The following is a 55,437-nucleotide window of genomic DNA, read 5'->3' as shown; positions in this document are numbered from 1 at the left end:
CACGGCCTGGGACATGATCTTGGTTCGGTCGCGCTGCCATTCGGCATCGGTGGGGAACTGGCGTTCCTTGAGCTTGGCCACCACGAATCCGCTGACCACGGCGTACGAGCCCTGCAGCCAACCGGGCTCCTTGGCCGAGAAGGCGGCCTCGGACAGGGCCTGGGCCTGGCCCAGCTCCTGGATGGCGCCCTGGCGGCCGAACGGCGCGGAGGTCTTGAACTTGTCCTTGTAGTCCTGCTCCACCTTGGCCTGGCCCTCGGGGGTGGCGAGCATGGCCGCCACTTCCTTGGACTTGGCCTCGGCCAGCTTCAGGGACTCGTCGGCCAGGATGTCGGCGCTGACCGTCTTGGACACCTCCTCAAGGGAGGGGATGTACTCGGGCTTCACGTCCACCACCTTGGCCAGAACGAAGCCCTCGCCCGAGGCCATGGCCTGGGGCACGGCCTTGCCGGGCTGCTGGGAGAAGATGAGCGAAAGGGACTCGGGGGTCAGGTTCAGGTCCAGCGGCGGGCGCTGGCGGCTGAAGTACTCGGAGGCCTTGGAGGAAAGCCCCTTGGACTGGGCCAGCTTGGCGATGTCCGCGCCGCCGATGAGTTCCTCGAGCATGCCGTCCACGGTCTTGCCCAGGGTCTCGGCGGCCTTGTCCTCGGCCATGTCGCGCTTGATGTCTTCCTTGGCCTCGTCGAAGGGAGTGACGCCCTCGGGCTTTTTGTCCACCACCTGGATGACGTGCAGGCCGTACTGGGTGCGGACCGTGCCTGAAACCTCGCCCTTCTTGAGCGAGAAGGCGGCCTGCTCGAACTCGGGCACCATGGTGCCCTTGGCGAACCAACCCAGGTCGCCGCCGGTGACGGCGGGCTGGCCCGGAGCGGCGATCACCTTGTCCAGGGCCTCGCCCTTACGCAGACGCGCGGACAGGTCGGCCAGTCGCTTCTCGGCCGCCTTGACGTCCTCGTCCTTGGCGTCCTGGGCCAGGAGCACCAGCAGGTGATTGGCCTTCACCATGTCCGGATGCTTGAACTTGTCCGGATTGGCGTCGTAGTAGGTCTTGGCCTCCTGATCGCTGACCTGCTTGGGGTCGGCCAGGGAGGCGGGGGTGATCTCGAGATACTCGATCTTGGCCTGGGCCGGGCGCTTGTACTTCTCCTTGGAGGACTCGTAGACCTCCTTCACCTTGTCGTCCGCGACGTTCACCTGGGAGGCGAACTCGCGGGCAGGGAAGGAGAGGTAGTCCACCACGGCCTTCTCCTGGGAGAAGTTGTAGATGGAGCGCACCTCCGGCGCGGTGACGTACACCGGCAGGATGGAGTAGAGCACCATCTTCTCGTAGAGCAGGTCGCGCTTCTGGTCGCTCTCGAAGCTTTCGGGGTTTAAGCCCACGGACTTGAGCTTTTCCTTGTACAGATCGTAGTCGAACTTGCCCTGGTCGTTCTGGAAGGCGGGCACGCGGGCGATCTCGGCCTGCAGCTCGGCCTGCGACACGGCCACGCCCAGCTTCTCGGCCTGGTCGAAGATGAGCACGCGGCCGGCCATCTGCATGAGCACCTGGCTCTTGAAGCCGAAGCGCTCCAGGTCCTCCTTGGTGAGGGAGGGGTTCTGGGCCTGGGCCTGCCTGAGCGCGCCTTCGTATTCGCTCATGAAATCCTTCACCAGGATGGGCTTCTCGCCCACGTAGGCCAGCACGCCGCCGGCTCCGCGCTGATCCCGGAAGGAATAGATGCCGAAGAACACGAACACGGCGATGATGATGCCGAAAATGGCTTTGATGACCCAGGACTGGGAATGCTGCCGGAGGATATCCAACATGTTACGGGGCTCCTTGGGGAACTTGGGCTCAAGCCTCGCCGAAAAACGGCGGCCGCGGGCTCGCGCCAGCGGCCGCCGGGTGCGGTAGACGTGAGTGTCTAGCGATTGCCCACGGCGTTGAGCAGACCGCCGGCCAAAATAATGTCCAGCTCCTTCGCGGTCAAATCATTTGTGAGTTTGACCTTGGTCTTGCCGTTCACAACGGCCTCGACGGGCTTGCCGGGCTTCATCTTGGCCACGGGGATGGCGATCTCGCCGCCCTGGGCCAGCACATCGTAATCGGCCTTGTCTACGAACATCAGCGGCAGGATGCCGAAGTTCACCAGGTTGGCCCGGTGGATGCGCGCCAGGCTCTTCACGATCACCGCCGTGACGCCCAGGTGCCGGGGGCCAAGCGCCGCGTGCTCGCGCGAGGAGCCCTGGCCGTAGTTCTCGCCGCCCACGATGACGCCGCCGCCCATCTCCTTGATCCGGGAAACGAACTCCTTGTCCACGTTGGTGAACAGGTATTCCGAGATGGCCGGAATGTTGGAGCGCAGGCTCATGATGTGGGTGCCGCCGGGCAGGATGTGGTCGGTGGTGATGTCGTCGCCCACCTTGAGGGCCACCTTGGAGGTGACGGTCTCGGGGGTCTTGCCGAAGCGCGACAGGGGCGCGATGTTGGGTCCGCGCCGGATCTCCACCTTGGAGCCGTCCTCGGGCGGGAATACGAACAGATGGCGGATGGAGGGCACCTTCTTGGGCATCACAACCTTGGCCGGGGGAGTGCCCCAGGTGGCCGGGTCGGTGAACGCGCCGTTCAGCGCCGCCATGGCCGCAGTCTGGGGGCTGACCAGATACACCTTGGCGTCCCGGGTGCCGCTGCGGCCCTCGAAGTTGCGGTTGAAGGTGCGCGCGGACACGCCGCCGGAAACGGGCGAGCCGCCGTAGCCCAGGCAGGGGCCGCAGGTGCACTCGAGAATGCGCGCGCCCGCGTCCAGGTAGATCTGGAGCAGGTTCTCGTCGGCCAGCATCTTGAGCACCTGCTTGGAGCCGGGCGAGATGAACAGGTCGGTCTCGGGCTTCACCCGCTTGTCCTTGAGCATGAGCGCCACGGTCTTCAGGTCCGAGTAGGACGAGTTGGTGCAGGAGCCGATGGCGGACTGGTCCACCTTGAGACCGGCCAGGCTCTTGATGGTGGCCATGCGGTCGGGCATGTGGGGCTGGGCGGCCAGGGGCTCGAGCTTCCCGAGGTCGATGACGATCTCTTCGTCGTAGGCGGCCGAGGGATCGGCCTTCAGGGGCGCGTAGTCCTCGGGGCGGCCCATGGCGGCCAGGAACTTCTTGGTGACGGCGTCCGAGGGGAAGAGCGAGCCGGTGGCGCCGAGTTCCGCGCCCATGTTGGTGATGGTGGCGCGCTCGGGCACGGACAGGGTGGCCACGCCCGGTCCGGCGTACTCGAACACCTTGCCCACGCCGCCCTTGACGGTGAGCATGCCGAGCAGGTGCAGGATGATGTCCTTGGCGGTGGCCCAGCCGGTCAGCTCACCCTCGAGCTGCACCTTGACCACCTTGGGCATGGTGATGAAATAGGGCTCGCCCGCCATGGCCAGGGCCACGGAAAGCCCGCCCGCGCCCATGGAGAGGCTGCCCACTCCGCCCGCGGTGGGGGTGTGGGAGTCGGAGCCGATGAGCGTCTTGCCGGGCTTGGCGAAGTTCTCCAGGTGCAGCTGGTGGCAGATGCCGGTGCCCGGAGGGGAGAACACCGCGCCGTACTTGGCGGCGACGGTGCGCAGGAACTGGTGGTCGTCGGGATTGCGGAACCCCTGCTGCATGGTGTTGTGGTCCACGTAGCTCACGGACAGCTCGGTCTTGACCCGGGGCACGCCGATAGCCTCGAACTGCAGCCAGGCCATGGTGCCGGTGGCGTCCTGGGTGAGGGTCTGGTCGATTCTGAGCCCGATCTCGGAGCCGGGTTTCATTTTTCCGCTCACCAGGTGGGCGGCGATGATCTTCTGAGTGATGTTCTTGCCCATGGTCGTCCTCGCGTAATTCGTGAAAGTTGGGCCATGTGCCCCGGCTTTGCGAAAGATGTCAAGTTCGCAGAGCTGAACGCATCCGACCAGCGCTACATCCCGAACCGCATCCTGTTGATCCTGTTCTTGCGGTACTGGATCTCGAAATCCAGGCGCAGCTTCTCCTGCTGGGCGGCGTGGATCTCCGTGTTGCGGAACACTCCGGCGGCCGGGTCCTCTTCGGCGCGCAGGGCCTTGATGGAGGCCAGGCAGGCGTCGCGCTCCTTTTCGAACTGAGCGATTTCGGCCTCGACGGCGGCGATCTCTTCTTTCATGCGTACCCCTCGAATTATAAACGAAAAAGGGAGGCGCCATGCGGCGCCTCCCCGGATTCGGCGTGAGCCGAAATCAACTACTTCTTCTGGGCGGTGTGGTCGCCGGAAGCAGCGCGCTGCATCTTGACCTCGACCTTCTCGGTCAGGCCTTCGTAGTAGGCGCGCAGGATCACCAGGCACTCGTCGCGGCCGAAGTGATCGGGCACGGCTTCGCCGTCGGACAGCATCTTGCGCAGCTTGGTGCCGGACAGGATGACGCGGTCTTCCTTGGTGTGCGGGCAGGTGCGCAGGGAGGCCATGCCGTCGCACTTGAAGCAGTAGAAGGTCCAGTCGATGTTCATGTTCTGGCAGAGCAGGGCCTTGCCAGGCTCGACGGCGCAAGCGGCCTCGGCGGTCGCGTAGGGGATGCGCTTGAAGATCTCCTGGGCCTCGAACATGCCGTAGAAGTCGCCCACGCCGGCGTGGTCACGACCGATGATCATGTTGTTGATGCCGTAGTTCTGGCGGAAGGTGGCGTGCAGCAGGCCTTCGCGGGGACCGGCGTAACGCATGTCCAGGGGGTAGCCGGCCTGGATGACGTGGTCCTTCACGAAGTAGTGCTCGACCAGGGTGTCGATGGCCTTCACGCGCACTTCGGCCGGGATGTCGCCGGGCTTCAGGTTGCCGATCAGGGAGTGGATGACCACGCCGTCGCACACTTCAACGGCGATCTTGGCCAGGAACTCGTGCGAGCGGTGCATGGGGTTGCGCAGCTGCAGAGCGGCGACCTTCTGCCAGCCCTTCTTGTCCATCTCGGCGCGCAGGTCGGCGGGACGCTTGTACACGCCCTTGTACTTCACGGGGTAGTCGCCCTCGGAGAGGACCTTCACGTTACCGGCCAGGCAGACGGGCTTCTGGCTCATGACCATCTGGACACCGGGGTGGTCCTTCAGGGCGGTCTCCCAGAACACGTCGTCGGCGGAGTCGGGGCCGGCGCCCTTGAACACCTGGTAGCACTCCCACTTCTTCTCTTCTTCGGTGAGGGTGTACTTCTCGGTGACGGTGATGATGGCCATCATCTCGCCCTTGGCGGACTCGAGGGCCACTTCCTGACCGACGTTGATGCCGGCGGCGTCTTCAGCGGAAACGGAGAGGGTAACGGGAACGGGCCAGAAGGTGCCGTCGGTGAGGGTCATCTTCTCGCACACGGACTTCCAGTCGGCCTTGTTCATGAAGTAGGTGATCGGCGAGAAGCCGCCGGTGCCCATCATGATCAGGTCGCCCTTTTCGCGGGGGGAGATAACGACTTTCTTCAGCGTGGCGGCCTTCTTGAGGGCCTCTTCGCGCTCGGCGCCTTCCAGCAGACAGATAGTGAGGCCTTTGCCACCATGCGGGGGAACCAGTCTGGACATGTTCGTTTCCTCTCCTTTACGGATAGTGTTGTTTCAGATGCTGCCGCCCAGGCCGCAGACGCGGCCACCCGTGCGCCCTACACCCGGACGGGATTCGGAACGCCCTATGATAAAAAATTCACGTGGGATGTTTTATTGTGAAAAAAATGACTCCTTGTCAAGCCATTCCGCCCCGGCTTGACGGACTCGTTCCCCCCATGCATCCTGCCAACAGGCAACAGCAGGAGGAGGGCCGCACATGCTTCTCGACGTAAGCACCGAAGACGGCGTGACCATAGCGCGAATCAACGCCCCCCGCATCGAGGCCCGCATCGCGGACCAGCTGGCCGACGACCTCATCGAGGCCTTCAGGCCCACCCGCGCGGCGATCATCGACTTCTCCCAGGTGGGCTTCATCGACTCCGTGGGCATGAAGGCCCTCATGACCGTGCTGCTGCACTGCCGCAAAAGCGAGGGTTTCTGCGTGCTGCACGGCGTCTCCGAGGACATCATGAGCGTCTTCGTCATCACCCGCCTGCACAAGCTCCTGCCCATCGTGCAAAACGAGGCCGAGGCCATGAAGCAGATGCGCGAGCTCATGCGGGAAAACAACGAGCGCGCCCAGAGCCTCTAGCCCCGCTACAGCAGAATTTCCTCCAGGGACTTGCGCGGCCTCGCCGCCGGGTCCTCGGCCGGGTATCCCACGGCCAGCAGCGCCACGACCCCGAGTCCTTCGGGCAGCCCCAGGCGCTCTTTCACCAGCGCCTCCTCCAGCCTGCCTATCCAGGTGGTTCCGAGCCCGAGCTCCACGGCCCGGAGCATCATGGCCGACATGGCGATGGCCAGGTTGAGCGCGGCCGCGCCCTTGAGAATCCCCGGGGGTCCTGCCTCGGAGGGCTTCAGGTACGACTGGTCCACGTCGTTGGCGAACTCGTCGGACATGAGCCCGGCCTCGCGCAGGGCGCGGAGGGTTGCCCGCGAGTCGCACAGGTAGGCCGACGTGTCCACGCAGCACACAATCACCGCGCCTGCCCTGCCCACGAAGCGCTGCCCGGCGGTGGCCGGTCCGCCGAACCACTCGATGTCCGGTTTCTCCGTGACCAGCCTGAAGCGCCAGGGCTGGGAGTTGCACCCCGACGGAGACAGCCGGGCTGCCTCGATCAGCTCCAGCAGGAGTTCCCTGGATACGGGCTCGTCCGTGTACTTGCGGATGGAGCGGCGCTTGGCGATGGCGTCCTTGACGGTCATGGGGCCTCCTTGTCGGATGTGAGGCTCAGATGTTTTTGGAGAAACTGCAAAAACTCACTTCGATCTCGTCGCCCAGGCGCACGAAGGCCATGGACGGCTTGTCCCCGGACAGGCTGCCCGGGTTGACCACCAGGGTGTCGCCGAACCGGATGTTGGTCTGGCGGTGAGTGTGGCCGAACAGGATGAGGTCGAATCCCGGCCCGAAAGCTTCGGGCAGCCGGGCGGGCAGCGAGGGTTTCTCGCCCCAGCCGTGGGTCACGCCCACGGCCTTGCCCGCCAGGTTCAAGCGGAGCATCGCCGGCAGTTCCTGGCCGATGCGCCAGTCGCAACAGTTGCCGGCCACGCCGTGAAAGTTGGGGTGGCCTAGGGCCATGTAGTCGTGCAGCGCCTTGCCGGTGGTGTCGCCGCAGTGGATGAGGGCGTCGGCCGGGAGGAGGTGCTCCTCGAAGAAGGCCTTGAACCAGTCGCTGGGGACATCCAGGTGGGTGTCGGAAATGACGGCCAGCAGCACGCCCTACTCCTTCCCGTTCTTGCGTTCCCACCAACAGGCGTCGGGGCCCAGGAACCACCAGTCGGTGTGGTCGGTGGTCATGATGGCCTTTGCCAGCTCGCGTCCCTGGGGAGTGCGCAGGCGCTCCACGGCGCAGTCCATCCACTTTCGGGCGTAGGGGTTGCCCAGGTCCAGGAGTTCCTTCAGGTTGACCATGAGGTCCAGCTGGTCTGCGTCCTGGGCGAGCCTCGCCTCCAGGCTCAGGGCCTCCTCCAGCTCGTCGTGGAGTTTCAGCACCGGCCCGGACATGCCCGTGCCCTTGAGGCCGTCGGCCAGGGCGCGGCGCGAGTCGTGGGTGTTGTAGAGCTTGGCCACGTAGTTGAAGTCCCCGGTGCGGGCCTCGTGAACGTCGTGGAACAGGCACAGGAGCACGGTTTTCCCCTCGTCAGCCCCGGCCATGCGGGCCAGGGTGTAGCCGATCATGGCCGTGCCGAAGGAGTGCTCGGCCACGTTCTCGCTCCCTGAGCCCAGGAACTGGTAGCCCGTGCGCGGCGTGCGCCTGAGCATGCTCACCTCGAAGAGGAAATCGGCCATCCGGGTGAGGCGGTCGCGGCCGGTCATGTCCACGGTGGAAATCGGATCGTCGCCCATGGTCGCATCCTGAAAAAATGTTCGCGGCCGGGGTGCGGCCGCGGCCACTCCATAAAACATCCCGCCCCGGTTGGCGAGAGGGCTTGTTGCCCCGCAGACGGGATACGTTCGCCCGGAGGCGCGGGCCCGCAGCAAGGCGGCGGGAGGGGGAGTCATCCCCGGCAGCCATATTTACCGGGCGGGCACGAAAAAGGGCTCCCCGGAAGAACCGGGGAGCCCTTTCTTTGCGCCGTGAGGCGAAAACGCTAGCCGTCGAGCTTCAGGTTCTTGCGCCCGATGGAGTAGTACAGGTTGGAGATGGCGATCTGGTAGTCGGTGAGGGCCTGGGTGAGTTGAAACTCGGCGCGCGACACCCGGGCCTGGGCGTCCAGCACGTCGGTGTTGGTGCCGACCTGGGCCTGGTAGCGGGCCACGGCCATGCGGTAGCCCTCGTTGGCGGCGGCCAGTCCGGCCTTGGCCACGGCGATGCGCTTGGCGGCGTCCTGGATGTTCAGGAACTGGGTCTTGACCTCGGCCCCCACGTCCAGACGCAGCTTGGCCAGGTCTGCCTGGAGCTTCTTCACGTTCTCGCCGGCCTGGCGGTAGGTGAAATAGGTGTTACCCCAATCCCAGGCCTTCCAGGTGAAGGTGAGCTGGAACTGGTGACGCTCGAAATAGGCGGTGGAGCTGGTGGTGCTCAGGTTCTCGCGCAGGCCCCAGGTGTCGCCCTGACGGATGTAGTCGTAATCGGCGCTCACCTGCGGCAGGGCGGGGCTCAAGGCGATGGTGGCGTCCTTCTCGGCCATCTCCACGGACTTGACCGCGATGGCGATGTCCGGGCGCTCCTTGTAGGACTCGTCCAGGGCCTGCTGCAGGGTCATCTTGAAGGGAATCTGGGAGAGCTCGCCCAGGTAGTCCACGCCCTGGTCCAGGGGGATGTTCAGCAGCGAGTTGAGCTGGGCCAGCTGGATGTCCACGGAGTTCTGAGCGGCGAGCAGGGCCTGCTCGGCGCTAGCCAGGTCGGACTCGGCCTGGAGCACGTCCAGGCGGGGGCGCAGGCCCACGTCGTAGAAGGCGCGCGTCACCTTGAGCTGGGAAGCGAGCCGGGCCACGGCGTCCTTGTTGGACTTCACGTCCGAGCGGGCCTTGAGAAGCGTCAGGAAGGCGGTCTGCACCGAACGCACCAGGGTCAGCTCGGTGCGGCGGTAGAGGGCGTCGGCCTGGTCCTTGGCCAGCTTGGACTTCTGGTACGACGAGAGCAGCCTGAAACCGGTGAACAGGGGCTGGCTGACGTTCAGGTCCAGTGTGGCGAAAAACGACGGATCGAACCAGCGCTTGGTGATCCCGGTGACGGTGGTGCCGTTGATGGTCTGAGTCACCGTGGTGGGGAACTTCGAGGTGCTCGTCGTGCCCTGGTAGGAGGCAGTGCCGGTGGGCGCGAAGGCCGCCGTGGCCGCGTAGACGCCGGACTGGGCGCCGTAGATCTGCTGCTTGGCCGACTGCATCTGGGGGTTGGCGTCCAGGGCGCGCTGGACGGACTTGCCCAGGTCCATGTTGGAGCCCTGCTGGTCCTGGCCGGAGCCCTGCGGGGCCTGGGCCTGCTGCTGGCCCTTGGCCTGGGAGTCGGCCTGCATCTGTGCCGGAGTCTGGTCGTAGGACCTGATCTGGGCCTGGGCTTGGGCCAGGGGAGCGGCCGCGAGGCAGAGCGCGAGCGCGATGGCGCTGAAATTCATGGAATACCTCCGGAGAAACGCCCCGGCCAAGGCCGGAACTTTTCCCGATTCGGTCAGGATTGCGTTTTTACGCGCGGCAACCGTCTCAAGGGCACGGGCGGCCGCGACAAACCGGATAACGGGAACGATCCGCATACCGCGCACGGGTATAGCCAAGTTCCGTACTGTTGAAAAGGGCAAAAAAAATCAGGGGCCGAAGCCCCTGACTGTGCTGGCATGTCCTTAGGGGCCCTACACGTCGAGCAAGACCACCTCGATCTGCTTCTTGCCGAACTGCAAGGCCCGGTCCTGATCGTTCATGTAGATATCCACGCTCTTGGTTTTGCTGTTGCCCATCAGGTCGGTGATGACGAATACACCGTGGTTCTTGATGTAGACCTTCTTGCCAAAGACCCACCCCTGTTTGAACAGATCGCGGGATACGGCGATGGCCCCTTCCTTTGGTTTGGAAAGAGACGCGGTGAGCAGCTGTTGCTCCGGGACTTCCCGGAGTTCCACGGAAGTATAGGCCGTCACGGTGAGCAGCTTATTGGGAATCGGGTCGGCGATTTTGGACAAATTGGCCAAAACCACCATCCTAAGCAGGTTGGACTCGTCGCGTATCTTTTCAACCTCGACACGCATCTCGGATTGTGCATTTTCCGATGATGACAACGCTGATTCCAACCGCACTGTCTCTTGACGAAAATGATACAGCCCTAGGGCCAGACATGCCAGCAAAAGAATGTTAATGCTTTTTACCATAGTAACCTCCAACAACGCGCCATGGCTTCGATTGGTTGTCCGGCCTGGCTCCTTGAACACGGCCGGGTTTGTCATGGTAGCTCGAGTAGCAGATCAGGAGTCGGGGTGCAACCCCTAAATTTCACCGCTCCTCACGGTTGCGGGCACCGCCCAGGCGGGCTAGAAGACTGGAAAAAGGATATCCCGCATGCCCCTGAGGGACCGCCTTCTCCCCGGCTCCGAGCCGCTCTACCTCATCGACGGCACCTCCTACATATACAGGGGGTTCTACGCCTTCGGCGACCTGACCCGCTCCGACGGATTTCCCACCAACGCCCTGTACATCGTCATGCGCCTGGCCATGAAGCTCCTGCGCGAGGAGCGCCCCCGCCGGGCCGCCTTCGTGGTGGACGGAAGAGGCCCCTCCTTCAGGGCCGATATTTTCCCGGCCTACAAGGCGCAGCGCCAGAAGATGCCCGAGCCCCTGGCCCAGCAGATCGAACCCATCATCGAGGGCGTCAAGCTGCTGGGTTTCCCGGTGCTGCGCCACGAAGGCGTGGAGGCTGACGACACCATCGCCAGCCTGGCCGCCAGCAACAAGGCGCACGGGCCGGTGGTCATCGTGGGCGTGGACAAGGACCTTCGCCAATGCCTGGACCGCGGGGTGACCATGTGGGACCCCTCGGGCAAGCAGGAGCGCATCACCACCCTGGAGGACTTCCTGGCCGAGTTCCCGGCCGGGCCGGCCCACTGGCCGGACTTCCAGGCCCTGACCGGCGACGCGAGCGACAACATTCCCGGGGTTCCCGGCGTGGGACCCAAGACCGCCCTGGAAGTGGTGGCCCAGTTCCCGAGCCTGGAAGAGCTCAAGGAAGGCATCGCGGCGATCAAGCCCGCCTGGCGCAAGAAGATCGAGCCCCACATGGACGACCTCTTCACCTACCGGGAGCTGACGCGGCTCAAGCTCGACGCCGCCGAGTACGTGACCCTGGAGTCCCTGGCCGTCACCCCGGCCCCCAGGGACGAACTGGAGCGCTTCCTCAACACCTACGAGCTGCGCTCGCTTGCGCGCGAGCTGCCGCGCCCGGCCGAAGCCCCTCCCCTGCTCGCCGCCGCCTTGGAACCGCAGCGCGGCGCTTCCGCCGGGAACGGCGCTGCCTCCCGGACCGCGCAGGACGACGCGGGCGGCCAGCTCTCGCTCTTCGGCTCCGCCCCCAAGGGCGCATCCGGCAACGGCGCGGCCCAGCCCGAGGCCCCCACGCCGCTTGCGGACATCCCATCCTTAAAAAATATGGATGTCGCCCTGGTCCCGGGAGTTACGGATTTTCTGCTGGCTGCCGGCGACCACCAGTGGCTGGTGGTCGCCACTCCGGCCGAGATCGCCCCGCTTCTGGCCGTGGCCTCCCGGGTGGCCACGCCCTCGCTCAAGGATCTGCTGTCGGCGAGCGACGCCTGGCGGAGCGTTCCCCTGGAATGCTGGTTCGACCTGAGCCTGGCCGCCTACCTGCTTGGCCCCGAGGACCGCATCTACACCTGGGAGCGCCTGCTGGACGGACTCTGGGCCGACCCCACCTTCAATCCGGACGAGGCTCCCGGCGGAGCGCGCGGCCTGGCCTGCCTGGCCCTGGCCGGACGCCTGGCCTCGCGCATCGAGCAGGCCGGGCTTAGCCCGCTCATGCGCGAGCTGGAGCTGCCCCTGGTGCCGGTGCTGGTGGACATGGAAAAGGCGGGCATCCGCATCGACAAGCAGGCCTTCGCCGCCTTCGCCGACGAGGTGAACTCGAGGCTTGCCCAGATCACCGAGCAGATGCACCGCCAGGCCGAGGTGCGCTTCAACATCCGCTCCAGCCAACAGCTGGCCGACGTGCTCTACAACCGCCTGGGACTCAAGGCTCCGGCCAAGACCCCGGGCGGCGCGGCCTCCACCTCGGCCGAGGTGCTGGAACGCCTGGCCGGGCAGCATCCGCTGGTGGACTCCATCCTGGAGTTCCGCAAGCTCGAGAAGCTGCGCTCCACCTATCTGGAACCCCTGCCCGCGCTGGCCGACGAGGCGGACCGCGTCCACACCACCTTCAACCAGTTGGCCACGGCCACGGGGCGGCTCTCCTCCAGCGCCCCCAACCTCCAGAACATCCCCGCGCGGGGAGACCTCGGGAAGCGCATGCGCGCCCTCTTCACCGCCGCGCCGGGCATGGTGCTGGCTTCGGCGGACTACTCCCAGATCGAGCTGCGCGTGCTGGCCCATTTCTCCCGGGACCCGGCCCTTTTGGAGGCGTTCCGCCAGGGCGTGGACATCCACTCCCGCACGGCCGCCCTCCTCTTCGACCGGCCCCAGGAAGCCGTGACCCCCGAGCAGCGCCGCCAGGCCAAGACCATCAACTTCGGCCTGCTCTACGGCATGGGCCCCCAAAAGCTCGGGCGCGAACTGGGGCTCACCCTGAACGAGGCCAAGGATTTTATCGCCAGGTATTTTGAGCGCATGGCTACGCTCAAGGAGTATTACCAGCAGGTGGTGGACCAGGCCAAGCAGACCGGCTTCGTCACCACCCTGGCCGGACGCAGGCGGCTTCTGCCGGACATCCACTCCCGCAACAACCAGCTTGAATCCCAGGCGCGCCGCCAGGCCATCAACACCGTGGTCCAGGGCAGCGCCGCCGACATCATCAAGATGGCCATGCTGCGAACCGCCTCGGACGAAACCCTGCACTCGCTGAAAGCCAAGCTCATCCTCCAGGTGCACGACGAACTGGTGCTCGAGGCCCCGGAGAGCGCCGGGCAAGCCGCCGGAGAGCGCCTTTCGCAGCTCATGACCGGCGTGGTGTCGCTCGACGTGCCCATCGTGGCGGACATGGGCGTGGGACGCGACTGGGGCGGGGCACACTAGCCCACGGGACTCCCGAGATTGCCTCCGGGCGCGGGCGCGGGTATGGCTCTATTACGCCACACCGAGAAGGACACTTTGCGATGAAGATCACCGGCAAGACCATCAAGGAAGACCTGGCCAGGGCCAAGACCGCCTACCTCAAGAACGAGGACCTGCGGATGCTGGCCACGTTGGCCGCGGCCCTCAAGAGCTTCGTGTCGGTGACGCTGCCGAGCACGGAGCGCATGGAGGTGGAGAGTCAGCTGCGCGAGGCGTTCTCCAACATGAGCAAGAGCCCGCGCGTGCTCAAGTACATCCCCAAGGGCATCCCCTACGCCAAGGGGCAGGAAGCCAAGCTCTTCCAGTACGTGGCCGCCGTGTACAAGAAGGTCAAGGAGGACCTGGACCGAGAATCACTGGAGCAGATGCGCGAGCGCAAGCTCAAGATCGACCAGCTCCTCATCAAGGGACAGAAGCTTCTCGAGGAAGGCAACCTGCTGGAGGCCCAGCGCAATTTCCGCGAGGCCGTTTCCCTGCGGGTGGACGAGGACGGCCTGTTCCCCATGCTGGCCCTGAAGCTCATGGACAAGGGCCACCACAAGGCGTCGCTGGAGTACCTGCGCGGGGCCATCGAGACCAGCCCCGGCAACGCCAGGGCCTACGACCTGCTGGTCACCGCCGCCGCCAAGCTGGGCGAAACGGACTCGGCCTTCAAGGTGCTCTCCGAGGCCAAGAAGAAGACCGGCGAGACGCCGCTCTGGCTTGCGGCCACGGCCCAGCTCACGGCCAGGTCCGGCAAATGGGACGAGGCAGTGACCGTGGCCCGCAAGGCCCTGGAAGCCCAGCCGGATATCGTCCTGGCCCAGAAGGTGCTCTCCCAGGCGAAAAAACGTCAGGCGGCGGGCTGACCGCGCCCCTAGCCCATCCCCAGGAATCCCGCCACGCCCCGGCGGATCAGCATTACCGCGATGGCCGCCAGCAGCAGGTTGGCGATCTTGGACACGATTTTGGCCCCGGTCACCCCGAGCACGCGGTTGAGCGGCCCGGCCGCCGAGAACACCGCCCCGGCCAAGGCCGTGTTGGCCGCAAGCGCCGCCAGGGTCATGGCCACCCCGTGCAGTTCCCGTTGCAGCATGGCCGTGGTCAGCACCGCCGGTCCCGCTATGAGCGGTATCCCGAGCGGCACCACGCCGAGGTCACCCGGGCTCACCGGCTCGCGCACGCCGCCCAGGCTCACCAGGTCCGACAGCGCGATCACGAAGAGCACCGCCCCGCCCGCCACCATGAAGTCGTCCACGGTGATGCCGAGCATCACCAGCAGCTCGGTCCCGAACAGCACGAACGCCCCGGCCACCAACGTGGCCGACAGTACCGACTTGAAGATGAGCGGCGCCATCTCCCTGCGCCCCATGCCCCGGGTGAACCCCAGAAACAGGGGCAGCACGCCCACGGCGTCCACGGCCACGAACAGGGGGACGAAACAGGCCCAGAACTCGAGCATTATGCCTCCGCGCGGCTTGACCGCTCCATATTCACGAATGCTATAGCCTGCAAATGTCATCCCGCGAAACCCCGTTTTCAATGTTCCTTGCAATCCCCCTCTTCATGGCGCCGGGTCCGGCGCGCTTCCGCGAGGTCCCGGCCCATGGCTGAACCCATGATCGCCGCCTCGGGGCTGACGCGCGTCTACGCCACCCAGGCGGGAGACGTTGCCGGGGTGCGCGAGGCCAGCTTCCGCATCGAGGAGGGCCACTTGGTGCTCCTCAAGGGAGCCAGCGGTTCGGGCAAGTCCACCCTGCTGTCGCTCCTGGCTGGGCTGGATACGCCCACCTCTGGCATACTACGCGTGGCCGGGCGCGACCTGACCACGGCCGGACAGGCCGAGCTCACGGAGTACCGCCGCCGCGTGGTGGGCATCGTCTTTCAGAGCTTCAACCTCATGCCCACCATGACCGTGCTGGAGAACGTCTGCCTCCCGGCGCTGCTGGCCGGGGAGGCGCTGCCCCGCGTCCGGGAGAGGGCCAAGAACCACCTGGAATGGCTGGGTCTGTCGCGCCGGGCCGCCCATCTGCCCGAGGAGCTCTCCGGGGGCGAGATGCAACGCACCGCGATCGCCCGGGCCCTCATCAACGACCCGCCCGTGATCCTGGCCGACGAGCCCACCGGCAATCTGGACAGCGCCAGCGGGCGCACCGTGACCGAGTACCTGGCCCAGCTGGCCTCCCGCTTCGGGCGCACCGTGGTCATCGCCACCCACGGCGCCCTGGCCGACCACCTGGCCGACCGGGTGCTCACCATCACCGACGGCGTCGTCTCGGAGGGGGCGTGCGGGGCCTCTTGAACTTCGCCCGGCTGGCCTGCTGGTTCGTGCTTAGGCAGTGGCGGCTCAAACCCTGGCGCACCCTGGCGGTGGTCCTGGGCGTGAGCCTGGGGGCCTCGGTCTTCCTGAGCGTCCGCCTGGCCGTGAACGCCTCGGTGGAGTCCTTCCGCCTGGGAATGGACGCCTTCACCGGCAACGCGGCCCTCACCGTGGCCTCGCCCGGATCGCGCCTGGACGAACGCCTCGCGGGCCTGCTCCTGCGCCACCCCGGCGTAGCCAACGCCTCGCCCGTCATTTCGGCCTACGCCACCGGCCCGGACGGGGTCCCCGTCCGGTTCATCGGCATCGACCCCATCCTCGATCGCCCCGTGCGCGCCTTCTCCCTGGCCGGACAAGAAGGGCCGCAGCCCGCATGGATGGACCTGCCCGCCGTGCCCGGTGCGGTCCTGGTGGGCAAGCCCCTGGCCGACAGGCTCGGCGTCTCGGCCGGGAAGGCGTTCACCCTGCGTCGCGGGCCAAGCGAATCGCGCTTCACGGTCCTCGGCGTGCTGGACCCGGGCGGCCTGGCCGGAGTGGATGCCGGAAACGTCGTCCTGGCCGACATTTCCACCGCCCAGGAGTTCCTCGGGCTCATGGGGCGGGTGGACCGCATCGACCTCATCCCCGCTCCCGGCGCGGACCTGGAGGACATCGCCCGGTCCCTGCCCGCCGGGGTGCGCCTCGGGCCTCCCGGCGAATCGCGCGATTCGGGGCTGGCCATGATCGAGGCGTACCAGCGAAACCTCACGGTGCTCTCCTTCGTGTCGCTCTTCGTGGGCATGTTCCTGGTGTACAGCCTGGTGTCGCTGGACGCGGCCTCCCGGCGCAAAGAACTGGCTGTGCTGCGCTGCCTCGGAGCCGGTCCGGGGTCGGTCTGCGGCCTGTTCCTCCTCCAGGGAGGGCTCTTCGGGGCTCTGGGGTTCGCGGCCGGGCTGCCACTGGCCGCCGGGCTCACAGGGCGGATGCTCGCGGGAGTGAACGCCACGGTGAACAACCTTTTCGTGCGCGTGGCCGTGGACCGAGCGGCCCTGGACGGATTCGAGATCGGCGCGTGCCTGGCGCTTACCGTGGCGGTGTCGCTCCTGGCCTCGCTTGGACCCTCCATCCGGGCCATGCGCGTGTCCCCTCGCGAGGCCCAGTCCGTGCACGTTCTGGAACGGGCCCAGTCCGAGCGCGGCGGAACGGCCTGGAGCGTCTGGGGCCTGGTACTGGCGTTGTCCGCCTGGCCCCTGAGCTCCCTGCCCGGGCGTCCCGGATTCGCCTGGCCCGGCTACCTGGCCATCTTCCTGCTCTTCACCGGCCTGGCGCTTCTCTCGCCTGCGGCCCTGCGGGCCACCATCGCCTTGGCCGCCCCCCTGGCCCGCGCCTGCGGCGTCCCGGCCGGGCTGGCCATGGCCCAGGCCGGACGCGGCGGAAACCGCGCAGCCGTATCGGTGGGTGCGCTGGCCACGGCCATGGCCCTGTTCCTGGCTCTGTCCACCATGATCCACAGCTTCCGGGCCAGCTTCGTGCTCTGGCTGGACCAGACCGTCACCGGGGACCTCTTTGTCCGCCCGGCCATGGCCGAACTCAACGATTTCCGCGCCCCCCTGCCGTCCGGCCTCGTGCCGTGGCTGGAGGCGCGCGGCGACGTGGACGCGCTGCCCTACCTGCGCCGCTACCTGTCCATCGGCGGCGTGGCCTGCCAGTTCGAGGCCGCCGACATGGCCGGGCTCCTCACCCACTCAACCTTCTCCGTGCTTGAAAGCCTGCCCGAGGCAGGCGAGATGCTTGTCCAGGGACGCGGCGTGGCCGTGGCCGAAGCCTTCGCGAACCAGTCCGGACTGCACGCCGGGGACCGTTTCCGCGCCCAGGTCGGCCACGCCGAAATCGACGTGCCCGTTGCCGCGGTGGTGCGCAGCTACCGCACGCGAGGCGGGGAAATCTATTTCGACTTGGAGGCGTATTACGATCTTGGCGGCGAGGGCGAACCTGGCGGTGCGCGCGTTTACTTCAAGGACCGTTCCGGCGACCTCTCCGGCAGGACCCAGGCCCTGCGCGCCGAGATCCTTTCCGGCCCCTTCGGTGACGGCCTGGACTGCGTGCCCGGCTCGCTGCTGCACGCCACCGTCACCCGAATTTTCGACGAGACCTTCGCCATCACCGGCGTGCTGCTGGTCATCGCCCTGGGCGTGGCCGCGCTCGGCGTGTCGGTGACCCTCACGGTGCGTGTGCTTGAGCGCTCGCGCCAGCTCTCCACCCTTCTGGCCGTGGGGGCCAGCCGGGGGCAGATCACGGCCATGGTCCTGTGGGAGGCCGTCTTCCTGGGGCTGGCCGGTGAAATCGTGGGCGTGCTCGGCGGCGCGGCCCTCTCGGCCATCCTCATCTTCGCCATCAACAAACAGTCCTTCGGCTGGACCTTCCTCTATCTGCCCGACTGGCGCGCCCTGGCCCTGTCGCTCCCGCTCATCCTGGCCGCGGTGCTGGCCGCTGGACCTCCCGCCTGTCGCGCGGCGCTCTCCCGGCCGCCCGCGCTGACGCTGAGGGAACGCTGATGCGGCGTATTCTGGCCCTGGTCCTCTTTCTCCTGGCCGCTCCGGCTGTTGCCCAGGATTTCCAGCCCGTGACCGGGCCGTGCGATTTCGACTTTCCCCGCGACCATGCCCCGCATCCGGGCTACAAGACCGAGTGGTGGTACTACACGGCCGCGCTCACCGGGCCGCAAGGCGAGCGTTACGGCATGCAGTTCACCATATTCCGCAGCCAGTTGAAGCCCGACTCCATCGAGGATTCCTGGCCCCAGGAGAGCTCCGCCTGGCGCTCCAACCAGATTCTCTTCGGCCACGCCGCACTCACCGACGTGGCCAAGCGTCGCCACGTCCAGGCGGAGCGCATCTCCCGCCAAGCGCTCAACCTTGCGGGATTTCAGGCGTTCGGCCAAAACACCTCCATCTTTCTGCGCGACTGGAACCTGGACATCGGCCCCGCCGGGCACATGCTCAACGCCTCGGGTTCCGGCTTCGCCTACTCCCTGCTGCTCACCCCCATGAGCGACCCCGCGGCCCACGGCGCCGGCGGCTACAGCCGCAAGGGCGTAAGGCCCGAAAGCGCCAGCTGCTATTACTCCATTCCCCGCATGGTCCTGACCGGCGAAATCATCCTGGACGGGCAGACCATCCCAGTCACCGGCCAGGCGTGGATGGACCATGAATTCTCTTCGGCCCCCCTGGAAGCTGACATCACCGGCTGGGACTGGTTCAGCCTGCGCTTAAGCGACGGATCGAGCGTCATGGCTTTCTTTCTGCGCCAGAAGGACGGCGGAATCTCCCCCGCATCTACCGCCAGCCTGATCTCGCCCGAATCCACGGTCACGGCCGTGCCGCAACGCGATCTCGCTTTGGCCGCATCCGGAACATGGACCAGCCCGCGCACCAAGGCTCGCTATCCTTCCGGCTGGAAGTTCACGGGCCCGGGCTTCGATCTTGTGGTCACCCCGGAACTTTCAGACCAGGAAATGAACACACCCGGCACTACCGGGGTGAACTACTGGGAGGGACTGGTGCGGGCCACGGGCATGAAGGACGGACAGCCCGTCTCGGGCGAAGGATATGTGGAACTGACGGGGTACGACAAGGCGTTCACGGCGAGATATTGATGCAACAGTTCTTTTGAACGGGTCAAGGCATGCAGCCTTCCTCGCAACAGCCACGCGCTCTATGGCGCGTCTTGTACTGCAGACGCCATTTTCCCAATGAAAGGGGCATCACATCTTGGATGCACCAGCTGTCATCCGGCAATCAACCCTCGAATTCGGGCATGCTTTTCGATATTTCCACACATTCAGCGTAGTACGAGCACAAGGGTTGATCGCAGCAGCCCGCGTACGCCTTCCCGAAACAATCGAAATTGCCTTCCCTGCGTTGCTTTTCTCGAATTTCACTGACTCGCAACATGGTCAGCATGGCTACCGGCGGGAACACGTCCGCCGTTTCTCCCGGCTTGAAGTTTCCGACGCCTGAAGATGCGACTCCCAGTGTGCGCATAACGGGACCACCGGACATAAGGTTCCCTCCTGATTAGTTATCTACTGCCACAAGAGGCTGGCTCGACTGTCGCGTCCTCCTACCACATTATGCGCGGTGGATGTAAGCCATTTTTGTGTACTTTGCGTTTCTTTTTCTCCACAACTCCACATATGATTTAAATATAACATTCTTTTCCAGAGATATCTTTCATAACTACAACTGCCTTTGCGGCTTATGCGACAGCCGCTCTCCTCCCCAGCTCAGCCTTCCACGGCGCGCTTGCCCGGATTCCCCAATAAATAAGGGAGGGAACGCGCCTGGGCGCGCTCCCTCCCTTGGGATCACGAAATATTCACATCATTCGACGCTGAGCTTCCTGGGACTCCAGACGGCCCCAAACCCTTTGGCCGCCTTGGGCATCTTCCGCTCGCCCGCTCTCCCAATCCGGACCCTGCCCGGCTCCCCGACGCCGCCGACTCTCCCGCCTCGCCGAGGACCTCAAGCCTAACGCGTCCTCGCCGTCTTCACCCTGGCCGCCTCGCGCACGAAGTTTTCCGCCCAGTGGCGCGCGCCCAGCGCGTGGATGTGCGTGTAGGCCGCGAAGGTGTTGCCCGCCACCACGCCGTCCAGGCCGTCCAGCATGCCTGAACCCCGCTCCATCCGCAGCGCGAACACGGGCTTGTCGCCATGCCCCGTATACCTCGACCGGGCCAGGCAGCGCGAATAATGGAATTCGTGGCCCTTGAGGGTCGTTCCCACCGGATGGAACGGGTTGGCCGCCACCACCGAGGCTTCGGCGTAACCCAGCCCCTGGGGCCGGGCGCACAACGTGGTGGCCAGGGGGAACACCCCGGCCATGGGGTAAATCTTGCCGTCGGCGTGGAGTTCCTCGCAGAGGTACATGAACCCGCCGCATTCGGCGTAGACCGGCAGCCCCGCGCTGGAGATGTTCCGCACCCGGTCGCGGGCGGCTGCGTTGTCGGCCAGGGCTTGGGCCTGGGTCTCGGGGAAGCCGCCGCCCAGGTAGAGTCCGTCAAGTTTCGGCCACTGCGCCTCGGAGAGAAGGCTTACTTCCACCAGTTCGGCTCCGGCGCGGCGCAGGGCCTCGAGGTTCTCCTGGTAGTAGAACCACAGGGCCGCGTCCAGGACGTAGCCGATGCGGGGCTTTTCGGCCGTGACGGACTCGGGCCAGATGGAGTGGTGCGGGTCCGCGAGGGCCGGGGCGCGCCGGGCGATTTCCAGCAGACGTTCCAGATCGCACGAGTCGCCCACTACCGTGGCGATTCCTTCCAGAATGGCGTCCTGCCCCGCGTACTCGCGGTTGGAGATGAGGCCCATGTGCCGTTCGGGGATGGGGTTCTCGCGCATCTTGGGGAGCATCCCCAGCACCGGAACGCCGGTGTAGTGCTCGATGGCGTCGCGCAGGATGCGGCGGTGCCTGTCTCCGGCGGTGCGGTTGAGGATGACCCCGGCCAGGTCGAGACCGGGCTCGAAATTGGCGCAGCCCTGGACAATGGCGGCCACGGTACGGGTCATCTTGGTGGCGTCGATGACCAGGATGAGCGGCGAGGCGAGGCTTCGGGCCAGCTGGCTGGTGGAGAAGGTCCCTTGGACGTCGCCGCCGTCGAAAAGTCCCCGGTTGCCTTCGGTGAAGGCCAAGTCCGCACCCTGGGCCTTGTGGGCGAAGAGGGCGGCCATGGCGGCTTCGTCCATGAGGAAGGGATCGAGGTTGCTGGCGGCGCGCTTGGCGGCGAGGCTCAGCCAGGCTGCGTCGATGTAGTCGGGCCCCTTCTTGAAGGGGGCGACGGCCAGGCCCTGGTTCACCCAGGCGCGCGTCAGCCCGAGTGAGACGATGGTCTTGCCGGAGCCGCCGGAAAGTCCGGCCAGGACAAGGCGGGGGATGCGGATCATAGGGAGGGGAGGCCCTTTTGGCCTACAGGATATGCGCCACGTCCCGCGCCGATCTTGCCGGCGACGCCCTTGCGTCGCGGGGAAGGCGGGCGCGGGACGCGGAGAAAGATATTACGCCGAAGCGGCTTACTCGCCTTCTTCGGTGGCGTGCTGCTTGCCGGCGCCCTTGAGGCCGATCATGGTGGTGGAGCCGGAGGACCAGTATTCCAGGGTGCCCTCGGCGACCATCTTGTTGACCAGCTTGCCCACTTCCATCTTCTTCATCTCGGGCAGGAAGGCGTAGAAGTCCTTCAGGTAGAACTTGGACTTGTTGGTCTTCGACTTCAGGCTGTCGACGATGGTCTGTCTGGCTTGTGCCTCATCCATGGAGAACCTCGCTTTATGTTGCCGGGGGCGCGGACGTGAGTCCGCGCCCCCGGTGTTTGTCTAGCGGACTAGAACTTGAAGTTGGTGGACTGACGCCAGGTGAAGTACGCCGGATCGCGGAAGTCGTCGATCAGGTGGTGGGTGAACTCCAGGTCGCACTTCTCGAAGAAGCTCTCCCAGCCGATGCGCTCGGCCCAGTCGCCCAGGCGCTCGTACTTGTTGGCCTCGGCGGCGTAGGTGGAGATGATCTTCTTGCACACCTTCGCCAGGGTCGGCCAACGGGGCGGCTCGTTCGGGATGAAGGCCACGGCCACCTTGGAGAACTTGGGCATGGAGATGCGGTTGGACACCTTGCCGCCCACCATGATGATCACGCCGTCGCCTTCCTTGTCGGAGAGGGGCAGCGAGGGGCACATGGTGTAGCAGTTGCCGCAGTACATGCAGCGCTCCTGGTTGACCAGGATGGTGTTGACCTTCTTGCCGTCGGCCAGATCGGTCTTGCCGGGCTTCAGAGCGCCGGTGGGGCAGGACGCGATGGCCAGCGGGATCTCGCACAGGTTGTCGAGATACTCGTGGTCGACGTAGGGCGGCTTGCGGTGGAAGCCCACGACCGCGAGGTCGGAGCAGTGGCAGGCGCCGCACATGTTCAGGCAGCAGGCCACGGCAACGCGGACGATGGCGGGCATGCGCATGTTGGTGAAGTCTTCAAAGAGTTCGTCCATGATGACTTTCACGGTGCCCGAGGCGTCGGTGGCCGGGGTGTGGCAGTGGATCCAACCCTGGGTGTGGACGATGTTGGACACGGAGGCGCCGGTGCCGCCGACGGGGAACTTGTAGGAACCCTTGTCGAACTTGCGGCCGTTCAGATCCGCCTTGAGAGCCTTGGCGCTCTCGAGGGAGGTGGTCATGAACTCGATGTTGTTACGGGTGGTCCAGCGGATGTAGCCGTCGCAGTACTTCTTGGCGACTTCGCAAGCTTCGCGGATGTACTCGGTGGACACCAGGCGGGCGGAACCCACGCGCACGGTGTAGACCTTGTCGCCGCTCTCGGCTTCGTGAACCAGCAGACCGGGCTCGAGGATTTCATGGGAAACCCACTTGCCGTAGTTCTTCTCCAGGACCGGAGGCAGGAAGTCCTTGTAGAGCCGGGGTCCGATATCGGAGATGCGGCCCTCCATGGGCTTGTCGGGATTGTACCCGGAAGAGACGAACGCCATATGTTGTTCCCCCTTTTAGCGCTGGTGCAGTTTGCGGTAATCGTTGATGTCGCGGGTCCAGCCGCCGGGCACCTCGTCTTCCTTCCAGAAGATGTAGGGGTTGGTGCGGGGCTCCTTGACATGCTGGGCCATGGGCTTGATGCCGGTGACTTCCAGGACCTTCTGGAAGCCGAGGCGCTTCAGGGTCTCGCCCAGGCGCTCGCGGTTCTTGCCCTCTTCCATCCACCAATCCCAGATGCTCTCCAGGACTTCCTTGATCTCGTCGTAGGAACCCTCGGCGGGCACGAAGGGCACCAGCAGGGAGCTCATCTGGGCGCCGTCGAGGATCGGGGCCTTGGCGCCGACCAGGATGGACGCGCCGCGCTCGTCACCCACGCGCAGGGCCTTGGGCATGACGTTGATGCAGTGCATGCAGCGGTAGCAGTTCTTGGTGTCGATCGCCAGCTTGCCGCCCTCGTAGCTCATGCACTTGGTGGGGCAGAGGTCGATGACTTCCTTCTGGATGTCGAACTTGCCCCAGTCGCGACCGGCGTGGGCGCCGGCGTTGGGGGCGATCTCGCCGCCGACGTACGCCTTCACAGCGGCCTGGTCGATCTTGATGTCGTCCTTCCAGGTGCCGATGATGGAGAAGTCGGAGCGGGCGATGGAGCACACGCAGCCGTTGGGGCAGCCGTCAACCTTGATCTTGAACTTGTACGGGAACTGCGGACGGTGCAGCATGTCCTGGTACTCGTTCGTGAAGGTGTGGCAGATGTCCTGAGCGTCGATACAGGCGTATTCGCAGCGGGACATGCCCAGGCAGCAGGCGGGGGTGCGCAGGTTGGAACCGGAGCCGCCGAGGTCCTGGTTGTGCTTGTGGGTCAGCTCGTAGAAGATCTCTTCCAGCTGGGGGGTGGTGGTGCCCAGCCAGATGATGTCGCCGGTGGAGCCGTGCATGTTGGTCATGCCGGAGCCGCGCATGTCCCACAGGTCGCACAGCTCTTCCAGGTAGTCGGCCTTGTAGTACAGGCCGGAGGGCTGGTTCAAGCGCACGGTGTGGAAGTGGGCCACGCCGGGGAACTTGTCGGGCTGGTCGCAGTAACGGCCGATGACGCCGCCGCCGTAACCGAACACGCCGACGATGCCGCCGTGCTTCCAGTGGGTGGTGCCGTCTTCAAAGGACATTTCCAGCAGGCCCAGCAGGTCATCGATGACGCCCTCGGGGATCTGCTGATTGGTGCCCCTGGGGTTCTTGTGACGCTGCTCCGCGGCGTGCTTCATGTCAGAGACGAAGCTGGGCCACGGACCGCTTTCAAGCTGGTCCAGCAACGGGGTCGGGTGTTTCGCCATGTGTTCCTCCAAAAAAGAGTTGTAAGAGTTACAGCCCTGTTTACGAAAATCGCGCCCCGCCCTTGCGGATGCGACGTTTTCCCGACGTAATGCCCACATGCCCTTGCTGCCTGTCGACGGCGGGTGGGCCTATGGCGCGGATATGGTCTGGGGATGGACAAAGCGAATAGAAGTATCCGGGATTTAAGTCAATCCTCCTCAATTACCACGCGCGTGAACTTTCTAACATGCTTTCCGCCGGCCTGCAAAGAAAATTCCTCCCGCTCCCTTCCGACGGGCCTTCCGCCCCCCTTCCGCTTGCCTGGCACAGGGTGTTTCGTTATGAATTTCACAAATGACGCCCCATGACAACCCCACTCCGGCGGTTTGCCGGCGCTGCGGCCTCTGCTGCCTCAAGGGCGGCCCGGCCCTGCACACCCAGGACGCCACGCTCGTCGCCTCGGGCGTGATCACCCGGCGCGACCTCGTCACCCTGCGCAAGGGAGAGCCCGTGCGCGAGAACGTTGCCGGGAAGCTCGCCGGACTGACCGAGGAGATGGTCTCGATACGCGGCGGCGGTAGCGGCGACCCGGACCGCCCGTTCGCCTGCATCTTCCACGACGCCGAAAAGCAAGCCTGCCGCATCCACGGCCACAGCCCAGCCGAGTGCCGGGCGCTCTTCTGCGAGGACACCTCAGCCCTCGAGGCCATGTACCGCGAAGGCCGCCTGACGAGGGCGGACCTCATCGACACGGGCGGCGGCCTTTGGGAGCTCATCTCCTTCCACGAGGAGTCCTTCCCCGCGGCTGCGGCCGTGCGCCTGGCGCGCTCCGCCGCGACGGGGGACAGCCGCGCCGCCGGGCTTCTCCAGGAGCTCGCCGCCGCCGAGGACAACTTCCGCCGCCTCTTCCTCGAGAGGACCGCCGCCCCCCCGGAGGAACTGGACTTCTACTTCGGGCGCGCCCTGGCCGTGGTGTGCGCCCCGTTCGGGGTGGACCTCACGAAACCCGCGAAGCGATAGAGGATTCCAAAGGAACGGAGTTCCTTTGGCCGCCGGAGGCTTCTTCCCCCTCCCCCCTTCTCTCGCTTACTGAGCCGGGGCCGCCTGCCCCTGCTGGCTGGGCGGGCCGTAATCGAAGTAGTTGCGGCAGTACTTCTCGCACCAGTCGGTGGCATTGTTGATGCTGACTTCACAGCCGCGGATGGCGTCCTCGCGCCATTTGGCGGTCTGCAGTTCGCCGCAGCCCTTGATGCACTCCTCCTTGCTGGCGTGTTCCTGGGCCAGGTAGTCCTTGAAGTCCTGGCAAAGGGAGTCGTCGCCGCAGTTGGTGTCGATCTGGGCCGGCCAGCAGAATCCGTAGAATTCTTCCAGGGTCAGGGCCCGCTGGGACCCGGCGCAGGCGGACAGCAGGGCCACCAGCATGGCCGCCAGCGCGGCGGCGGGCACAAGGCGAAGCAGCATCGGCGCCATGGAAGCCTCCTCAGCTTTTCATGTTCACATACTGCAGGGGGGTGGGCAGCTCGGCCTTGCCGAGCAGCGTGATGACCGCCTGGAGGTCGTCGATCTTCTTGCCGGTGACGCGGACCATGTCGTCCATGATCTGGGCCTGGACCTTGATCTTGGAGTCCTTGATCATGGCCACGATCTTCTTGGCCGTGTCCTTGTCCACGCCCTCCTTGATCTTGGCCTCCATGCGCATGAGCGAGCCTCCGGCGGGCTTGGCATCCTCGAATTCCACGCTCTTGGTGTCCACCTTGCGCTTGACGAAGTGCCCGATGAGCATGTCCCGGATGGCCTTGGCCCGCATCTCGCTTTCGGTGACGACGACCACGGCCTTGGTCTTCTTGTCCAGGTCGATCTGGGTCTTGGATCCCCGGAAGTCGAAACGGGTGGCGATCTCCTTGATCGTGTTGTTCACGGCGTTGTCCACTTCCTGCAGGTCCACCTTGCTGACGGCGTCGAAAGAAGGCATGGAATACTCCTGTATGATCGGGGGTCTCCCCCTGTATGGTGCCATTTTCTATCCCGGGGAATACCGCTTTGCAAGGCGAAAGAGCCGGACACGATCGGCAGGGGAGCCCGCCGTGAACACGCGCCGCGCCAGAATCATCTCGCCGGGACGTCCCGGCGTGGGGCCCGTGGTCTATTGGATGCACCGGGACCACCGGGTCCGCGACAACTGGGCGCTCACCTACGCCGCGCTCCTGGCACACCAGGCCGGGACCACCCTGGTGTGCGCCCACTGCCTGGCCCCCTCCTACCCCCTGGCCCAGCCCGGGCATTTCCGGTTTCTGTACGACGGCCTCAGGGAGATCGCCCGCGACCTCGCGGCGCAGGGCATCCCTCACATCCAGCTGCTGGGAGATCCTCCGGCCGAGGTCTCCGGGCTGGCCAGGAGCCTGGACGCCTCGGCCGTGGTGGCGGATTTCGACCCCCTGCGCCACAAGCGGTCCTGGATGGCCCGGGCGGGCGAAGCCCTGGCCTGCCCGCTCCACGAGGTGGACGCGCGCAACGTGGTGCCCTGCTTCGTGGCCTCGGACAAGCAGGAGTACATGGCCCGGACCATCCGCCCCAAGATCCACCGCCTGCTGCCCGAATTCCTGGAGGACTTCCCCGAACTGCCCCGGCAGGACGGTCCCTCCTTCCCCGCCCTGCCGGGCAGGACCTGGGATGAGGCCGAACAGGCGTTCCCGGCCCTGCTCGCCCCGCTGCCCCGGTTCTTCGCGCCGGGAGAGACGGCCGGACGCGCCGCTCTGTCGCGCTTCGTACGGGTGGGGCTGCCCGGATACGCGCAAAGCCGCAACGACCCGTCCATCGAGGGGCAGTCCGGACTGTCGCCCTGGCTGCACTTCGGCATGCTCTCGGCGCAACGGGCCGCCCTGGCCGTGGCCTCCTCCGACGCCGCGGCCCAGGACAAGGAGGCGTTCCTGGAGGAACTCATCGTGCGCCGCGAGCTGTCCGACAACTTCTGCCTGCACAGCCGGAACTACGATTCGGCGGACTGCTATCCGGACTGGGCCAAGAAGACCCTGGACAAGCACGCCCGCGATCCCAGGCCCTACCTGTATTCACCGAGCGAACTGGAGGAAGGGCGAACCCACGATCCTGCCTGGAACGCCGCCCAGCGGGAAATGACCCTGACGGGCAAGATGCACGGCTACATGCGCATGTACTGGGCCAAGAAGCTGCTGGAGTGGACCCCGTGCCGCGAGGAGGCCCAGGCCGTGGCCGTGGACCTGAATGACCGGCTCTCCCTGGACGGGCGCGATCCCAACGGATACGCGGGCATCGCCTGGGCCATCGGCGGCGTGCACGACCGGCCCTGGAGCGAACGGACGATTTTCGGACAGGTACGCTCCATGACTTTCGCGGGCCTCAAGAGGAAGTTCGACGTGGAGGGATATATCCGTCGGGTCGAAGCCGTTTTCGGGATGTAAACGCTTTTTTCCTCGACAACATTTAACATATCAGGCTAGTTGTAAATACCCATACGTAATGTAACGAACCGAGGTGTAAACGCATGACTATACCATGATGTCATCCGCCCCAACGCTCCTCTGCCTCCGTTCGCTCCTGCGTTGCCTGTTGGCAGCAACGATCATAGCCTGCGCGGCCCCCTCCCTGGCGTTCGCCCAAAGCCCCCCGGTTCCTCGCGACCCTCTCACCGCCCTCCCCGCTCCTCCCGGCCGGATACGCCCCGCCGAGGCGGATAAACAGGCCGGACCGGCCTCGCCAAGACGCGCGAGCCGCGCCCCTGAAGGCACCAAGTCCGAAAAGCCCGGAAATCCGGGCATCCCCCTTAAGCCCGAAGCCCCCGCGCCCCAGGCTGCCACGCAACAGCCTGAAGCCCCGAAACCACAGTTCGGGGCCCGCCTGTCCGAAATGGGCGCGGCCATCAGCGCCACGATGATGTGGCAGGAATACGGATACCTGATTCTCGGATGCGGGCTTTTCATGATCTTCCAGACCGTGCTCATCGCGTCCCTGGTGGCGCAGGACAGGCGGTCGAAACGTGCTGAACGGGAACTGCGCGAAAGCGAGGAACGGTTCCGGACGCTCCTGGACACCATCGGGTCCGTGTCCGTGCAGGGCTATTCTCCGGACGGGACCGTGAACTTCTGGAACAAGGCATCGGAGGCGCTCTACGGCTACAGCGCCAAGGAAGCCCTCGGCAGGGACCTGGTGGACCTCATCATACCCTCCCCCATGCGCGGCGAGGTCCGCAAGGCCATCGCCAACATGGCCGAGACCGGCCAGCCCATCCCGGCCACGGAGCTCATCCTCAGGCGCAAGGACGGTTCCCTGGCGCCCGTCTTTTCAAGTCACGCGGTGGTGCGCATGGCCGAGGGCAGGTCGGCGCTGTACTGCTTCGACGTGGACATCGGCCCCTTGCGGCGCGCGGAGGAGGCCCTGCGGGCCAGCGAGGAACGCATGCGGCTCCTGGTGGAGAACGCCGGCGACGCCATCTACCTGACGGACATGAAGGGACGCATCGTGGACGTGAACCCCGAGGCCGAACGCCAGACCGGCTTCACCCGCCAGGAGCTCCTGAACATGGCCGTTCTGGACCTGGACGTGAGCCAGTCCCCGGAGAGCATGTCCGCTTTCGCCAAGCTCATCTCCACCCAGCACCGGGGGTCCTTCGAGACCAGGCACCGCCGCAAGGACGGCAGCTCCTTTCCGGTGGACCAGCGCGTGGTCTTCCTGGAATCGGAGGGGCGGGGGCTCTTGCTGAGCCTCGCCCGGGACATCACCGCGCGCAAACGGGCCGAAAAGGTGATCACCGAGGCCAACCAGACCCTGACCGTCATCCTGGACAGCGTGCCGGCGGACGTGAATGTGGTGGACGCCGAGACCCTCGAAATCCTCTTCATGAACAAGGCCATGAAGGAGACGTTCAGGCGCGACTGCACCGGGGAGACGTGCCACCGGGCCTTCAGGGGCAGGGACGACGCCTGCGAGAACTGCACGATTCCCTCCCTGCTCGCCTCCCCGAGCGACCCCGGCGGGGTGTCCGTGTGGGAGGACTGGAACGCTCACACCGCCAGATGGTGCATGAACCACGACCGGGCACTGCGCTGGATCGACGGGCGCATGGCCCGCATCCAGATCGCCACGGACATAAGCGAGAGGAAGCGCACGGAGCAGGCCATGGCCGCTTCGCTGCACGAAAAGGAGATCCTGCTGCGCGAGGTCCACCACCGGGTGAAGAACAACCTCCAGATTATCTCCAGCCTGCTCAACCTGCAGGAACAGGGACTGGGCGACCCGGCGGCCATGGCCGTTCTGGCCGAGAGCCGGAGCAGGGTCATGTCCATGGCCACGATCCACGAGCAGCTGTACCGCTCGCGCGATTTCTCCGAGATCGACGTGGACGGCTACCTCCGCCAGATCCTCCCCAGGCTGGTCACCACCTACAAAGGCGATCGCAACATCGCGCTCGAGCTCGAGGTCGTCCCCGTCGCCCTGGCCCTGGACCAGGCAATACCCTTCGGGCTCATCATCAACGAGCTGGCAACCAACGCCCTCAAGCACGGATTCAAGGATCACGACAAGGGGACCTTGCGCGTGTCGGCCCTTCTCTCCGGAAAGCACCTCCGGCTCGAGGTGGCGGACGACGGAAACGGGCTGCCCGAGGGGTTCGATCTCTCGAACGCGGAAACATTGGGGCTGCAGCTGGTTTCGTCCCTGGCGGGCCAGCTCAAGGGCAGGCTGGAAGCCGTGAACGGCTCGGGGGCGCTGTTCAGGTTGGAATTCCCCGTGGCCAAGCCCAGGGATTTCAGGGCGGAGGAGGAAAACGCCTAGCCCGGCCGCATGCCGACGGGCGATTGTCCGGAAAGCATGCTGTTGCCCCCCCGCCGAAACGTGCTATGACTTCCTCGAATACCTCCGCGGACTACGCCGTTTCCGAAACAGACAGCTTATTGCCACCAGTTGTTTCTCTTTCGCGCTGGCACGTCCGGCTCGTTTGCCGGGGAGAACGTCATGGTGAACAAGGCCGCCAAGAACAAGTCCTCAACCACCTGCGACAGCGGGCCGGACCAGATGTTCCGCGGCCTATTGGAAAGCGCCCCGGACGCCATGGTCATCGTGAACGCCGAGGGCGACATCGTGCTGGTCAACGCCCAGACCGAGGCGCTTTTCGGCTACCCGCGCGCCGAGCTTCTGGGCAACACGGTGGACATGCTCGTCCCCGAGCGGCTCCGGGAGCGGCACAGGAACCACAGGGCCGGTTACTTCCTCAACCCCAAGGTGCGCGCCATGGGCGTGGGCCTGGAGCTTTTCGGCCAGCGCAAGGACGGCACGGAGTTCCCCGTCGAGATCAGCCTGAGCCCGTTGCGCACCTCCGAGGGGCTTCTGGTCAGCGCCGCCATCCGCGACGTGACCCAGCGGAAGATGATCGAAGGCGAACTTGCCTCGCAGAGGCAGGCGGCCGAAGCCGCGCAGCTACAGGCGGAGATCGCCAACAGGGCCAAATCGGACTTCCTCGCCAACATGAGCCATGAGCTGAGGACCCCGCTGAATTCGATCATCGGCTTTTCCGAAGCGATCTATGACGGCGCGACCGGGCCGCTCACCCAGCAACAGCAGAGATTCCTCGGAATGATTTACGAGAGCGGGAAGCATTTGCTCAGCCTGATAAACGACATCCTGGACCTCGCGAAGGTGGAGTCCGGCAAGATGGACCTCGAGATCTCCGACTTCCTGCTGTCGGATGTCATCGAGGCTTCCGTGGCGATGCTGCACGAAAAGGCGCTGAAGCACGGGATATCCATGCGGTATGAATCCGGCCCCGATGGGGGGATGATGATCGAGGCCGACAACAGAAAAATAAAGCAAGTGATGTTCAACCTGCTCAGCAATGCGATCAAATTCACTCCGGATGGCGGAACCGTGAGCATTCGCGCGAGGCGCTTGTCCCTGCCCCGGGATTTGGCCCCGGTGGGTGAACCCGCTCCCGGCAACTATGACGGTTTGTCCGGAGAGTTCATCGAAATCACTGTCTCCGACACGGGAATCGGCATCAAGAAAGAAGATATCCAACTGCTTTTCAAGGAGTTTTCCCAACTCGAATCCCCCTACGACAAACGATACCAAGGGGCCGGCCTGGGTCTTGCGTTGAGCAAGAAGTTCATCGAGCTCCATGGAGGCAGAATCTGGGCCCAGAGCGTGTTCGGCGAAGGGAGCGCGTTCACGTTCATATTGCCCAGGCGAGGGGGAGAGGGGCATGCCGGCTAAGATTCTCGTCGTGGAAGACAACGCCCCGAACCGCGAACTGCTGAGTTTTCTCCTGCACCGCGACGGCTATGCCGTGCTCGAGGCGGAAAACGGAAATGAGGCCGTCGAGATCGCGCGCTACAACAAGCCCGACTTGATACTCATGGACATCCAGATGCCCGTCATGGATGGGGTGACGGCCATGAAGACCCTCAAGAGCAGTCCTGAAACCAGCGCAATCAGGATCATCGCGGTCACGTCCTTCGCTATGAAAGGCGACAGGGAGAAGGCTCTCGCCTCAGGTTTCGACGGGTACGTCGCCAAACCGATCGACACGCGCGCATTCCCGGGGCAGATCAGGAACTTCCTGGCGGAGTGACGGCCGGGAATGCCCGCAAAAGGCTCAGGCCTGCGCCTGGACGGGCAAGTCGATGATGAATCTGGTCCAGGCGCCCGGCTCGGACTCCACGGATATCTTGCCCCCGTGGTTGTTGGCGATGATGTAGTAGCTCACCGACAGGCCGAGCCCGGTCCCTTCCCCGACCTTCTTGGTGGTGAAGAAGGGATCGAAAATCCGCCGACGGATCTTTTCTTCTATGCCGGGACCGTTGTCCTCCACCACTATCCGGACGAATCCATCGACGCGGCTGGTGAAAAGAGTGATGGCCGGTTTCCTGTCGCCGGGAGGCTGATCAGCCAAGGCCTGGGCCGCGTTCTTGAGCAGATTGAGCATGACCTGTTCGATTTCCGACTGGATGCAGGGCACCGACGGCAGATTGTCGGCGAATTCCTTGATGATGGAAATCTGCCGGAAATCGTACTTCTTTTTCAGGTCGTAATCCGTGGAAGCCAGTTCGAGGCTCCTTTCCAGGATGTCGTTCACGTTGGCCAATGCGCGGTTGGTGTCACTTTTCCGGCTGAAATCAAGCATGCTCCGCACGATCTTCGAAGCCTTCGCACCAGCTTCACGAATGGACACCAGGAACTCTTCACCCTGGCGTTTTTCAAAGTAGCACCGGACATTCTCCATCGTGCTGTTGCATTCCCGGGCAGTCTCGATGTTGGCGGGGTGATCCACCGCAAACCGCTTCAGGAGCACCTGGGCCGACTGGAGAATACTGCCGAGCGGGTTGTTGATCTCATGGGCCATGCCTGCGGCGAGACCGCCCACGGAGGCCATCTTTTCCGACTGAATCAATATGTCGGAGATTCTCACATGCTCGGTGACGTCGTCCACCCTGATGACCACGCCGTCGATGCTGTCCGCGACCAGGGGATAGAACATGATGTTCTGGAAGCACAGTTCGCCGTCGTCCCAGCACGGTTGCCGCTCGATGCTCACCGGCCTGCGCTCCCGGATGGCCAGCTTGATGTTCTCCAGGTAGTCGGCGAACCTCGGGAGGGCTTCCTCGAGGGGTTTGCCCTCGGCCAACTCCACCGAGCCTCCGGCAGCCGCGCTGACTGCCAGATTCCAGTGGGTCAGCTTGCCTTGCGGGTCGACGCCTATGATCTGCGAAGGCATGGAGTCGAAGATGTTCTTGATGTAGTGGTGCGACTTGGCCAGCTCCTCTTTCAGGCGTTTGCCCTCGGTGACGTCCCGGCTGACGAACTGGACAACCCGGCGGTCAGAGAACGTGATCACCTTGGCTGCATACTCGGCGAACAGCACGGTCCCGTCGGGTCTGCGCAGTTCGACCTCCTGGGCGCCCTCACCTTGCCGGACGATCGCCTCGTAGGCGTTCCTGCCCACTGCGGATTGCTCCTCGGGCAACAGCTCCCAGATGCGCATGTACTTGAGGACCTGCGCATCCCTGCCGCATTGCCGCAGGAATTCCGGATTGGAGTCGAGGATGAAACCTGTCTTCGGGTCGGTCAGGATGATGCCGTCCCTGGCCTCCATGAAGATCGCCAGGTATTTTTCGTTGGCCTTCGTGAGTTCCAGGGTGCGCGCCGCCACAAGCTCCTCGAGATGTTCCTTGTGCCGGCTCAACTCTTCCTGCGCCTGTGTGCGTTCGGCGACCTCCCGCCCCAACTGCAGGTTTTGCGCATGCAACCGTTTCGTCGCGCCGGCCAGCGCCAGATGGGTCTTTATGCGCGCCAACGCCTCCTGCTTCTGGACGGGTTTGGTCAAATAATCCACGGCCCCGAGTTCGAATCCCCGGATCTTGTCGGCGGTGTCCATGAGGGCGCTCAGGATGATGACCGGAATGTCCCGCGTGGCCTCGTCGTCCTTCAGGCGGCGACAGACCTCGAACCCGTTCATGCCGGGCATCAATATATCCAGGAGGATCAATCCGGGCGGATTCTCCTTGGCGCTGCGCAAGGCGTGCTCGCCGTCCCGGGAGGACCGCACCCGATAGCCCGCGCTCACCAAAATCGTATCCAACAACTCGACATTGTTCGGGTTGTCGTCGACGACCAGAATGTCACCGGCATTGATTGCAATTTCGTCCACGGAATTCATAGGCACCGCCCTCCATGAGACCGCCCGCGCGGAAGTCCGCGAGGCAGGTCCGGATCGGGGGAAAGGGTGTCTTCTCTACCACACTTTTTCCGGGTGAGTCCATGAAACGCACGGCCGCAGAGGGAAAACGCAACGGGTGGCAAGTCCGCATCGCGGCTTCGCCGTCAGGAGGAAACAAGACGCGCCAAGGCGCGGGAGAAAGGTCTAAGGCCTGACGTCGTGGATGTGGCCCGGTTCCGGCAGGTATCCGGCACCGTCCAGCGCGGCCATGACTTCGGGGAGGCTGTCCGCGCGCAGGCGGCGCTCCAGGTGCACCAGGGCCAGCGCGCCGGGGCTGGCCATGCGGGCCAGCTGCACGGTCTCCTCCACGGACCCGTGCCCGGGAGAGCCGGGTGCGATGGAGTAGGCTTCCTGCACCAGCAGGCCTGTCCCCCAGGCCAGGGCCAGGCATTCGGCCGAAGGCGCGCCGTCGCCGGAATAGTAGAGGCTGGCCGCCTCGTCCTCCAGGCGCAACGCCAGGCACGGCTCGGGATGGGTGGTGAAGGCCCCCGAAAAGCTAAGGCCCGACATCTCCAGCGGCTCGCCGGGCAGGCACTCGTCGAACTTCAGGGCGAACCCCAGGTTCTCGCGCAGATTCGGGTAGGCCAAGTCCAGGGCCCGGCACACGGCCATGCCCACGCCCTGGCGTCCGGCCACGTGCAGGTCGCGCGTGCGCCCGGACTGGGTCAGACGCGCGGCCAGGGCCGGAAAGCCCAGGAAGTGGTCGCCGTGGAAGTGCGACAGCCAGACGATGTCCGGCCCGTCTGGGGCGGCGTCCAGGCTCGGGCCGTGGCGCCAGTAGGAATAGGGGGCGGTGAAGCCGCAGTCGAGCAGCACCTCGCGCCGCGCGCCGTCCGAGAAGGCCTCCACCAGCAGGCAGGTGTTGGGCTGGGCGTCGTCGAACGCCTCGCCCACGCCGCAGAAAAGGACACGCACCGCCTAGAAGCCCTTGGAGCCCTTGCGGGCCTCCCAGCGGCCCACGATGAACCCGCACAGGATGCCCACCACGCAGCTCATCATGCAGGTGATGCCGAAAAAGCCTATGAGGGCGTTGATCTCGCCCACCGTGCGTGATCCGAACAGGATGTGGAAGAATCCGTAGAGCATCCAGATGATCATGCCCGCGTGGAAGCCGTAGAACAGGCCGTCCATCATGCGGTCGTGCACCTCGGAAGACTCGATGTAGCGGTAGCAGATGAGCTGGCTGATCACGCCGAACAGGGTGATGGAGCCGAACGAGGCCAGGAACTGGATAAGGACGGTGATGACCGACGCGTAGAACGGGTCCTTCTTGAACACCGAGATGAGGAATGCGGGAACGAGGCTGAACAGCCATATCCCCACGACGATCAGGTCTTCGCGGTGCGGGGCCAGGAAGGCGGGGGATTTTTCAAGCTTGCGTTTTCTGGGGATGATCATGGACGTAAGGCTCCCGATTGATGGCGGACAAATCCGCCCGTGGGTAAAGCTAATGCCATCGTTGCCGGAAAGCAAGCAGGGCGAGCCTCTTGCCAGCGAAATCCCCTTGGGGGTATCCTGCCACCAATGCGCACAGCCCTCATCGTCCTGCTTCTGGCGCTGTCCCTGGCCAGGCCCCACGCCTCGCCGGCCCAGAACGCCGCCTCTCCCGAAGAGCTGGAGGAGCGCGGCGGGCTGGTCCATAAGGCCGGCGACCCGGCTCCGTACAGCGGCATCGTCCAGGACTACCACCACTCCGGAAAGCCCCGGTTGGAAGCCCGCTACGAAGCGGGCAAGCTTGTCTCCAGCAAGGTCTGGTACGAAAATGGCCAGTTGGCCGAGGAAGTCAACGTCACCCAGGACGCCTGGTCCATCCGCCGCTTCAGCGAGAACGGCGCCCTGGAGGAGGAGACCCTGGCCAAGTTCCAGAACGGCCGGAAGGTTTCCGAACAGTCCAAGGTCTGGTACGAGAACGGCCAGCTCAGGACCGAGGCGGGATTCTCGGCCGGAAAGCTGCAAGGCCCGCTCAAGGAGTACGACCAGTCCGGAGCCCTGGTCCGCGACGAGGTCTACGATCAGGGTAAGCTGGTCAAGAAGAACAAATAGGAGCGCCCATGAAACGCATCCTCGCCGCAACGGCGGCCCTGGCCCTTCTGGCCGGCTGCTCGGGGGAAGATCTCAAGAAGCAGCTGGAAAAGAAGAACCAGCTTCTGGCCGCCCAGGAATCCGAAATCAAGAAGATCAAGGACGACATGGCTTCCCGCGAGGCCGACCTGAAGAACCAGTGCGAGCAACGCATCCAGAAGCTCGCCGCCCAGCACAAGCAGCAGGTGGACGCCCTGAACGCAAAGATCGCCGACCTGAGCAAGAAAAAGGACAAGGAGGCCGACAAGGCCCAGAAGACCGACGCCTCCAAGACCAAGTCCAAGTCCAGGCGCTAATCCGGCGTGGCAGCAAAGCCCCGCCCGGACGTGCGCGGAGCGTCTTGCATGCCCAACGCACCCGATGCGTCCTGCGCGCCGGGAACGTCCGGAGCTCCCCGAGCCCCCGACCTGTCCGCGCCCACCTTCTGGGACAAGGTGCGCATCCCCCGCTTCAGGTCTCCCGCGCCGCGCCTGATCCTGTTCACCAGCGGCTATTTTCTCCAGCGCGAGATCGCAAGCGCCTGCGCCCGCCTGGGCTGGGCGGTCCTCGAACTGCCCCTGCCCCGGGGGGGGCGCGGTTCCAGTGCCTTCGTGGAATCCCTGCTCACAGCCGCCGCCACCTTCGCCCCGGACTTCGCCCTCACCGTCAACCACCTGGGTCTGGACCGCCAGGGCGAGCTGGCCTCCCTGTTTACGCGCATGGCCTTGCCCCTGGCCTCCTGGTTCGTGGACAGCCCGCGCCTGATCCTGCACGACTACCCGGGACAGGCCACCGCGTGGAACGCCGTATTCACCTGGGACCAGGACACCGTGGCCCCGCTCTCGGCCAGAGGGTTCGAGCTTGTGCGCTACCTGCCCCTGGCCACGGACACCACGCTTTTCACGCCCCAGGCCCCGGGCGACCCGTCCTGGGCGGCAGAGGTCTCCTTCGTGGGCGACTCCATGATCCGCCCCGCGGCCCGGCTGGAAAAACGCCTGCCCCGCGCGGCGCTCGCCCTCGCCAGGCACGCGGCCGGCGGCTTCGCCGCGTCGGACACGCGCGAGTCCCTGGACTACATGCGGGGCGACGCCCCGGAACTCCACGCCGCCTGGGAGGCGCTCGCGGACCCGCGGGCCAGGCTCGACCTGGAACAGTACGTCACCTGGGAGGCCACCCGCCTCTACCGCCTGGAGCGCGTGCGGCGGCTGCTCCCGTTTTCGCCGCTCATCGCCGGGGACAAGGGCTGGGGCGAACTGCTGCCCAAGGGAAGCTTCAGGCTCCGCGGCCCCCTGGACTACTACCGCGACCTGCCGGGATTCTACGGGGCGAGCCTCGTGAACTTCAACGCCACCAGCCTGCAGATGAAGGGCGCGGTGAACCAGCGCGTGTTCGACGTCCCGGCCTGCGGCGGCTTCCTGCTCACCGACCGGCGCGAGCAGATGCAGGGGCTGTTCGACGAGGGGAGCGAAACGGCATCCTACCGGCACCCGGAGGAGATCGCGGGGCTGGTCCGGCATTACCTGGACAATCCGGGAGAGCGGGAAAAAATCGCCATGGCGGCCAGACAGCGCGTGCTGGCCCAACACGACTACACCCACCGCATGAAGGACATGCTCAGGGCGCTCAGGCGACGCTACGCGTAAACGGAGGAAGGTGTGGAGCCTGCGCTACCAGGTGCGGGCGCGGCGGCGCTCCTCGGCCTCGACGGCCCGGGATTTGGCCGTGGCGTCTTTCAACACCTCCCTGGCCTCCTTGATCCTTTCCGGATCGCCGGAGGCTTCGGCCTTGGCCAAGTTCGCCTGGGCCCTGTTCATCTGTTCGGCCACCAGCGCCTTCTCGTCCTGGTACGTCTGGCCCTTCATGTAATGGAGATTGCGTTCGTACACTTCGAACTTGCCGCAACCAGCCGCGAGAAGAACGACAAAAACTACCAACGCCACATATCTCTTCATGGAATCCCTATGGCTTGTTTTCGTGAGGAAGACCAGACCCTTTAAGCCAAGTCCCCCCCTCGCGTCCATCGGTTACGCGATTTCTGAACAAACCTTAATCGAGCATGTAGTTCAGGGGGTCCACGGGCTGGCCGTTCACCCGCACCTCGTAATGCAGGTGCGATCCCGTGGTGCGCCCGCTCATGCCGGACTGGGCGATGCGCGTCCCGCGCGCCACCTCGTCGCCGGGTTCCACCTCGGAGGACTTCAGGTGGGCGTAGATCGTGCTGATCCCGTGGCGGTGCTCCAGCACCACCATGAGGCCGTAGCCCGATTCGTAGCCCACCGAGACCACCTTGCCGTCCGCCGGCGCGGCTACGCCCGAGCCCACAGGCACGCCGATATCCACGCCCTTGTGGAACTCGCGGGAACGAGACATGTAGCGGTAGCCGAAATCGGAATTGATGGGGCCGTGCACCGGCCAGATGGACGGCCTGGCCGCGAACTCCAGGGCGCGCTCGCGCATGATGGAGGCCAGCTGGCGCTGACGGCTCTCCTGGAAGGCGATTTCCTCCACCAGGGCGCGGGCCATGGCCGTGAGCTGCCTGGCCAGGCGCTTCTCGTCGCTGTCCCCGCTCTCCACCATGGCCGCCGTGCCCACGGCGCGCATCTCCCCGCCCGCATCGGCCAGGTTGGTGACGCAGGCGAGCTTGCCGTTCAAGCTGGCCACGGGGATCATGATCCGGCGCAGTTCCCCCAGACGCTCGTGGGCGCTGAGCAGGGCCACCCGCTCCGCCTCGCGCTTGGTGCGCACGTCGTGCACCCGGTTGCGCAAGTCGTTGAGCCCCGCGATCTCGGGCAGGCGCCAAGCCAGGTGAATGGCCCCGGCAACCGAGAGGGCCATGAGGGCCACCGGCAGCCAGGCCGGAATCCTGAAGCCCCAGCGCAGCCGCCCGTCGCGGGTCCGGCGGTAGACGACGTAGGCGCCGCGCATGTTCATTGTTCGCTCAGCCATTTTTCGAGGGTGGGGGGATCGAGCTCCAGGTCGGCCTCCTGGCGCAGATCGCACATGGCGTTGAGCTGGAGCCCTCCCTGGAAGATGAACACCGGGGAATCCGCCGAGACCACCACAACGATGACGCCCGGGTGCATGGCCGTGAACCGCAGGGCCGAGTTGAAGCGCGCCCCGCGCGAGCGGTCCTCGGACTCCACGGACCGGCCGTCCAGCAGGCAGGCGAAGGCGCGCAACTCGCCGCCGCCGGTGAGGTGCAGCGCGCCGTCGAGCTTGGCCAGGGACTTGGCCAGGTCCAGGTGCAGCGGATCGTCGAGGAAAAGGGACGGGTGGACGCTCTGCCCGGCCAGGGCCGGATGGGTGGCCTTGGGGTCCAGCACCAGGGTGCAGCCGAAGCCTTCCACGCGCGCCTCGTCCACGATGGCGCTGGCCACCTGGAACAGGGAGTGCCCCTGATCGGGACCGGCCTGGGCCTCCAGCAGGGCCTCCTCCAGCACCACCAGGTTGGGCTTGCGCGTGGTGGACTGGTAGACGCCGTCCACGAAGCTGCACACGGGCTTGCCCCCCAGGCGCAGGAAGCCGAAACGGTCCTGGAAGTCGGCGGTGAGCCGGTTGGCGAGCCCGTTGGCCGGACCGCTCACCCCGAGCACCCTGTCGCCGTCGCTGACCAGCCTTCGGCTGGAGTTCTCCACGCACGACAGGAGCTTGCGCACGTGCTTGGCATTGTGCAGGTATGGCCGCTCGACCTCGGGGAAGCGGATCAGCCAGGGCACGTTGTCCGCGTCGGACGGTTCCACGAAGATGACCTGCCCGGTGGGACGCGCCCCCTCCTCGCGGGTGGTGGATATGTCCAGCACGGCCGCCAGGATGGGATAGAGCGGAATGTGGGGGGGCCGGCCCAGGCCCTTGCTCATTTCGGCGAAAATGTGGTTGCGCACGGCGTGGTGCTCGAAAGCCTCCAGGGCGTGCTTGGAGGCGGAGGTGAAGAACGCGCCCTCGGAGGCGTAGTCGTGGGCCAGCAGCCAGACGGCGTGCTCGAGCCAGCGTTCGGTGGGCCCGGTGGAGCACATGTTTGGGTGCCGTTCCGTGAACCACATCTGGTAGAAGAGCGGCTGGGAGTAGCCACCGGCGCAGATGAGCCCGGTGAGGTGGAGCTTTTCGGCCCAGGCGGCCTGGCCGAAGGGCTTCATGGCAGCGGTGTCCGGGGCCATGTCCCGCCACCCGGACGATTCCAGGAAAACCTTGGCCAGCTTGGGCTCGTGGCCGCGCAGAAGCCGCCTCGGATCGTGGACCACGAGAGGCGCGTCAGGCGTCTCGGCCATGATGAGGGCTGCCCGGCTGGGTCCGGAAAAACGGCTCAGGCCCTGTCTCAGGCCCTCGAGCACGTTGCGCGCTGAGATCTGCTTGGCTGTGCTTAGGATCATGGCCCTGCCGGACGCGACGGCCCCGAGGCCACCCCCGCTTCGGTCGCGGAGGATGTGATGTTCGAGCGTGAAAGGGGAAAAGACCGGTCCGAAATACCCCGGTGGAGGCGTCCGTGGCGCGCAAAGTATGTCAAAGAGACCGGCTTGGCAACCCCGGCTTAAGCCCAGGCCCGAGACATGGTCAGCTCGTTGCGCCCCGCGTCGCTGGAATAGCGCACCTGCTCCATCACCTCGCCCATGATCCGAAGTCCCCAGCCCCCCAGGGGCATGTTCTGGAGGTCCTCGCCGGCGGGGACCTTGGGCAGGGCGTCGGGAAAGGTGGAGAATCCCCGGCCTCGGTCGGCCACGGTCACGATGAGCTTCCCCTTGGCCAGGCTCAGGGAGACCTCCACAGGGAAACCCTCCTTCTGGTCGTAGCCGTGGATGATGGCGTTGTTCACCGCCTCGCACACGGCCAGCTCCACCAACGGGATGTCGTGGCGGGGGCCAGGCTCGTTCTCCAGGATGCCCCGCACCGCGTTGCCCACCAGGGAGACGTTGTCCAACGAGCTGTCGATGGTCATCGTAAGCGTTCTGGTTTTGGGCATCACCGCCTCCCCTGGGTTCGGGCGAGGCTGTCCACAGCCTGGTCCACCGAGGAGTAAAGGCTCACGAGACCCTGGTCCAGCCTGGTCACCTCGAAGAGCTTGCGGACCTGGGCGCCCGCCCCGGCGCAGGCTATCCGCCCCTCCCCGGCCAGCCCCTGGAGCGCCGACAAAATCACCGCCAGGCCCGTGGAGTCCATGAAGCGCACCGCGCCCAGATCCAGGGCGATGAACTTCTGGCCCCGGGCCAGCACCTGCTCGAGCCTCCGGCGGAATTCGCCGCATCCGCCGGCGTCCAGGCGCGTCCCCAGGGGGGCCAGCACGGTCACGCCGTTGATCACGCTCTCCACCACGGTCATGGATTCCTCCCGTCCGGGGGGATCCCCCTCCCGAACCTTACCAACAGCACGGACAGGTCGTCCTGAGGACTCGCCTTGCCCCCGAAAGCCTTGATCTCGCGGCGCAGTCCGGAAAGAGCCTCGTCCGCGCCCAGTCCCGCGCATCCGTCCAGCCAGCGCCGCAGGCGCTTGACGCCGAAGCGGCGACCCCTTCTGTCCTCGAATTCCGTCAGGCCGTCGGTGTAGACAGCCAGCATGTCCCCGGGTCGGACTTCGACCAGTCCGATTTCGAAGGGCAGCAGCCCTCCCAGGCCCACCACCGTGCCTCCCGCGTCCAGTTCCTCGACGCCTCCCGAGGCCCGGACCAAAAGCGGCGGGGGGTGCCCGGCGTTGGAATAGCTGATGGAGCCCGCCTCCAGATCGGCGATGCAGTAGAACATGGAGAAGTAGCGGTCGAAACGGGTGAGGGGAAACTCCGCGTCCAGCGCGGCCAGCACCTTGTCGGGCCCGTACCCGGCGCGAGAATGGAACTGCAGGGCCTGGGCGGCGGCCGCCGCCACCAGCGCCGAGGGCACCCCGTGCCCGCTCACGTCGAGCATGTAGGCCCCGATGTGGTCCGGCCCCAGGGTGAGGATGTTGAAGATGTCCCCGCCGATGGTAGCGCTGGGCTCGAAGAGCCACCGGGCCTCGTAGCGGGAATCCGGGGCCAGGTCCTTGGGCAGGAGGCTCTTCTGGATCTCGGCCGCGGCCTTGAGGTCGCGCTCAAGCGACGCCTGCTGTTCGGCGAGGCGCCTGGTGAAAAGCCGCTGCGCCTCCTCGGCCTTGCGCCGGGCGGTGATGTCGCGCACGATGCAGATGGATATGGTCCTGGAGGGCAGATCCACCGTGCTCATGGAGAGTTCCATGGGGAAACCCGTCCCGTCCTGCCTGAGCCCCATGACCTCCCGGGCGGACGCGCCCGCGCGAGGCGGAGGCGCGTTCAGGGCCGCGGGAGCGATCAGGTCCAGGGAGCGACCCGCCATCTCGGCGCTTGTGTAGCCGAACATGGCCTCTGCGGCGCGGTTCAGGGTTTCGATGCGCCCGCCCCGCTCCACCGTGATGATGCCGTCGGCGGCCCCGTCCAGGATGGCCCGCAGCCGGGCTTCCCGCTCGCGCATGGCCTCCTCGGCCTGCTTGCGCCCGGACACGTCCACGCCCACGATCAAGTAGCCCTCCACCCCGTGTGGGCCCTCTATGGCCGACAGGGCCAGCTCCGCCGCGAAACGGCCGCCGTCCTTGCGGACCAGGGTCCATTCGCCGGAATCCCTGCGCCCTGACCGGGCCAGGGCCATGACCACCCCTACCCCGGCGTAGGTCCGGCCGTCGGCCAAGCCGAGCGCCTTGCCGCGCGCCGAAAGCTCCTCTTCGTCCAGGAAGGCCAGGGGGGTTTCCAGCCCTTCCATCTCGGCGGCGGCGAACCCCAGCAGGTTGGCCGCGCCGGGGTTGAACATGGTGATGATCCCGCTTTGGCTGATGGCCACGATGACCACCCGGGAAGCGGCCTCCAGCACCCCCTTGAGCCTGCCGGAAAGCTCCTCCAGGGATTGCAGGGCGAGCTCCCTGGACACGGACATGGTGCGCAACTCGGCGTTGAGCCGGATGACCTCCAGAGTGCCGCGCCGCAGGCGTTCGGTCTGCTCGTGCTCGCCGGTGATGTCGCGGGCCAGGAAGGCCAGGGCGGGCGCGTCCTCGCCCGGTTCCCCGCCGGGCACCGGCAGCATGGAGGCGGCGGCCATGCGGGGCTGGTCGTCGGTGCCGCCCAGGCGCAGAAGCGCGGTGCGGGCTTCGCCGAGCTCCTGCGCGACGCGCAGGAGCTCCAGGAAGCTCGCCCGGCTTTGGCCGGGCAGAAGCTCCACGGCGGGCTGACCGGGCGGGGGCGGCCCCGGCAGGCCAAAGAGCGACGCAGCGCCGGGGCTGGCCGAGAGCACGCGCCCGGAACGGTCCAGCACGAGGCTGGCGAGGGCCTCGCTGGCGGCCAGCGCCCTGGCCAGTGGCAACAGGTCCCGGGCGGCGGACTGCGCAGGCGGGGCGAGCGGCGATGACGGGTCGTGGGGCATGTGGGGCATCTCTCACGCCGATCTATACATCCTTGCCGCCAAGAAACAATCCTCTTCTGCGCCGCCAACACTAGAACCGCCTTGCCTTGAGGCTTCACGGCGGTGTAAGCCTCGAAACGGCAAGCAAACCAAGCATGGAACCGGGAGCGTCGCGGTGGAGTCATCGAACAGACGGGCTGACTACAGGGTTGAAGTCCCCGGCTCCTACGTCAGGGAGATCGCGGTCTGGTTCTGTCCCTGCAAGAACTACGTGCGCCTGTCGGCCGAGGAGCTTGGCCGGCCGCACCTGCTGTCCTCGCGGCTGGGCTCCGGGCGCATGGTCCTGTCCGACCTGTCCATCCGGGGTTTCGGCCTGCTGGCCTCCATCCCCCAGGAGGCCATCGACAAGCTTCTGTCGGCCAAGGCCTGTTTCAGCTACCTCCAGCTCTGGGATCCCTCGGCCGACGACCCCTACGGGGTGCTCTCGGTGTTCACCTATAACGATCTCGTCCGGGTGGCCGAGAAAAACGGCGCGCTGTTTCTGGGATCACGTTTCGTGCGCTTCGCGGTGGGCTCGCGGCTGGAGAAGTCCCTGGATTTCCTGGACGCACAAGCCTGCGGCGTCTCCGCCCTGGCCCACTGGTGCGACAACATCTCCCGGGGGGTGGCCATCGCGCCCGGACGCCCCTGCGGCGGACTGGACATGGACAACCTGCTCACCGAGATTGAGACCGCCCTGACCAATCCGTGCCAGGGGGGCGAGGAGCAATCATGACGGCTATTCTTGGAATCCTGGTGGTCGTGTGCTGCGTGGCCGGCGGCTACTGGGTGGCGGGGGGCAAGTTCGGCGTGCTCCTGCAGCCGGCGGAGATACTGGTCATCGGCGGAGCGGCCCTGGGGTCGCTGCTCATCGCCTCCACCAAGACCACCCTGTCGCTGTTGCTGAGTCACCTGGGCGACGTGTTCTCAGGCAAGCACTACGGCCGCGACGACTACCTGGAAGTCTTGAGCCTGCTGGCCCGCCTGCTCATCAAGATCCGGCGCGAGGGTCTGGCCAGCGTGGAGAACGACATCGAGCACCCCGAGTCCAGCGCCATCTTCTCCACCCATCGGCGCATCCGCGACGACTCCCAGGTGGTGCGCTTCATCTGCGACACCTTCCGGGTGTACCTGGTCACGGGCGAGCCCGCCGAGATCGAGGGCATCATGCATGCGGACATGGAGTCCATGCACACGCTGGCCTCGCTTCCGGCCCACAACATCTCCAAGGTGGCCGAGTCCCTGCCGGGCCTGGGCATCGTGGCGGCGGTGCTGGGCGTGGTGCTCACCATGCAGAAGATCACCGCCCCGCCCGACGAGCTGGGCCACTCCATCGGCGCGGCCCTGGTGGGCACGTTCCTGGGCGTGCTCATGTGCTACGGGTTCGTGGGCCCCATGGCCACCAAGCTGGAAAACCGCTCCCAGGAACGCGAGGCGTTCTTCGGCGTCATCCGGGCCACCATCTCCGGCACGGCCCACGGGGCCACCCCCATGATCGCCCTGGAATTCGGCCGCCGCTCCGTGCCGGACTTCTACCGCCCCACCTTCGAAGAGATGGAGCGCATGATCCGGGGTTAGACCATGGCCGCAAAACACGCATCCACCCCCATCCGCGCGAGCTCCCGGCGTCCTCCCAAATTCCACGGCGGCAGCTGGAAGGTGGCCTACGCCGACTTCGTGACGGCCATGATGGCCTTCTTCCTGCTCATGTGGATACTCAACATCGTGCCCAAGGACGTGCAGAAAGCCCTGGAGACCTACTTCAAGGCCGACACCAACCTGGGCAAGGTCAGCCCCGACCCCAACTCCGCCCTCATGGGCAGCCCCGACGTGAAGCAGCAGCAGCTCTCCGAGGAGCAGGCGGCCCGGTACGCCATCGCCATGCGCTTCAAGAAGATCATCACCGAGGACCCCTTCCTCAAGCAGAGCTCCGGAGTCAGCTCCGACGACACCGGGGTGCTCCTGCGGGTCAACAACGACCTCATGTTCAAGGCGGGTTCCGCCGAACTGTCCCCGCAGGCCGTCAAGGTGGTCAAGGAAGTCCAGGATGTACTCAAGACGTTCAACCTGTACCTGGTGGTGCGCGGCCACGCCGTTCCAGGCGAGTACAAGGCCGGGACATTCCCCTCCAACTGGGAGCTCTCGGGAGCGCGCGCCGGGGCGGTTGTCCGGGCCGTGCTCGCGGACAAGGCCATTGCCCCCAACCGCATCCGGGCGATCGCCTACTCCGACACCCTCCCCCTCTCCCCGGCCCTGACCCCGGAGGGCGAGGCGCTCAACCGCAGGGTCGAGTTCTATTTCCACCGGCCGGAAGTCATGAACTACCGGGTCGTGAACTAGACATTCCATGCCTTCTTCGCTCAAGAGCCGGGTCCTCTTCCTGGTGACGGCCATCATGGCCGCGTCGGCGGCCAGCGCCTTCGGGCTGATCTGGTACTCCTACTCCGGCAGCCAGTTGGCGGAGCAGCAGGAGCGCCTGTCCCAGACGCTCACCATGGCGGCCAGCCTCCTGCGCGACCGCCACGAAGACCAGGCGAGCAACCGAACCAGGCTCATCAAGGAACAGCGGACCGGACTCAAATCGGACCTGGCCCTGTTCGTGGGCGCCCTCGAAGAACAGTACGCCTCAGCCCAGGCCGCGGGGAAATCCACGGAAGCAGCCCAGCGCGACGTTCTGGCCGCGGCGGCCCGGATCAGCGAACGCACCGGGCACGACTTCTTCATCTTCGACAAGAACCTCTCCGGACTGTTCCACACGGACCAGTCCCTGGCCGGGCGCAACTGGCGCGACATCAAGGGGGACTCGGGGATCGGGGCGCTGGAATTCGCCGCGAGCATCGCAGACCGCGACGGCTGGGACACGCTGCTCGTCCAATGGCCCACGAGCGCCGCCGGAGTCGCGGCCAGGCATCTGGCCTGCATCACCACCTTCGCGCAATGGGGATGGTACCTGGGCGTGAGCGTCGATTATGAGCACCTGGCCTCCCGGGCCACCCAGGACAGGCTGCACATGGTCCGGGGCCTGCTCGACTCCCTGTCCCGGGTCAGCCTTGGCCGGACCGGACGCATGTTCGTCCTGGAAGCCAACGGGGCCTCGTTCCTTCTTGTACCGACGGGGAACGCCCGGGCCGTGCTGGACGCCCATGAAAATGAACTGAGGGTCGCCCTGGCCAATCTCGAGTCCCCCTCTCATTTCTCCTGGAACGACGGGCAGGGCGGATACGTGGCCCAGGCCCTGTTCCTTCCCGGAATGGGCTGGGAGCTGGGCATCATCATGGAGCAGGACGAACTGGCCGAGCCCGCCGTGACCCTGGCCAGGCGGCTGGGCTACGCCCTGCTCCTGGTGTTCGCGGCCGGCGCCGCGCTGGCCGCGATCATGACCCAGAAGCTCACCCGTCCTATCCTGGACCTGGCGGCCAAGGCGCGGGACTTCAACCTCATCGACGGCGCGGGGCCGGAAACCGCCAGGCAGCTACGCGGGCTTGCGCAGCGCAATCCCGGCGAAACGGCGATCCTGGCCTCGGCCTGGGCCGACACCCTCGACGCTCTGGACGCGGGCATCTCCGGGCTGCGGGAGGCCGCGGCCACGCAGCGGGCCACAGCAGGAGCGCTGGCCGCATCGAAGCACGAGCTGGAAGAACTCAACCTGGAGCTGGAAAACCGCGTCGGGGTGCGCACGGCCGCGCTGGAAGCGGCCAACGCCCGCCTGCGCAACAGCGAAGCCCGGTACCGCAGCCTGTTCATGAACTCCCCCGTGGCCTTCCTGGAGGTGAACCTCGCTTCGCTCCTGCAGTTCCTGGCCTCTCCCGAGATGGCCTCCGTGGACGACGTCACGGCCCTGGCCAAGCGCAAGCCGGACTTCGCGGCCGACCTCCTGGGCATGGTCAGGGTCCTGGACGCCAACCCGGCGGCGGTGGAGATGGCTGGAGCCGCCTCCAAGGCCGAACTGCTGGCCAACCTGGACCGCATCGTCCTCCCCCAGTCGTTCGGGCTCCTCAGGGGGAGCGGCGTATTCCGGGCGGGAGCGCCGTCCTGCGGCTACGAATCCACCTTCAGGACCATCGGCGGGCGCATGCGGCACACCATCGTGGGCCTGCGCCCCCTGCCCGGCTCCGAGCAGTCCATGGACCGGGTGCTCATCTCCGTCATGGACATCACGCGCCTCAAGGAGGGCGAGGAGGACCTGCGCGCCGCCCACGAACAGGCCCAGTCGGCCAGCAAGGCCAAGACCGACTTCCTGGCCAACATGAGCCACGAGATACGCACCCCCATTTCCGCCATCCTCGGACTGGCGGAACTCTCACAGCGCAACGCCGATCCGGCCAAGACCGCCGTCCACCTGCGCATGATCGCCGAATCCGCCCAGACCCTGCTGGGAATCATCGGGGACGTGCTGGACCTCTCGCGGGTGGAGGCCGGGAAACTCTTCCTGGACGACAAGCCCTTCGACCTGGCCGTTGTGGTCAATCGGGCCGCGGGAACCTTCCGGGCGGCCTGCGCGGACAAGGGCCTGGACCTGGCCGTGAACCTGGCCCCAGGCATTCCCGGCGGCCTCACCGGCGACCCGGTCCGCCTGGGCCAGATTCTGGCAAACCTCGTCGGCAACGCCGTCAAGTTCACCGCCTCCGGGCGCATCGACGTCACCGTGACGTCCCTGGAAGACGGGCTGGGAGACCTGCCCGCAAGCCCGCAGGACGGAGACGATGTCGTCCTTCTCTTCAGCGTCGAGGACACCGGCATCGGCGTCCTCCCGGAACTGACCGGGGTCATCTTCGACAGCTTCCGCCAGGCCGACTCCTCTTTTTCCAAGTCGTACCAGGGTGTCGGCCTCGGCCTGGCCATCAGCCGGGAACTGGCCGCGCTCATGGGCGGAAGGATCTGGGTGGAAAGCCAGCCCGGAAAGGGCAGCGCCTTCAGGTTCACGGCCCGTTTCGGCATCGACCGCGGCGCCCTCGCCTCCAGCCGGCGCGCGCTCCCTGCCGCCGGGAAATCGGCGGCGGGCGTGAGAATCCTCGTGGCCGAGGACAATACCGTCAACCGGCACGTCTTTAAGGAATTCCTGCTCTCGCAGGGCTACGCCGTGGCCTGCGTCACCGACGGCAGCCAGGCCCTGGAGGCGCTGGCGCGTGAGCCGTACGACCTGGTCTTCATGGACGTGCAGATGCCGGTGATCGACGGGCTGGAGGCGGTGCGCAGGCTGCGCGCGGGCGAATGCGGCGAGGCCGCCGCCGGCATTCCGGTGGTGGCCCTGACCGCCTACGCCATGAGCGGGGACCGTGAACGGTTCCTGGAGGCGGGCATGTCCGGCTACCTGCCCAAGCCCGTCCCCCTGGACCAGCTCCAGGCGGCGGTGGCGGAATTCGCGGGCTCGCCCGGCGATGTCCCTGAGCCGGCCCCTTCCCCGGGCGAGGACGTCCGGGAGGCCCTCAAGCCGCTTCAGGAGGAATTCATCGCCTACGTGGGCCAGCGGGCCTCGGACGCCCTGGGCCACGTCGCCGCGGGAGAGTTCGACATGGCAGCCAAGGCGGGCCATGACGTGAAAGGGACGTCCATGGCCTTCGGGGCGCACCGCGTGAACGAACTGGGAGCCATGCTGGAGGCGGCCTGCCAGGACGGCAACGCCGCCCTGGCCGCGAAACTGGCGGAAAAAATCCTTGAGGTCCTGGCGGAGCTGGAATCGCCGGGAGGGGTGGAAACGGATGGCGGCGCGGCCCCGGCCGTCACCGGCTAGCGTCGCGTCCTCAAAAACATGGACCTGTTTTTCAGGAGTTGCGGCGCGCGGCCTGCCGGATGGCCTGGGCCAGATCGCCCGGCGCGACGTTCTTGAGCAGATACCCGTCGGCCCCGGCCGACATGGTCCTGCGCACCAGGTCCTCCTCGGCGGAGCCCGTCAGGGCCAGGATTCCGGTTTCCGGGTAAAGCCGCCTGACCTCGGCGATGGCCCCAATGCCGTCCAGGCGCGGCATGGACAGGTCCATGAGCACCACATCGGGCGAGATTTCCCCGACCAGGCGCACGGCCTCCAGGCCGTCTTCGGCCTCGCCCGCGATCTCGATGTCGGGATAGGCCGAGAGCATGGCCCTCAAGCCCTTGCGCAGGATGGCCACGTCCTCGGCCAGCAACACACGGATGTTCTCCACGCTACTTGCCCTTGGACACCTTCACCGCTTCCTCGAGCTCCGCGAAGCTGGGGCGGTGGTGGTTGGGGATGGCCCGCCTGCCTGCCTCCAGGGCCACGGGCGGGGGGTTGCCGCCCACGAAGGCCGCCAGGGCGCACTTCACCACCACCAGGCAGTGCTCGCCCTCCTTGGCCTTGGTCTCCATGTTGGCCGCGATGGGCCCCACGATGCCGTAGCACATGAGCACGCCCATGAACGTGCCCACCAGCGCCGCGCCGATGTGGTGGCCGATGACTTCGGGCGGCTCGCTGATGACGCCCATGGTGATGACCACGCCCAGAACCGCCGCCACGATGCCCAGGCCAGGCAGCGCGTCGGCCATCTTGTTCACCGCTCCGGCGGGGCCCACGGCCTCGTGGGAATAGGCCTCGATGTCGGCCTCCATGATGTTCTCGAACTCGTGCTGCTCGATGTTCACCGTGGAAAACACCCGCATGGTGTCGCAGACGAACTCCACGATGAACTTGTTGGACTTGTCCTTGAGGAAGGTGGTGAATATCTGGCTGGACTCCGGGGCCTCGATGTCCTTTTCGATGGCCACCAGGCCCTCGCGGCGGATCTTCATGAAGAGCATGGAGAGCATGATGAGCATGTCCAGGAAGAAGGCCTTGCTGGTCTTGCCGGACCCGAAGATGCCTCCGATGCCCTTGAGCGCGCCGATCACCACTTCCTTGGGCGAGCCCAGCACCAGCGAGCCGAAGGCCGCCCCGAAGATGATCACCAGTTCGGCGGGCTGCCAGAGCACGCTGAAGTTTCCGTGCTCCAGAACATACCCCAGGACCACCGCGCCCAGAACCGTGATAATGCCTATGATGGCGAACATGCGTTACGCATCCGTGCCTGTTATTGTTTGCCTTTGATGCTTTCGTCGTAAAGCCTTTCGATCTGCTGGTCCAGGATTTCCCGCTTCTCCTTGGGGATGGGCGATACCGGCGGGGCCGGAGGCTCCTGGGGCTTGTCGAAGATGTTGGGCTTGCCCTTGGCCTCGGCTGTCTTGGCCTTGGCCCCGGAGTCGCTGCCTGCCTCCTTGGGCGGCTGGGGCACCTCCATGACCAGCCGGATGCGGCGGTTCTTGGGGTCGTAGACGTTGTCCGGCACGAAGGGCCGCGTGGCCGCGTACCCGGCCACCACGCCCACGGAGTCCGGCGACACGCCCGCCTTCTCCAGCTCCCTGCGCGCGGCCGAGGCCCGGTCGGTGGAGAGCTCCCAGTTGGTGAAGCGCTCCCCGGCGTAGGTGTAGGCGTCGGTGTGGCCTTCGATGGTCAGCTTGCCCTTGCCCGCCTTGGATATGGGCGGCGCGGCGGCGGCCAGGGCGCGCTTGGCGTCCTGGGTCAGGTCGGACTTGCCCAGGGCGAAGAGCGGCTTGCCCTTGGCGTCGTCGGTCACCTCCACGATGACCTTGTCCGCCTCGGTCTTGACGATGATCTGGTCCTTCATGTCCGGGGTCTTGGCCTCGATGGCCTCCTTGATGGCCTCGGCGGCCTTCTCGGCCTCGGACTTCTCCTTGGCCGGGCTGGCCGGGTTCTCGGAGATGGGCTCCACGATGTTCGGAGGGTTGTTCTCCTGGGCGACCTGGGAGAGGTCCGTGGCCGGGATGAGCCCCGGCCTGCCCCCGGTGTCGATGAGGCTGAAGGACTGGAAATACTGGGCGATCTGCTCGCGCTTCTCCACGGTGACGGAGTTGACCAGCCACATGACCAGGAAGAAGGCCATCATGGCGGTGACGAAGTCGGCATAGGCCACCTTCCAGCTGCCGCCGTGCGCACCGCCGTGTCCGCCCTTCTTCACCTTCTTGATGATGACTTTCTTGTGTTCCTTGTCCGCCATGGCGCTCCCTTCCGGGGGAAAATCAATGCAATACCCGGGCCATGCGAATTATTCCGCCTGACGCCCATCTAGATAGGTCGCCCAAGGCCCCGATGCAAGCGGCACGCAAAAAAGCGGGGCGATCCAATCGGATCGCCCCGCTTCCGGAAAATGGTGTTCCCGGCGCGCGCGTTACGCGGCGAGGGGAACGATCTTCACCCGGGTCTTCACCTTGCGGTTGCGGGTGTACTTCTCGAAAGCCACGGTGCCGTCGATCAGGGCGAACAGGGTGAAGTCCTTGCCCAGTCCGACGTTTTCGCCGGGATGGAACTTGGTGCCCAGCTGGCGCACCAGGATGTTTCCGGCCTTGACCACCTGGCCGCCGTAGCGCTTGACGCCGCGGCGTTGTCCGGCGCTGTCGCGGCCGTTACGCGAACTGCCGCCTGCTTTTTTGTGAGCCATGGTGTGCCTCCTATGCCTGGATCGACTTGATCTTCAGGGTGGTAAGATCCTGGCGATGGCCGGTCTTCTTGTGGGAGTCGTTGCGACGCCACTTGTGGAAGACCACGATCTTGGGGCCACGCATATGCTCGACCACCTCGCAAGTCACCTTGGCGCCGGACACGTACGGAGCGCCGACCTTCAGGCCAGCGGCTTCGCCCACCAGGAGAACCTTCTCCAGGGCCACTTCCGCGCCAGCGTCAGCCGTGAGCTTCTCCACGGTGATCTTGGCGCCTTCCTCGACGCGGTACTGCTTACCGCCAGTTTCAACAATAGCGTACATGATAGATAGACCTCCGCAAACGGGGAAGCCGTTCTTAAGGACGGCCCCAAAAAAAGTCAACCCCTTTTTCGATCCCGCGCCAGCACGAGCACCTCAACCCGGTCGGCCCCGGCCGACAGGAGCGCCCGCGAGGCCGCCTCCAGAGTGGAGCCGGTGGTCATCACGTCGTCCACCAGCAGCACCCGCCTGCCGCCCACGATGGCGGCGTCCGCCGCAAAGGCCCCGTCCAGGTTGGCCTTGCGCTCCCTGGCCGAAAGCCTGCTCTGGGGGCGGGTGTGGCGCACCTTGGCAAGCGCCCGCAGTGCGAGCGGCCTGCCGAGCCCGGCGGCCACGGCCCGGGCCAGCTCCATGCTCTGGTTGTAGCCGCGCGTCAAGAGCCTTCGCCAATGCATGGGCACGGCGGCCACCACCTCGGGGCCTTCGGCGCAGAATCCGCCGGGGCGCTCCCGGTTCAGCCGGTAGGCGTGCCGGGCCAGGTCGCCCAGAAGCCCCATGGAGCCGAGCCTGCCGCCGAACTTGAGCGACAGCACCGCATCCCGCAGCGCCCCGGAATACTCCCCGAAAAATCCCAGCGCGGCCCACGGCCGGGGCGTAAGCCGGCACGCCGCGCACAGGGTCACGGCCTGGGCCTCGTCTTCGGGCATCTCCCCGCAGCCCGGGCAGAATCCCGACAGGCGTGGCCTGAGCCCCTCGGCGCAGCGCGCGCACAGCCCGGGGCCATCGGTCACGGCCGCGCACACCAGGCAGCGCGAGCCGGCCAGACGGCGCAACAGGCCGAACATCAGCGCCCGCGCCCCTCCCAGGCGTCACGGGCGAAGGCCGTCACGCGGGCCTGCGCGGCCTCGTCGGCGCGCAGGTCGCCCGGGGCGTCGATGCCGTGCAGGCACAGGTCACCGGCCAGGGTCGCGCCGAAGGGCCACAGGAAGTAGCGCATGGTCAGAAGCGTCCCCTCGAAGAGCCGCTCGCCCCGCGACCTGCCGCCCACCAGGAAGACGTGGGCCTTTCTCTTGGGAATGGCGGTGAGCACCGGGTCTCCGGCGTTCTTGGCCTCGTAGTAGCGCTGGGCGCGGTCGATGAGGGCCTTGAACAGGGCCGGGACGTGGTAGAAATAGATGGGGCAGGCGAAAAACAGCATGGGCGCGGCCAGGATCAGCCCGAACAGCTCCTCGGCCTGGTCGCGCTTCATGAGCGGGCAGGCGAACCCGGATTTCGGGCCGCACCCCTGGCAGCCCTTGCAGGGCAGGACCGAGCGCTCGCGCAGGTGGACGACGCGCGCCTCGGCTCCGGCGGACTCAAGCCCCCGGGCGATCAGCCCGGCCCCCAGGTCGGAGTTGCCGCCCTTGCGCGGGCTGCACGCCAGCACCAGAGGGCGATGCTCCTCGCCGATGTTCCGGACGATGCTTTCCATGGCCTAGCGCGCGAAGTCCGAGAAATACGGGTTGTGCAGGATCTCCTCCCCCACGCTGGTCTCGGGGCCGTGGCCCGAATAGACCACGGTCTCGCGCGGCAGGCTGAAAATCTGCGTCTTCACCGAGTCCAGCAGCGTCTCCATGCTCCCGCCCGGGAAGTCCGTGCGCCCGATGTTGCGGAAGAACAGCACATCCCCGGCGAAGACCACGCCGCTCTGGGGGAAATAGTAGGACAGGCTGCCCGCGGTGTGCCCGGGCGTGAACAGGGCCGTGCACGGCTGGCCGAGCACCTCGAAGTCGCCGGGCTCGATGGCCGTGTACGTGAACGGCTTGATGCGCGGCAGCCCCATGAAGCCGCCCTGGCCCAGCTCCGAATCCATCAGGTAGGCGTCCCCGGACCCGGCCAGCACGGGCGCTCCCGTGGCCTCGTGCAGGGCCTGGGCCCCATAGGTGTGGTCGAAATGCAAGTGCGTGAGCAGCACGTGGGTCAGGGTCAGGCCGTGCTTGGCGATGTGGCGGAGCATGGGAGCGGGGTCGCCCCCCGCGTCCACGGCCACGGCGTTCCGGCCCTCGATGGCCAGATAGCTGTTGGTCTCAAGCGGCCCCAATGCGAACGTCTCGACCCTCATGCCTGCTCCTTGCGCGCCACCGGCTCCAGGAGGAGCTCGCCCAGCGGTTTGCGGTCCGACGACCCGGCCTGGTCGGGCCTGCCCACGGCCAGCACGGCCATGAGCTCCAGGCGGGACTGGTCGAGTCCGAGCGCCCTGGTCACTTCCGGTTCCTGGTTGATGATCTCGCCCAGCCATACGGCGCCAAGCCCCTGCGCGTGGGCCGCCAGCAGCATGTTCTGCAGGCAGGCCCCCACTCCCTGGAGGTCCTTGGAGCGGTTGTAGCCCGCCTCGCGGTCCAGGAAGACGCAGAAAAGCGCGCGAGCCCGGCTCACGATGTGGGCGTACTTGGTCTTGCCGGCCAGGATCTCCTGGCGGGGATCGCCCGCGCGCACCACCAGGAACCGCCAGGGCTGGTTGTTGAGCCCGCTGGGGGCCCAGCGCCCGGCCTCGAGGATGGCCTCGATTTCCTGAAGCGTGACCGGCTCCTGCGTGTAGCGGCGGATGCTGCGGCGCTCGCGCATGGCCGCGAGTACTGGATTGTCCTTCATGGCGTGTCTCCGGGCGTCAATCCTATACCACGCAGGATGCCCGGGCAACCCCGCCCCCCTTGCCGCGGCGCGCCGCGCCAGCTATGACCTTGGCATGCGACAGAGCACCCCCCCCAAGCGCCCCCTGGGAGTCAGCCTCACCCGCCGCGACCTCATCGCCGGGGAGCACGCCCTCAAGGACGCCCTGCAGGCTTTCGTCCCCTTCAAGTCCTACAGCCTGTACTTCCCGCCGTCGGACGCCGACGCCGGGACGCTGACTGCCGAATACCTGCGGGGCGAGCAGAAGCTCCTGCTGCCGCTGACGCTTGACGGCGAGCTTCTGGGGATGTTCATGGCCAAAGGGGCCAAGGGCGTGCAGGCGAAAATGCTGCCGCTTCTCTCTCGGGCGGCCGCGCTCTGCCTGGAGAACCTGCTGCTTTCCAAGGCCTGCCGCACCGACGCGGTCACGGGCCTGGACAACCGGGCCAGCCTCATGCGGGCCATGGAACGCGAAATCGAGCTGGTGCAGGCCTGCATCCTGCCCGGCTCGGCCAGCT

53 protein-coding genes (2 of these 53 running past the window's edge) are annotated in these 55,437 nt (G+C 66.1%); 19 read left to right on the top strand and 34 right to left on the bottom strand.

All coding sequences use genetic code 11. The features are described from left to right. The 4 genes from ML540_RS08190 to sat all read right to left on the bottom strand — a co-directional run. Positions 1-1,806: the 5' portion of a peptidylprolyl isomerase gene (locus tag ML540_RS08190; protein ID WP_243359922.1), read on the bottom strand. 141 nt of this gene lie to the left of the window's left edge; 1,806 of the gene's 1,947 nt are visible here — the first part of the coding sequence; its start codon is at positions 1,804-1,806; its stop codon lies beyond the left edge, outside the window. 98 nt (positions 1,807-1,904) lie between these two features. Then, positions 1,905-3,821 carry an aconitate hydratase gene (locus ML540_RS08185; protein ID WP_243359921.1) on the bottom strand — a complete coding sequence of 639 codons (1,917 nt, stop codon included), beginning with the start codon at positions 3,819-3,821 and terminating at the stop codon, positions 1,905-1,907. A 92-nt stretch (positions 3,822-3,913) separates the two neighbouring features. Further along, the gene (locus ML540_RS08180) at positions 3,914-4,135 is read right to left on the bottom strand and encodes a hypothetical protein (RefSeq protein ID WP_243359920.1); all 222 of its coding nucleotides are present in this window, start codon (positions 4,133-4,135) and stop codon (positions 3,914-3,916) included. A gap of 77 nt (positions 4,136-4,212) precedes the next feature. Next, positions 4,213-5,526 (bottom strand): sulfate adenylyltransferase, encoded by a 1,314-nt coding sequence (sat, locus tag ML540_RS08175; RefSeq protein WP_243359919.1) that lies wholly within the window; start codon positions 5,524-5,526, stop codon positions 4,213-4,215. Positions 5,527-5,764: 238 nt separating this feature from the next. Here sat and ML540_RS08170 point away from each other — a divergent pair, with 238 nt between their 5' ends. After that, the gene (locus ML540_RS08170) at positions 5,765-6,139 is read left to right on the top strand and encodes an STAS domain-containing protein (RefSeq protein ID WP_243359918.1); all 375 of its coding nucleotides are present in this window, start codon (positions 5,765-5,767) and stop codon (positions 6,137-6,139) included. A gap of 5 nt (positions 6,140-6,144) precedes the next feature. Here the strand turns inward: ML540_RS08170 and ML540_RS08165 are convergent, their stop codons facing one another. The 5 genes from ML540_RS08165 to ML540_RS08145 all read right to left on the bottom strand — a co-directional run bounded on the left by ML540_RS08165 (position 6,145) and on the right by ML540_RS08145 (position 10,230). Beyond that, on the bottom strand, positions 6,145-6,753 hold the full coding sequence (locus tag ML540_RS08165; protein WP_243359917.1) for a nitroreductase family protein: 609 nt from the start codon (positions 6,751-6,753) through the stop codon (positions 6,145-6,147). Between the two features lie 25 nt (positions 6,754-6,778). Further along, the gene (locus tag ML540_RS08160) at positions 6,779-7,264 is read right to left on the bottom strand and encodes a metallophosphoesterase family protein (RefSeq protein WP_243359914.1); all 486 of its coding nucleotides are present in this window, start codon (positions 7,262-7,264) and stop codon (positions 6,779-6,781) included. Positions 7,265-7,267: 3 nt separating this feature from the next. Continuing rightward, positions 7,268-7,894 carry an HD domain-containing protein gene (locus ML540_RS08155; protein WP_243359912.1) on the bottom strand — a complete coding sequence of 209 codons (627 nt, stop codon included), beginning with the start codon at positions 7,892-7,894 and terminating at the stop codon, positions 7,268-7,270. 245 nt (positions 7,895-8,139) lie between these two features. After that, complete coding sequence (locus ML540_RS08150; RefSeq protein ID WP_243359909.1) at positions 8,140-9,606, bottom strand: TolC family protein; 1,467 nt, start codon at positions 9,604-9,606, stop codon at positions 8,140-8,142. Between the two features lie 231 nt (positions 9,607-9,837). Beyond that, positions 9,838-10,230 (bottom strand): 3D domain-containing protein, encoded by a 393-nt coding sequence (locus ML540_RS08145; RefSeq protein WP_243359908.1) that lies wholly within the window; start codon positions 10,228-10,230, stop codon positions 9,838-9,840. Between the two features lie 307 nt (positions 10,231-10,537). Here ML540_RS08145 and polA point away from each other — a divergent pair, with 307 nt between their 5' ends. Together polA and ML540_RS08135 are read left to right on the top strand one after the other, a co-directional pair. Beyond that, a complete protein-coding gene (gene polA / locus ML540_RS08140) occupies positions 10,538-13,213 on the top strand; it encodes a DNA polymerase I (RefSeq protein WP_243359906.1) in 2,676 nt (891 codons plus the stop codon). A gap of 80 nt (positions 13,214-13,293) precedes the next feature. Further along, positions 13,294-14,100 (top strand): tetratricopeptide repeat protein, encoded by an 807-nt coding sequence (locus ML540_RS08135; protein ID WP_243359904.1) that lies wholly within the window; start codon positions 13,294-13,296, stop codon positions 14,098-14,100. Between the two features lie 8 nt (positions 14,101-14,108). Here the strand turns inward: ML540_RS08135 and ML540_RS08130 are convergent, their stop codons facing one another. Next, positions 14,109-14,693 (bottom strand): MarC family protein, encoded by a 585-nt coding sequence (locus ML540_RS08130; protein ID WP_243359903.1) that lies wholly within the window; start codon positions 14,691-14,693, stop codon positions 14,109-14,111. Positions 14,694-14,837: 144 nt separating this feature from the next. Here ML540_RS08130 and ML540_RS08125 point away from each other — a divergent pair, with 144 nt between their 5' ends. From ML540_RS08125 to ML540_RS08115, 3 genes are read left to right on the top strand one after another with little or no spacing between them, the layout of a single operon-like run. After that, positions 14,838-15,533: an ABC transporter ATP-binding protein gene (locus ML540_RS08125; RefSeq protein WP_243359902.1), complete on the top strand. Its 696-nt coding sequence runs from the start codon at positions 14,838-14,840 to the stop codon at positions 15,531-15,533. Next, positions 15,518-18,085: an FtsX-like permease family protein gene (locus tag ML540_RS08120; RefSeq protein ID WP_243359901.1), complete on the top strand. Its 2,568-nt coding sequence runs from the start codon at positions 15,518-15,520 to the stop codon at positions 18,083-18,085. The genes ML540_RS08125 and ML540_RS08120 overlap by 16 nt, the downstream gene beginning before the upstream one ends. Beyond that, the gene (locus tag ML540_RS08115) at positions 18,085-19,185 is read left to right on the top strand and encodes a lipocalin-like domain-containing protein (protein ID WP_243359900.1); all 1,101 of its coding nucleotides are present in this window, start codon (positions 18,085-18,087) and stop codon (positions 19,183-19,185) included. The genes ML540_RS08120 and ML540_RS08115 overlap by 1 nt, the downstream gene beginning before the upstream one ends. An 874-nt stretch (positions 19,186-20,059) precedes the next feature. On the opposite strand, the gene ML540_RS08110 is transcribed toward ML540_RS08115, so the two are convergent. The 4 genes from ML540_RS08110 to dsrA form a co-directional block, all read right to left on the bottom strand. Then, positions 20,060-21,466: a cobyrinic acid a,c-diamide synthase CobB gene (locus tag ML540_RS08110; protein WP_243359899.1), complete on the bottom strand. Its 1,407-nt coding sequence runs from the start codon at positions 21,464-21,466 to the stop codon at positions 20,060-20,062. A gap of 126 nt (positions 21,467-21,592) precedes the next feature. Then, a complete protein-coding gene (locus tag ML540_RS08105; RefSeq protein ID WP_243359898.1) occupies positions 21,593-21,832 on the bottom strand; it encodes a dissimilatory sulfite reductase D family protein in 240 nt (79 codons plus the stop codon). Between the two features lie 68 nt (positions 21,833-21,900). Beyond that, a complete protein-coding gene (gene dsrB / locus ML540_RS08100; protein ID WP_243359897.1) occupies positions 21,901-23,049 on the bottom strand; it encodes a dissimilatory-type sulfite reductase subunit beta in 1,149 nt (382 codons plus the stop codon). 15 nt (positions 23,050-23,064) lie between these two features. Further along, positions 23,065-24,378: a dissimilatory-type sulfite reductase subunit alpha gene (dsrA, locus tag ML540_RS08095; protein WP_243359894.1), complete on the bottom strand. Its 1,314-nt coding sequence runs from the start codon at positions 24,376-24,378 to the stop codon at positions 23,065-23,067. 334 nt (positions 24,379-24,712) lie between these two features. Here dsrA and ML540_RS08090 point away from each other — a divergent pair, with 334 nt between their 5' ends. Then, positions 24,713-25,378 carry a YkgJ family cysteine cluster protein gene (locus ML540_RS08090; protein ID WP_243359892.1) on the top strand — a complete coding sequence of 222 codons (666 nt, stop codon included), beginning with the start codon at positions 24,713-24,715 and terminating at the stop codon, positions 25,376-25,378. Positions 25,379-25,444: 66 nt separating this feature from the next. Here ML540_RS08090 and ML540_RS08085 read toward each other — a convergent pair whose 3' ends face one another. Further along, positions 25,445-25,828 carry a hypothetical protein gene (locus tag ML540_RS08085; protein WP_243359890.1) on the bottom strand — a complete coding sequence of 128 codons (384 nt, stop codon included), beginning with the start codon at positions 25,826-25,828 and terminating at the stop codon, positions 25,445-25,447. Between the two features lie 10 nt (positions 25,829-25,838). Beyond that, on the bottom strand, positions 25,839-26,330 hold the full coding sequence (locus ML540_RS08080; protein WP_243359888.1) for a YajQ family cyclic di-GMP-binding protein: 492 nt from the start codon (positions 26,328-26,330) through the stop codon (positions 25,839-25,841). 112 nt (positions 26,331-26,442) lie between these two features. Between ML540_RS08080 and ML540_RS08075 the strand changes: the two genes are divergently transcribed. From ML540_RS08075 to ML540_RS08060, 4 genes are all read left to right on the top strand, one after another. Then, positions 26,443-27,795: a deoxyribodipyrimidine photo-lyase gene (locus tag ML540_RS08075; RefSeq protein WP_243359886.1), complete on the top strand. Its 1,353-nt coding sequence runs from the start codon at positions 26,443-26,445 to the stop codon at positions 27,793-27,795. Between the two features lie 148 nt (positions 27,796-27,943). Continuing rightward, on the top strand, positions 27,944-30,163 hold the full coding sequence (locus ML540_RS08070) for a PAS domain S-box protein (RefSeq protein ID WP_243359884.1): 2,220 nt from the start codon (positions 27,944-27,946) through the stop codon (positions 30,161-30,163). Between the two features lie 180 nt (positions 30,164-30,343). Next, positions 30,344-31,597 carry a PAS domain-containing sensor histidine kinase gene (locus ML540_RS08065; protein WP_243359882.1) on the top strand — a complete coding sequence of 418 codons (1,254 nt, stop codon included), beginning with the start codon at positions 30,344-30,346 and terminating at the stop codon, positions 31,595-31,597. Beyond that, positions 31,587-31,955 carry a response regulator gene (locus ML540_RS08060; protein WP_243359880.1) on the top strand — a complete coding sequence of 123 codons (369 nt, stop codon included), beginning with the start codon at positions 31,587-31,589 and terminating at the stop codon, positions 31,953-31,955. Before ML540_RS08065 ends, ML540_RS08060 begins: the two co-directional genes overlap by 11 nt. Before the next feature lie 24 nt (positions 31,956-31,979). Here ML540_RS08060 and ML540_RS08055 read toward each other — a convergent pair whose 3' ends face one another. The 3 genes from ML540_RS08055 to ML540_RS08045 all read right to left on the bottom strand — a co-directional run bounded on the left by ML540_RS08055 (position 31,980) and on the right by ML540_RS08045 (position 35,498). After that, entirely contained in the window at positions 31,980-34,040 is a 2,061-nt protein-coding gene (locus ML540_RS08055; RefSeq protein WP_243359878.1) for a response regulator, read from the bottom strand. 204 nt (positions 34,041-34,244) lie between these two features. After that, the gene (locus tag ML540_RS08050) at positions 34,245-35,015 is read right to left on the bottom strand and encodes an MBL fold metallo-hydrolase (RefSeq protein WP_243359877.1); all 771 of its coding nucleotides are present in this window, start codon (positions 35,013-35,015) and stop codon (positions 34,245-34,247) included. A gap of 3 nt (positions 35,016-35,018) precedes the next feature. Further along, complete coding sequence (locus ML540_RS08045; protein WP_243359876.1) at positions 35,019-35,498, bottom strand: hypothetical protein; 480 nt, start codon at positions 35,496-35,498, stop codon at positions 35,019-35,021. Between the two features lie 126 nt (positions 35,499-35,624). Here ML540_RS08045 and ML540_RS08040 point away from each other — a divergent pair, with 126 nt between their 5' ends. From ML540_RS08040 to ML540_RS08030, 3 genes are read left to right on the top strand one after another with little or no spacing between them, the layout of a single operon-like run. Further along, the gene (locus tag ML540_RS08040; protein ID WP_243359875.1) at positions 35,625-36,143 is read left to right on the top strand and encodes a toxin-antitoxin system YwqK family antitoxin; all 519 of its coding nucleotides are present in this window, start codon (positions 35,625-35,627) and stop codon (positions 36,141-36,143) included. Between the two features lie 8 nt (positions 36,144-36,151). Continuing rightward, positions 36,152-36,478, top strand: coding sequence for a lipoprotein (locus tag ML540_RS08035; RefSeq protein ID WP_243359874.1), 327 nt, complete (start codon positions 36,152-36,154; stop codon positions 36,476-36,478). Between the two features lie 48 nt (positions 36,479-36,526). Then, positions 36,527-37,804, top strand: coding sequence for a CgeB family protein (locus ML540_RS08030; protein WP_243359873.1), 1,278 nt, complete (start codon positions 36,527-36,529; stop codon positions 37,802-37,804). A gap of 24 nt (positions 37,805-37,828) precedes the next feature. Here the strand turns inward: ML540_RS08030 and ML540_RS08025 are convergent, their stop codons facing one another. The 6 genes from ML540_RS08025 to ML540_RS07995 all read right to left on the bottom strand — a co-directional run bounded on the left by ML540_RS08025 (position 37,829) and on the right by ML540_RS07995 (position 43,546). Next, a complete protein-coding gene (locus tag ML540_RS08025; RefSeq protein ID WP_243359872.1) occupies positions 37,829-38,113 on the bottom strand; it encodes a hypothetical protein in 285 nt (94 codons plus the stop codon). Between the two features lie 94 nt (positions 38,114-38,207). After that, a complete protein-coding gene (locus ML540_RS08020) occupies positions 38,208-39,092 on the bottom strand; it encodes a M23 family metallopeptidase (protein WP_243359871.1) in 885 nt (294 codons plus the stop codon). Continuing rightward, complete coding sequence (locus ML540_RS17795) at positions 39,089-40,528, bottom strand: DNA integrity scanning protein DisA nucleotide-binding domain protein (RefSeq protein WP_279343332.1); 1,440 nt, start codon at positions 40,526-40,528, stop codon at positions 39,089-39,091. Before ML540_RS17795 ends, ML540_RS08020 begins: the two co-directional genes overlap by 4 nt. A gap of 158 nt (positions 40,529-40,686) precedes the next feature. Then, complete coding sequence (locus ML540_RS08005) at positions 40,687-41,115, bottom strand: ATP-binding protein (RefSeq protein ID WP_243359869.1); 429 nt, start codon at positions 41,113-41,115, stop codon at positions 40,687-40,689. Next, a complete protein-coding gene (locus ML540_RS08000; protein ID WP_243359868.1) occupies positions 41,115-41,471 on the bottom strand; it encodes an STAS domain-containing protein in 357 nt (118 codons plus the stop codon). The genes ML540_RS08005 and ML540_RS08000 overlap by 1 nt, the downstream gene beginning before the upstream one ends. Next, positions 41,468-43,546: a SpoIIE family protein phosphatase gene (locus ML540_RS07995; RefSeq protein WP_243359866.1), complete on the bottom strand. Its 2,079-nt coding sequence runs from the start codon at positions 43,544-43,546 to the stop codon at positions 41,468-41,470. The genes ML540_RS08000 and ML540_RS07995 overlap by 4 nt, the downstream gene beginning before the upstream one ends. Before the next feature lie 154 nt (positions 43,547-43,700). Here ML540_RS07995 and ML540_RS07990 point away from each other — a divergent pair, with 154 nt between their 5' ends. Genes ML540_RS07990 through ML540_RS07975 form a run of 4 tightly spaced genes read left to right on the top strand, consistent with a single transcriptional unit; the run spans position 43,701 to position 49,295 of the window. After that, positions 43,701-44,300 (top strand): hypothetical protein, encoded by a 600-nt coding sequence (locus ML540_RS07990; RefSeq protein ID WP_243359865.1) that lies wholly within the window; start codon positions 43,701-43,703, stop codon positions 44,298-44,300. Continuing rightward, on the top strand, positions 44,297-45,142 hold the full coding sequence (gene motA / locus ML540_RS07985) for a flagellar motor stator protein MotA (RefSeq protein WP_243359864.1): 846 nt from the start codon (positions 44,297-44,299) through the stop codon (positions 45,140-45,142). Before ML540_RS07990 ends, motA (ML540_RS07985) begins: the two co-directional genes overlap by 4 nt. Before the next feature lie 3 nt (positions 45,143-45,145). Further along, a complete protein-coding gene (locus ML540_RS07980; protein WP_243359863.1) occupies positions 45,146-45,904 on the top strand; it encodes an OmpA/MotB family protein in 759 nt (252 codons plus the stop codon). 7 nt (positions 45,905-45,911) lie between these two features. Then, positions 45,912-49,295: a response regulator gene (locus ML540_RS07975; protein WP_243359862.1), complete on the top strand. Its 3,384-nt coding sequence runs from the start codon at positions 45,912-45,914 to the stop codon at positions 49,293-49,295. 31 nt (positions 49,296-49,326) lie between these two features. On the opposite strand, the gene ML540_RS07970 is transcribed toward ML540_RS07975, so the two are convergent. From ML540_RS07970 to ML540_RS07930, 9 genes are all read right to left on the bottom strand, one after another. Then, entirely contained in the window at positions 49,327-49,704 is a 378-nt protein-coding gene (locus ML540_RS07970; protein ID WP_243359861.1) for a response regulator, read from the bottom strand. A gap of 1 nt (position 49,705) precedes the next feature. Beyond that, positions 49,706-50,566 carry a flagellar motor stator protein MotA gene (gene motA / locus ML540_RS07965; protein ID WP_243359860.1) on the bottom strand — a complete coding sequence of 287 codons (861 nt, stop codon included), beginning with the start codon at positions 50,564-50,566 and terminating at the stop codon, positions 49,706-49,708. A gap of 20 nt (positions 50,567-50,586) precedes the next feature. Further along, positions 50,587-51,570 (bottom strand): flagellar motor protein MotB, encoded by a 984-nt coding sequence (locus ML540_RS07960; RefSeq protein WP_243359859.1) that lies wholly within the window; start codon positions 51,568-51,570, stop codon positions 50,587-50,589. Between the two features lie 171 nt (positions 51,571-51,741). Further along, positions 51,742-52,011, bottom strand: a complete 270-nt coding sequence (gene rpmA / locus ML540_RS07955) for a 50S ribosomal protein L27 (protein WP_243359858.1) — start codon at positions 52,009-52,011, stop codon at positions 51,742-51,744. A gap of 10 nt (positions 52,012-52,021) precedes the next feature. Further along, complete coding sequence (gene rplU / locus ML540_RS07950; RefSeq protein WP_243359857.1) at positions 52,022-52,333, bottom strand: 50S ribosomal protein L21; 312 nt, start codon at positions 52,331-52,333, stop codon at positions 52,022-52,024. 56 nt (positions 52,334-52,389) lie between these two features. Then, positions 52,390-53,115, bottom strand: a complete 726-nt coding sequence (locus ML540_RS07945) for a ComF family protein (RefSeq protein ID WP_243359855.1) — start codon at positions 53,113-53,115, stop codon at positions 52,390-52,392. Continuing rightward, positions 53,115-53,741 carry a flavodoxin family protein gene (locus ML540_RS07940; RefSeq protein WP_243359854.1) on the bottom strand — a complete coding sequence of 209 codons (627 nt, stop codon included), beginning with the start codon at positions 53,739-53,741 and terminating at the stop codon, positions 53,115-53,117. Before ML540_RS07940 ends, ML540_RS07945 begins: the two co-directional genes overlap by 1 nt. A 3-nt stretch (positions 53,742-53,744) precedes the next feature. After that, positions 53,745-54,371 carry an MBL fold metallo-hydrolase gene (locus tag ML540_RS07935; RefSeq protein ID WP_243359853.1) on the bottom strand — a complete coding sequence of 209 codons (627 nt, stop codon included), beginning with the start codon at positions 54,369-54,371 and terminating at the stop codon, positions 53,745-53,747. Beyond that, positions 54,368-54,901: a nitroreductase family protein gene (locus ML540_RS07930; RefSeq protein WP_243359852.1), complete on the bottom strand. Its 534-nt coding sequence runs from the start codon at positions 54,899-54,901 to the stop codon at positions 54,368-54,370. The genes ML540_RS07935 and ML540_RS07930 overlap by 4 nt, the downstream gene beginning before the upstream one ends. Before the next feature lie 94 nt (positions 54,902-54,995). On the opposite strand from ML540_RS07930, the gene ML540_RS07925 reads away from it, so the two are divergent. Continuing rightward, positions 54,996-55,437, top strand: partial view of a tetratricopeptide repeat-containing diguanylate cyclase gene (locus ML540_RS07925; protein WP_243359851.1) — the beginning only. It continues 1,964 nt past the right edge of the window; only the first 442 of its 2,406 coding nucleotides appear in the window; it begins with the start codon at positions 54,996-54,998; the stop codon falls past the right edge of the window.

The sequence above is a fragment of the Fundidesulfovibrio terrae genome (assembly GCF_022808915.1).
GTDB classification, from domain to species: domain Bacteria; phylum Desulfobacterota; class Desulfovibrionia; order Desulfovibrionales; family Desulfovibrionaceae; genus Fundidesulfovibrio; species Fundidesulfovibrio terrae.
Note: the sequence above shows the minus strand (reverse complement) of the source record. Positions and strands in the feature narration are given on the sequence as shown.

Coding starts and splice junctions, on each gene's coding strand:
- ML540_RS07930 (WP_243359852.1), bottom strand. CDS start 54,901: ATGAAGGACAATCCAGTACTCGCGGCCATGCGCGAGCGCCGCAGCATC.
- ML540_RS08040 (WP_243359875.1), top strand. CDS start 35,625: ATGCGCACAGCCCTCATCGTCCTGCTTCTGGCGCTGTCCCTGGCCAGG.
- dsrB (WP_243359897.1), bottom strand. CDS start 23,049: ATGGCGTTCGTCTCTTCCGGGTACAATCCCGACAAGCCCATGGAGGGC.
- ML540_RS08000 (WP_243359868.1), bottom strand. CDS start 41,471: ATGACCGTGGTGGAGAGCGTGATCAACGGCGTGACCGTGCTGGCCCCC.
- ML540_RS08055 (WP_243359878.1), bottom strand. CDS start 34,040: ATGAATTCCGTGGACGAAATTGCAATCAATGCCGGTGACATTCTGGTC.
- motA (WP_243359860.1), bottom strand. CDS start 50,566: ATGTTCGCCATCATAGGCATTATCACGGTTCTGGGCGCGGTGGTCCTG.
- ML540_RS07960 (WP_243359859.1), bottom strand. CDS start 51,570: ATGGCGGACAAGGAACACAAGAAAGTCATCATCAAGAAGGTGAAGAAG.
- rplU (WP_243359857.1), bottom strand. CDS start 52,333: ATGTACGCTATTGTTGAAACTGGCGGTAAGCAGTACCGCGTCGAGGAA.
- ML540_RS08185 (WP_243359921.1), bottom strand. CDS start 3,821: ATGGGCAAGAACATCACTCAGAAGATCATCGCCGCCCACCTGGTGAGC.
- ML540_RS07995 (WP_243359866.1), bottom strand. CDS start 43,546: ATGCCCCACGACCCGTCATCGCCGCTCGCCCCGCCTGCGCAGTCCGCC.
- ML540_RS08170 (WP_243359918.1), top strand. CDS start 5,765: ATGCTTCTCGACGTAAGCACCGAAGACGGCGTGACCATAGCGCGAATC.
- ML540_RS08090 (WP_243359892.1), top strand. CDS start 24,713: ATGACGCCCCATGACAACCCCACTCCGGCGGTTTGCCGGCGCTGCGGC.
- ML540_RS08065 (WP_243359882.1), top strand. CDS start 30,344: ATGGTGAACAAGGCCGCCAAGAACAAGTCCTCAACCACCTGCGACAGC.
- ML540_RS08085 (WP_243359890.1), bottom strand. CDS start 25,828: ATGGCGCCGATGCTGCTTCGCCTTGTGCCCGCCGCCGCGCTGGCGGCC.
- ML540_RS08135 (WP_243359904.1), top strand. CDS start 13,294: ATGAAGATCACCGGCAAGACCATCAAGGAAGACCTGGCCAGGGCCAAG.
- ML540_RS08180 (WP_243359920.1), bottom strand. CDS start 4,135: ATGAAAGAAGAGATCGCCGCCGTCGAGGCCGAAATCGCTCAGTTCGAA.
- ML540_RS07945 (WP_243359855.1), bottom strand. CDS start 53,115: ATGTTCGGCCTGTTGCGCCGTCTGGCCGGCTCGCGCTGCCTGGTGTGC.
- ML540_RS07935 (WP_243359853.1), bottom strand. CDS start 54,371: ATGAGGGTCGAGACGTTCGCATTGGGGCCGCTTGAGACCAACAGCTAT.
- ML540_RS08035 (WP_243359874.1), top strand. CDS start 36,152: ATGAAACGCATCCTCGCCGCAACGGCGGCCCTGGCCCTTCTGGCCGGC.
- ML540_RS08125 (WP_243359902.1), top strand. CDS start 14,838: ATGGCTGAACCCATGATCGCCGCCTCGGGGCTGACGCGCGTCTACGCC.
- ML540_RS08150 (WP_243359909.1), bottom strand. CDS start 9,606: ATGAATTTCAGCGCCATCGCGCTCGCGCTCTGCCTCGCGGCCGCTCCC.
- ML540_RS08005 (WP_243359869.1), bottom strand. CDS start 41,115: ATGCCCAAAACCAGAACGCTTACGATGACCATCGACAGCTCGTTGGAC.
- dsrA (WP_243359894.1), bottom strand. CDS start 24,378: ATGGCGAAACACCCGACCCCGTTGCTGGACCAGCTTGAAAGCGGTCCG.
- ML540_RS08145 (WP_243359908.1), bottom strand. CDS start 10,230: ATGCGTGTCGAGGTTGAAAAGATACGCGACGAGTCCAACCTGCTTAGG.
- ML540_RS17795 (WP_279343332.1), bottom strand. CDS start 40,528: ATGATCCTAAGCACAGCCAAGCAGATCTCAGCGCGCAACGTGCTCGAG.
- ML540_RS08115 (WP_243359900.1), top strand. CDS start 18,085: ATGCGGCGTATTCTGGCCCTGGTCCTCTTTCTCCTGGCCGCTCCGGCT.
- ML540_RS08105 (WP_243359898.1), bottom strand. CDS start 21,832: ATGGATGAGGCACAAGCCAGACAGACCATCGTCGACAGCCTGAAGTCG.
- motA (WP_243359864.1), top strand. CDS start 44,297: ATGACGGCTATTCTTGGAATCCTGGTGGTCGTGTGCTGCGTGGCCGGC.
- sat (WP_243359919.1), bottom strand. CDS start 5,526: ATGTCCAGACTGGTTCCCCCGCATGGTGGCAAAGGCCTCACTATCTGT.
- ML540_RS07940 (WP_243359854.1), bottom strand. CDS start 53,741: ATGGAAAGCATCGTCCGGAACATCGGCGAGGAGCATCGCCCTCTGGTG.
- rpmA (WP_243359858.1), bottom strand. CDS start 52,011: ATGGCTCACAAAAAAGCAGGCGGCAGTTCGCGTAACGGCCGCGACAGC.
- polA (WP_243359906.1), top strand. CDS start 10,538: ATGCCCCTGAGGGACCGCCTTCTCCCCGGCTCCGAGCCGCTCTACCTC.
- ML540_RS08020 (WP_243359871.1), bottom strand. CDS start 39,092: ATGAACATGCGCGGCGCCTACGTCGTCTACCGCCGGACCCGCGACGGG.
- ML540_RS08130 (WP_243359903.1), bottom strand. CDS start 14,693: ATGCTCGAGTTCTGGGCCTGTTTCGTCCCCCTGTTCGTGGCCGTGGAC.
- ML540_RS08155 (WP_243359912.1), bottom strand. CDS start 7,894: ATGGGCGACGATCCGATTTCCACCGTGGACATGACCGGCCGCGACCGC.
- ML540_RS08165 (WP_243359917.1), bottom strand. CDS start 6,753: ATGACCGTCAAGGACGCCATCGCCAAGCGCCGCTCCATCCGCAAGTAC.
- ML540_RS08045 (WP_243359876.1), bottom strand. CDS start 35,498: ATGATCATCCCCAGAAAACGCAAGCTTGAAAAATCCCCCGCCTTCCTG.
- ML540_RS08110 (WP_243359899.1), bottom strand. CDS start 21,466: ATGATCCGCATCCCCCGCCTTGTCCTGGCCGGACTTTCCGGCGGCTCC.
- ML540_RS08025 (WP_243359872.1), bottom strand. CDS start 38,113: ATGAAGAGATATGTGGCGTTGGTAGTTTTTGTCGTTCTTCTCGCGGCT.
- ML540_RS07975 (WP_243359862.1), top strand. CDS start 45,912: ATGCCTTCTTCGCTCAAGAGCCGGGTCCTCTTCCTGGTGACGGCCATC.
- ML540_RS08030 (WP_243359873.1), top strand. CDS start 36,527: ATGCCCAACGCACCCGATGCGTCCTGCGCGCCGGGAACGTCCGGAGCT.
- ML540_RS08060 (WP_243359880.1), top strand. CDS start 31,587: ATGCCGGCTAAGATTCTCGTCGTGGAAGACAACGCCCCGAACCGCGAA.
- ML540_RS08080 (WP_243359888.1), bottom strand. CDS start 26,330: ATGCCTTCTTTCGACGCCGTCAGCAAGGTGGACCTGCAGGAAGTGGAC.
- ML540_RS07980 (WP_243359863.1), top strand. CDS start 45,146: ATGGCCGCAAAACACGCATCCACCCCCATCCGCGCGAGCTCCCGGCGT.